The organism is Pseudomonas avellanae BPIC 631 (assembly GCF_000444135.1).
GTDB lineage: Bacteria > Pseudomonadota > Gammaproteobacteria > Pseudomonadales > Pseudomonadaceae > Aquipseudomonas > Aquipseudomonas avellanae.
In genome coordinates this window covers 1-57,671 of record NZ_ATDK01000046.1, presented here as the reverse complement: position 1 = coordinate 57,671, position 57,671 = coordinate 1, and the positions used below count along the sequence as shown (strand labels likewise).

At 61.8% G+C, this 57,671-nt stretch carries 29 protein-coding genes and 7 pseudogenes (1 of these 36 running past the window's edge); 24 read left to right on the top strand and 12 right to left on the bottom strand.

All coding sequences use genetic code 11. The features are described from left to right. From DW49_RS0102295 to DW49_RS0102235, 13 genes and pseudogenes are all read left to right on the top strand, one after another. Positions 1-1,277 carry the 3' portion of an NAD(P)-binding domain-containing protein gene (locus tag DW49_RS0102295; protein ID WP_005618096.1) on the top strand. The gene continues 184 nt to the left of window position 1, outside the view, so the window shows 1,277 of its 1,461 coding nt (coding positions 185-1,461); the start codon falls outside the window, past its left edge; it ends in the stop codon at positions 1,275-1,277. Then, positions 1,274-2,248 (top strand): ABC transporter permease, encoded by a 975-nt coding sequence (locus DW49_RS0102290; RefSeq protein WP_005618098.1) that lies wholly within the window; start codon positions 1,274-1,276, stop codon positions 2,246-2,248. The genes DW49_RS0102295 and DW49_RS0102290 overlap by 4 nt, the downstream gene beginning before the upstream one ends. Then, complete coding sequence (locus DW49_RS0102285) at positions 2,245-3,165, top strand: ABC transporter permease (protein WP_005618100.1); 921 nt, start codon at positions 2,245-2,247, stop codon at positions 3,163-3,165. Before DW49_RS0102290 ends, DW49_RS0102285 begins: the two co-directional genes overlap by 4 nt. Continuing rightward, positions 3,162-4,175: an ABC transporter ATP-binding protein gene (locus tag DW49_RS0102280; RefSeq protein ID WP_005618102.1), complete on the top strand. Its 1,014-nt coding sequence runs from the start codon at positions 3,162-3,164 to the stop codon at positions 4,173-4,175. Before DW49_RS0102285 ends, DW49_RS0102280 begins: the two co-directional genes overlap by 4 nt. Next, the gene (locus DW49_RS0102275) at positions 4,165-5,178 is read left to right on the top strand and encodes an ABC transporter ATP-binding protein (protein ID WP_024420077.1); all 1,014 of its coding nucleotides are present in this window, start codon (positions 4,165-4,167) and stop codon (positions 5,176-5,178) included. The genes DW49_RS0102280 and DW49_RS0102275 overlap by 11 nt, the downstream gene beginning before the upstream one ends. A gap of 51 nt (positions 5,179-5,229) precedes the next feature. Continuing rightward, positions 5,230-6,795, top strand: coding sequence for an ABC transporter substrate-binding protein (locus DW49_RS0102270; RefSeq protein WP_005618104.1), 1,566 nt, complete (start codon positions 5,230-5,232; stop codon positions 6,793-6,795). A gap of 71 nt (positions 6,796-6,866) precedes the next feature. Beyond that, positions 6,867-7,388: a CMD domain-containing protein gene (locus tag DW49_RS0102265; RefSeq protein ID WP_005618106.1), complete on the top strand. Its 522-nt coding sequence runs from the start codon at positions 6,867-6,869 to the stop codon at positions 7,386-7,388. Then, positions 7,388-7,978, top strand: coding sequence for a peroxidase-related enzyme (locus DW49_RS0102260; protein WP_005618108.1), 591 nt, complete (start codon positions 7,388-7,390; stop codon positions 7,976-7,978). The genes DW49_RS0102265 and DW49_RS0102260 overlap by 1 nt, the downstream gene beginning before the upstream one ends. A gap of 614 nt (positions 7,979-8,592) precedes the next feature. Further along, complete coding sequence (gene tssB, locus DW49_RS0102255) at positions 8,593-9,096, top strand: type VI secretion system contractile sheath small subunit (protein WP_005618110.1); 504 nt, start codon at positions 8,593-8,595, stop codon at positions 9,094-9,096. A 34-nt stretch (positions 9,097-9,130) separates the two neighbouring features. After that, positions 9,131-9,760, top strand: a pseudogene (locus tag DW49_RS0102250) (type VI secretion system contractile sheath domain-containing protein); the annotation flags it as partial. Further along, positions 9,757-10,095 (top strand): annotated as a pseudogene (locus DW49_RS0102245) (GH3 family acyl-acid amido synthetase); the annotation flags it as partial. The pseudogenes DW49_RS0102250 and DW49_RS0102245, both read left to right, overlap by 4 nt. Continuing rightward, positions 10,080-10,358, top strand: a pseudogene (locus DW49_RS1000000133995) (Rieske 2Fe-2S domain-containing protein); the annotation flags it as partial. The pseudogenes DW49_RS0102245 and DW49_RS1000000133995, both read left to right, overlap by 16 nt. Beyond that, a complete protein-coding gene (locus tag DW49_RS0102235) occupies positions 10,350-11,156 on the top strand; it encodes an aromatic ring-hydroxylating dioxygenase subunit alpha (RefSeq protein WP_229687519.1) in 807 nt (268 codons plus the stop codon). The pseudogene DW49_RS1000000133995 and the gene DW49_RS0102235, both read left to right, overlap by 9 nt. Before the next feature lie 12 nt (positions 11,157-11,168). On the opposite strand, the gene dhaL is transcribed toward DW49_RS0102235, so the two are convergent. The 7 genes and pseudogenes from dhaL to DW49_RS0102200 all read right to left on the bottom strand — a co-directional run bounded on the left by dhaL (position 11,169) and on the right by DW49_RS0102200 (position 18,435). Next, complete coding sequence (gene dhaL, locus DW49_RS0102230; protein ID WP_005618113.1) at positions 11,169-11,819, bottom strand: dihydroxyacetone kinase subunit DhaL; 651 nt, start codon at positions 11,817-11,819, stop codon at positions 11,169-11,171. A 3-nt stretch (positions 11,820-11,822) separates the two neighbouring features. After that, positions 11,823-12,824, bottom strand: a complete 1,002-nt coding sequence (locus DW49_RS0102225; RefSeq protein ID WP_005618114.1) for a dihydroxyacetone kinase subunit DhaK — start codon at positions 12,822-12,824, stop codon at positions 11,823-11,825. A gap of 40 nt (positions 12,825-12,864) precedes the next feature. Then, a pseudogene (locus DW49_RS01000000127995) lies at positions 12,865-13,979 on the bottom strand (MDR/zinc-dependent alcohol dehydrogenase-like family protein). 29 nt (positions 13,980-14,008) lie between these two features. Then, the gene (locus tag DW49_RS0102215; RefSeq protein ID WP_005618115.1) at positions 14,009-14,764 is read right to left on the bottom strand and encodes an SDR family oxidoreductase; all 756 of its coding nucleotides are present in this window, start codon (positions 14,762-14,764) and stop codon (positions 14,009-14,011) included. A gap of 146 nt (positions 14,765-14,910) precedes the next feature. Further along, positions 14,911-15,921, bottom strand: a complete 1,011-nt coding sequence (locus DW49_RS0102210) for a substrate-binding domain-containing protein (protein WP_005618116.1) — start codon at positions 15,919-15,921, stop codon at positions 14,911-14,913. Positions 15,922-15,973: 52 nt separating this feature from the next. Continuing rightward, positions 15,974-16,951, bottom strand: a complete 978-nt coding sequence (locus DW49_RS0102205) for an ABC transporter permease (protein WP_005618117.1) — start codon at positions 16,949-16,951, stop codon at positions 15,974-15,976. Continuing rightward, the gene (locus tag DW49_RS0102200; RefSeq protein ID WP_005618118.1) at positions 16,948-18,435 is read right to left on the bottom strand and encodes a sugar ABC transporter ATP-binding protein; all 1,488 of its coding nucleotides are present in this window, start codon (positions 18,433-18,435) and stop codon (positions 16,948-16,950) included. The genes DW49_RS0102205 and DW49_RS0102200 overlap by 4 nt, the downstream gene beginning before the upstream one ends. A 278-nt stretch (positions 18,436-18,713) precedes the next feature. On the opposite strand from DW49_RS0102200, the gene rpiB reads away from it, so the two are divergent. Next, positions 18,714-19,175: a ribose 5-phosphate isomerase B gene (rpiB, locus tag DW49_RS0102195; protein WP_005618119.1), complete on the top strand. Its 462-nt coding sequence runs from the start codon at positions 18,714-18,716 to the stop codon at positions 19,173-19,175. A gap of 63 nt (positions 19,176-19,238) precedes the next feature. After that, positions 19,239-20,219 carry a sugar-binding transcriptional regulator gene (locus DW49_RS0102190; protein WP_005737586.1) on the top strand — a complete coding sequence of 327 codons (981 nt, stop codon included), beginning with the start codon at positions 19,239-19,241 and terminating at the stop codon, positions 20,217-20,219. Positions 20,220-20,391: 172 nt separating this feature from the next. On the opposite strand, the pseudogene DW49_RS01000000127990 reads toward DW49_RS0102190, so the two are convergent. Further along, positions 20,392-21,165: pseudogene (locus DW49_RS01000000127990) on the bottom strand (helix-turn-helix transcriptional regulator). A 290-nt stretch (positions 21,166-21,455) separates the two neighbouring features. Here DW49_RS01000000127990 and DW49_RS0102180 point away from each other — a divergent pair. From DW49_RS0102180 to DW49_RS0102165, 7 genes and pseudogenes are all read left to right on the top strand, one after another. Beyond that, positions 21,456-30,962 (top strand): non-ribosomal peptide synthetase, encoded by a 9,507-nt coding sequence (locus DW49_RS0102180; protein ID WP_024421087.1) that lies wholly within the window; start codon positions 21,456-21,458, stop codon positions 30,960-30,962. After that, the gene (locus tag DW49_RS1000000134140) at positions 30,959-35,077 is read left to right on the top strand and encodes a non-ribosomal peptide synthetase (protein WP_032616504.1); all 4,119 of its coding nucleotides are present in this window, start codon (positions 30,959-30,961) and stop codon (positions 35,075-35,077) included. The genes DW49_RS0102180 and DW49_RS1000000134140 overlap by 4 nt, the downstream gene beginning before the upstream one ends. Next, a pseudogene (locus DW49_RS1000000134135) lies at positions 35,049-40,701 on the top strand (amino acid adenylation domain-containing protein); the annotation flags it as partial. The gene DW49_RS1000000134140 and the pseudogene DW49_RS1000000134135, both read left to right, overlap by 29 nt. A gap of 57 nt (positions 40,702-40,758) precedes the next feature. Beyond that, complete coding sequence (locus DW49_RS1000000134130; RefSeq protein WP_420865875.1) at positions 40,759-41,040, top strand: condensation domain-containing protein; 282 nt, start codon at positions 40,759-40,761, stop codon at positions 41,038-41,040. Then, positions 40,956-48,743 carry a non-ribosomal peptide synthetase gene (locus DW49_RS1000000134125; protein WP_032616502.1) on the top strand — a complete coding sequence of 2,596 codons (7,788 nt, stop codon included), beginning with the start codon at positions 40,956-40,958 and terminating at the stop codon, positions 48,741-48,743. The genes DW49_RS1000000134130 and DW49_RS1000000134125 overlap by 85 nt, the downstream gene beginning before the upstream one ends. Continuing rightward, positions 48,740-49,891 carry a macrolide transporter subunit MacA gene (gene macA, locus DW49_RS0102170; RefSeq protein WP_005618125.1) on the top strand — a complete coding sequence of 384 codons (1,152 nt, stop codon included), beginning with the start codon at positions 48,740-48,742 and terminating at the stop codon, positions 49,889-49,891. Before DW49_RS1000000134125 ends, macA begins: the two co-directional genes overlap by 4 nt. 2 nt (positions 49,892-49,893) lie before the next feature. After that, positions 49,894-51,900, top strand: coding sequence for a MacB family efflux pump subunit (locus DW49_RS0102165; protein ID WP_005618126.1), 2,007 nt, complete (start codon positions 49,894-49,896; stop codon positions 51,898-51,900). A 5-nt stretch (positions 51,901-51,905) separates the two neighbouring features. On the opposite strand, the pseudogene DW49_RS1000000133525 reads toward DW49_RS0102165, so the two are convergent. Further along, positions 51,906-52,573, bottom strand: a pseudogene (locus tag DW49_RS1000000133525) (LuxR C-terminal-related transcriptional regulator). A gap of 375 nt (positions 52,574-52,948) precedes the next feature. Here DW49_RS1000000133525 and DW49_RS0102155 point away from each other — a divergent pair. Beyond that, positions 52,949-53,854 (top strand): serine hydrolase domain-containing protein, encoded by a 906-nt coding sequence (locus DW49_RS0102155; RefSeq protein WP_005618128.1) that lies wholly within the window; start codon positions 52,949-52,951, stop codon positions 53,852-53,854. A 10-nt stretch (positions 53,855-53,864) separates the two neighbouring features. Here DW49_RS0102155 and DW49_RS0102150 read toward each other — a convergent pair whose 3' ends face one another. Beyond that, complete coding sequence (locus DW49_RS0102150) at positions 53,865-54,230, bottom strand: avidin-fold protein (RefSeq protein ID WP_005618132.1); 366 nt, start codon at positions 54,228-54,230, stop codon at positions 53,865-53,867. A gap of 111 nt (positions 54,231-54,341) precedes the next feature. Next, complete coding sequence (locus DW49_RS0102145; RefSeq protein WP_005618136.1) at positions 54,342-55,157, bottom strand: enoyl-CoA hydratase/isomerase family protein; 816 nt, start codon at positions 55,155-55,157, stop codon at positions 54,342-54,344. A gap of 166 nt (positions 55,158-55,323) precedes the next feature. On the opposite strand from DW49_RS0102145, the gene DW49_RS0102140 reads away from it, so the two are divergent. Continuing rightward, positions 55,324-56,271, top strand: a complete 948-nt coding sequence (locus tag DW49_RS0102140) for a LysR family transcriptional regulator (protein ID WP_005618139.1) — start codon at positions 55,324-55,326, stop codon at positions 56,269-56,271. Between the two features lie 626 nt (positions 56,272-56,897). On the opposite strand, the gene DW49_RS01000000127965 is transcribed toward DW49_RS0102140, so the two are convergent. Then, positions 56,898-57,593, bottom strand: coding sequence for a hypothetical protein (locus DW49_RS01000000127965; protein ID WP_024421086.1), 696 nt, complete (start codon positions 57,591-57,593; stop codon positions 56,898-56,900). Between the last annotated feature and the right edge of the window lie 78 nt (positions 57,594-57,671).

Below are 57,671 nucleotides of genomic sequence, written 5' to 3'. Positions count from 1 at the left end.
GGCATCTGGGCGTGGCGGCGGTGATTTTCGATCAGTCGCCAGCCGGTTTCGAAGGCCCGTGGGCGACCACAGCGCGGATGGAAACACTGCGCTCGCCGAAACAGTTGACCGGCCCGGCGCTCGGTTTGCCGGCCCTGACGTTTCGCGCCTGGTACGAAGCGCAATTCGGTGTCGACAGCTGGGCAGCACTGGATAAAATCCCGCGCCTGCAATGGGCCGAGTACCTGCGCTGGTATCGCAAGGTGCTGGCGCTGGATGTGCGCAACGAACACCGGGTAAGCCGCGTCGCGCCGCGAACGGACGGCCTGGTCGAACTGGACGTCATGACGCCTGGGCAAACCCGCTTCATGCTGGCGCGCCATGTGGTGCTGGCGACCGGTCGTGACGGTCTGGGCGGCCCCTGGGTGCCGGATTTCGCCCGGCAATTGCCGGATCATCTGTGGGCACACTCGGCCGCCGGTTTGCAGGATGACTGGTTCGAAGGCAAGCGCGTCGCGGTGATAGGCGGCGGTGCATCGGCGATGGACAGCGCTGCCACCGCGCTGGAAGCAGGTGCACAGCGGGTCGATCTGCTGATCCGCCGTGCCGAGCTGCCACGGGTCAACAAAGGCAAGGGCGTCGGCAATCCGGGCATGGTCCACGGTTATTGGCGCCTGCCGGATATCTGGAAATGGCGCATCCGCCACTACCTGAATAAGCAGCAAGTGCCACCCCCACGCGGCAGTACGCTCAGGGTGTCCAACTCGGGCAGGGCGCGCTTTCTGCTCGACAACCCAGTACTCGCGGTCGAAGCAAACCCGGCGGGCGGGGTCTGGCTGCAAACATCAAAGGCGCGCGTCGAGGCGGATTTTGTAGTGTTCGCCACCGGTTTTCGGACCGACTTCGAGCAGCGCCCCGAGTTTGCGCTCTTCTCGTCGCACATTCGTGTCTGGCAAGACCGCTTTGAAGCGCCGGAAGGCGAAGACGATAGCGAACTGGCCGTATTGCCAGACCTGGGCAATTGTTTCGAGTTTCAGGAAAAGACCCCCGGTGCCTGTCCGGGGCTGAACCACATCCACTGTTTCAGCTACCCGGCGGCGCTGAGCTATGGTGCGGTGTCGGGGGATATTCCCGCCATCAGCGAAGGCTCCAAACGCCTGGCCCACGCGCTGGTCGGGCTGCTGTTCAACGAGGACATCGCGCTGCATTTCGAATCGATGCGCACCTATGCCGAGCCAGAGCTGCTGGGCGACGAGTGGGTTGCCAGCGAGCCGACCGCCGAAGAGTTGCGCCCATGACCGGCTGGGCGCTGCGCCGCTTGACCCAGTCGTTGCTGGTCATTTTGCTGATGACAGTGGTGGTGTTCGTCGGCCTGAATGCCATCGGCAACCCGATGGACATTCTGGTCGGTGAAGACCTCAATCAGGCCGAACGCCTGCAAGCCATCGCGCACCTGGGGCTGGACCAGCCGCTGTGGCAGCAATACCTGATCTTCCTCAAAGGCGCCGTGCACGGCAATCTGGGCCAGAGTTTCGTCTATCACGAAGACGCCATGCGCCTGATCCTGCAACGCCTGCCCGCCACCTTCGAGCTGGCGTTCAGCGCGCTGTTTCTGGCCGTGGTCATCGGCGTACCGCTGGGGATGTTTGCCGGCATGTACCCCGATCATCCGCTGTCCCGACTGATGATGGCGGCGAGCATCGTCGCCTTTTCGCTGCCGGCGTTCTGGGTAGCGTTGATGATGATCATGCTGTTCTCGATCACGCTGGGCTGGCTGCCAGCCAGCGGTCGCGGCGAAACCCGAGAATGGCTCGGCGTGCAATGGTCCTGGCTAACCCTCGACGGCTTGCAACACCTGCTGTTGCCTGCGCTGAACCTGGCGCTGTTCAAGATTTCGCTGGTGCTGCGCCTGACCCGTGCAGGCGTGCGCGAAGTATTGCCGCAGGAGTTCGTCAAGTTCGCCCGCGCCAAAGGCCTGTCGCCGATGCGCGTGATGTGCATGCACGTCATGCGCAACACCATGATCCCGGTGGTGACGGTGCTGGCCATGGAGCTGGGTTCGACCATTGCCTACGCCGTGGTCACCGAAAGCATTTTTGCCTGGCCGGGTGCCGGCAAGCTGATCCTCGACAGCATCAACATGCTCGACCGCCCGGTGGTGGTCGCTTACCTGATGGTGGTCGTGGTGATTTTTGTGGTGCTCAACCTGATCGTTGACGGCCTGTATTACCTGCTGGACCCACGTGTCCGTATCGAGGCATCACGATGAACGTCATCGCAAAGGTCGCGCCTGCCAACACGCTGTTGCAGGCCCAGTCGCCCTGGCGTCGGGTGATTGTCGAATTCATGAGTTCCACCACGGCAGTGGTCGGTTTGCTGCTGTTGCTGGTCATCGTGCTGGTGGCCGCGTTCGCACCGTGGATCGTGGTGCAGAACCCTTACGACCTGATGCAGCTCAACGTGATGGATGCGCGCATGCCGCCCGGCAGCCTGAACATGGACAGCGGCTACTCCTATTGGCTGGGCACCGATGGCCAGGGCCGCGATCTGGTCTCGGCGATTATCTACGGTCTGCGCATCAGCCTGTGGGTCGGCATCGGTTCGGCCTTGATCGCCGCGGTCATTGGCACGTTGCTAGGGCTGATGTCGGCGTACGCCGGTGGCTGGGTCGATGCCTTGTTGATGCGCCTGGTCGATCTGCTGCTGTCGTTCCCGGTGATTCTGATGGCGCTGATGATTCTCGCCTGGCTGGGCAAGGGTGTCTGTAACGTGATGCTCACCCTGATCCTGCTCGAATGGGCCTATTACGCGCGTACTGCGCGGGGCCAGGCGCTGACTGAAAGCCGCCGCGAATACGTCGATGCGGCGCGCGGGCAGGGCGTTGGTCCGCTGCGCATCGTGATCGGACACATCCTGCCCAACTGCCTGCCGCCGCTGATCGTGATTGGCGCGTTGCAGATCGCCCGTGCCATCACGCTGGAAGCGACCCTGTCGTTTCTAGGCCTGGGCGTGCCGGTCACCGAGCCCTCGCTGGGGCTGCTGATCGCCAACGGCTTTCAGTACATGCTCAGCAATGAATACTGGATCAGCCTGTTTCCGGGGCTGGCTCTGCTGATCACCATCGTCGCGATCAATCTGGTCGGTGACCGTCTGCGCGATGTCCTGAACCCGAGGTTGCAGCGATGAGCCTGCCTGAAGCATCGCGCGTGGCATCCTCGGTCGAACCGACCCTGGACGTGCGAGACCTGTGCACCTCGTTTCACACCCGCGCCGGTGTGTTGCCTGCGGTGCGTAATGTCTCGCTGCGCGTTCAGCCAGGGCGCATTCTGGGGCTGGTGGGCGAGTCGGGGTCAGGCAAGTCGGTCACCGGGTTTTCGATTCTCGGTCTGGTGGACGAACCGGGGCGCATCAGTGGCGGCCAGGTGCTGTTCAAAGGCCGTGACCTGACAAAGCTCTCGGCCGGTCAACTGCGTGAAATCCAGGGCAACCGGGTCGCGATGATTTTTCAGGACCCGATGATGACCCTCAATCCAGTGTTGCGGGTCGACACGCAAATGATCGAAGCGGTGCGCGCGCACAGTACGCTCGGCAAACGCGAGGCCCGTGAGCATGCCAGCCGCACCCTGGCATTGATGGGCATTGCCAGCCCTGAAGAGCGTCTGCGCGCCTACCCGCATCAACTGTCCGGCGGCATGCGCCAGCGGGTGGCGATTGCCATTGCGCTGTTGCACGCCCCGGACCTGATTATCGCCGACGAGCCGACCACCGCGCTGGACGTGACCATTCAGGCGCAGATTCTCAGCGAAGTGCAGAAACTGGTGCGCGAACAGGGCACCTCGCTGATCTGGATCACCCATGACCTGTCGGTGGTGGCGGGGCTTGCCGACGACGTGGTGGTGATGTACGCCGGGCGCATTGTCGAGCAAGGCTCGGTCGCTGACGTGCTGGATCGCCCGCAACATCCCTATACACAAGGCCTGATCGACAGCCTGCCGAGCCGCAACAAACGCGGTCAGCGCCTGCGGCAGATTCCCGGCATGGCGCCGGACCTGCTGTCGATGCCGGTGGGCTGTGCGTTTGCTGCACGCTGCGCCAGAGCCGCACAGGCGTGCGCGCAAGACCCCGAACCACGCGAGATTCTGCCGGGCCATACGGTTCGCTGCTTTTATCCAGGAGCTGGCGCCGATGTCCAGTAATCAGATTCCCCTCATCGAGCTGCACCAGGTCAGCAAGACCTTCGGCAAGCCGGTGGACGAGCGTTCTTTTCAAGGTCTGTTGCAGCGCCTGCACCTGACCCGCCCCAAACCGGTGACCCACGCGGTGGATCGCGTCGATCTGCGCATTCTTCGTGGCGAAGTGGTCGGGCTGGTGGGCGAATCGGGCTGCGGCAAATCGACCCTGGGGCGCATGGTGGCCGGGCTGCTGCCGGTGTCCTCCGGCAGCACCTCGGTGGACGGCAAGCCGCTCGACAGCCTGACCCCACAGGAACGCCGGGCGTTGCGTCTCAAGGTGCAGATGATTTTTCAGGACCCCTCGTCGAGCCTCAATCCGCGCCTGCGGGTTGACCGGATTGTCGGCGAGGGCGCGCTGCTGCATGGCCTGACCGACCGCAAAGACGCCGATGAGTATGTCAGCGCTCAATTGCAACGCGCCGGGCTCAGCCCGCAATTGCGCCAGCGCTACCCGCATCAGTTCAGCGGTGGTCAGCGCCAGCGTATTGGCATCGCCCGTGCGCTGGCGGTGCAGCCGGAACTGCTGGTCTGTGACGAGTCGGTGGCCGCGCTAGACGTGTCGATTCAGGCGCAGATTCTCAACCTGTTCATGGACCTTCGCGATGAGCTGGGCCTGACCTATCTGTTCATCAGCCACGACCTGGGTGTGGTGGAACATCTGTGTGACCGCGTGGTGGTGATGTACCTGGGCCGGGTGGTCGAGACCGCATCGGTCGATGACCTGTTTGCGCGGGCCAATCACCCGTACACCCAGGCGCTGCTGGCGCAGATCCCGCGCTTCGATATTCGCAGCACCCGTTATGACGCGATCAAAGGGGAAATCCCCAGCCCGCTGAACCCGCCCGCCGGGTGTCATTTCCACCCTCGCTGCCCGCGCGCCTTGGCGCGCTGCCGTGAGGAAGCTCCAGCGCTGAGGGAGGTTTCGCCGAACCACCAGAGCGCGTGTCACCTGAATGATCAGAGCTGAACGAGCACCTCAAGCTCGTCAATTTTCGCTATTGCGTACAAGGAATCACCCATGAAACCACTCGTTCGTTCTTTATTGGCCTCGGCGCTCGTGCTGGCCGCCGGCAGTGTTTCGGCGCAAGACCTGCGCATCGGTTACGCCGACCCGGTCTCGTCGCTCGACCCGCAACTGAACAACTATGCCGGCGACCGCTCGGTGGCGCTGCACGCCTTTGAATCGCTGGTCAGCCGCCGTGACGACAAGACCCTGCCGGGCCTCGCGAAAAGCTGGAAAGTCATTGACGACACCACTTGGGAGTTTGCCCTGCGCGATGACGTGAAGTGGCAGGACGGCACACCGCTGACCGCCGACGACCTGGTGTTCTCGTTCGAGCGCGCGCGCAGCGTGCCCGGTAGTGTTGCGTCTTACGCCGGTGCCATGCGCACCGTCGAATCGGTCAAGGCCAAAGACGATCACACCCTGATCATCAAGACCCGCCTGCCCAACGCCAACCTGCTACCGGACGTCGATTCCATCTACATCGTCAGCCGCCATGCAGGCGCCGCCGCCAGCAGCGCCGATTACAACTCGGGCAAAGCCCTGATCGGCACCGGGCCTTATCGTTTTGTCTCGTTTGTACCGGGTGATCGCACGATCTTTGCCCGCAACGACAGCTACTGGGGAGCGAAACCGACCTGGGACAAGGTCGATTTCCGTTTCATCGCCAACGCCGCCAACCGCACTGCGGCGTTGCTGGCGGGCGATGTGGACGTGATCGACAAGGTGTCGCCAACTGACGTCGAGCGTCTGCGCAAAACCCCGAGCGTCAATGTCTTCGCCTATCAGGGCTTGCGTGCGCTGATCATTCAGCCAAGCTTCCGTGCAGGTTCCAACGAATTCATTCGTGACAACGCCGGTAAACCGCTGGCTGAGAACCCGTTGCTGGACGTGCGGGTGCGCAAGGCATTGTCCCTGGCGATCAATCGCCCGGCCATCGACGAGCGCATCATGCAGGGCACCGTGACCGAGGCCAATCAGTGGATGCCGGCCAATACTTTCGGTTACAACCCCGGCATCAAGAACATCCCGTATGACGTCAAACAGGCCAAGGACCTGCTGGCACAGGCAGGCTTTCCCGAAGGCTTTCAGTTGACCGTGCACGTACCGGGTGACCGTTACCCGCAAGCGCCGGAAGTGATGCAGGCCGTGGCGCAGTTCTGGACACGAATCGGCGTCAAGGTGCAGCTGGAAGTGCTGCCGTGGGCGGTCTACGCAGGCAAGGCCAACAAGAATGAGCTGGCAGTCAGCGTGATTGCCTGGGGCAACGGCACCGGTGAAGCGGCTTATGCACTGACCAATATTCTGACCACAGTGGACAGCAGCAAAGGGCAGGGCGCGTCCAACTGGGGGCACTACAGCAACCCGTTGGTGGACAAGGCGCTGGCCGATTCCACGGCTGAATTCGACGAGGCCAAACGCCGCAAGATCCTTCAGGACTCGGTCCAGGTGGTCAGCGACGACGTTGGCATTATCCCGCTGTTCCATTACCAGAACATCTGGGCGGCGCGCAAAGGCCTGAAAGTCGAGCCGCTGGTCAGCGACCGCACTGCGGCGACCATGGTCACCGAACAGCCGTGATCTTCCCTTATTCGCGTCGCGGCTTTTAAAAGCTGCTGCGCGAGTGGCACGACAGCCTTGCAGGACATTTCATGACGACCGAGCATTCAAACACACCGGACTTGCTGGATAACCTGCTGGGCATCGACCCTGGCAGCCCTTTGCACATCGTGCGCCATGCCCGTGACAAGGTTGCCACGGCAACCCAGGGCAGCCAGGCGCTTTTCTTCGACCCGGCATTGGCAGATAACCTGCCGCTGAGCGAGCGTCTGTGGGTTGCCTATTACGCGACCCAGCTGAGCGCGCAGCCAACCCTGACCGCGTATTACCTGCAGCAATTGCGCGAAGTGGGCGTAGCGGCCAGCGTGCTGGCGGACGTGGACGCCAACCGGATCGACCTGCTTGAAGACCCGCGTTTGGCGGCGATCCTGTGTTTTACCCGCACCTTGATCGAGTCTCCGGTACACGGCGATCAAAGTGCCTTGCAGGCGCTGCAACTTCAGGGCTTGAGCACCGCTGAAATCGTGGTACTGGCGCAGCTGATTGCGTTCCTGTCCTACCAGGTGCGTCTGGCCGCAGGGCTGACCGCCATTCAATCTGCCGGAGCGGCCTGATGAGCGAGCTTATTGAAATCGAAGGTTTCACCAATCAGCTGCTGGGCTGGAAAGCCTGGTTACCGACCGTGGACCTGAACAACGCCACTGCCGAGCAGATCGGCGTGCTCGAAGAGAGCCATCCGCAGGCCAGGACCTCGGATTACTACCTGACCCTGGCGCACCACCCGGACATCCTTCGGCAACGCTCCCAGGCCTTCAACGCCATCATGTACGCGCCGAGCGGCCTGTCCCGTGCCGAGCGAGAGCTGGCCAGCACCGTGGTCTCGCGCATCAACCGCTGCGTGTATTGCGCGTCGGTGCATGCACAGCGTTTCGAGCAACTGGCCAAGCGCAATGACGTGATTGCCCAAGTCTTCGCCGACCCTGCAACGGCAGGCACCACGGCACGCGAAAAAGCCGTTGTGCAGTTCGCCATCGACCTGACCCTTGAGCCTGCTTCGCTCAACGCCACGCACATCACAGCGTTGCGTGAGCAGGGCCTGGATGATGCGCAGGTGCTGGATTTGATTCACGCCATCGCGATCTTCGCCTGGGCCAACCGGCTGATGCTCAATCTTGGCGAGCCGGTGTTTCCCGAGGCTGAATAGGCCCGTTGCTGAACGGTGGAATGTGGCACGGTACATTCCGCTGTTCCCGGTCAGGTAATCAGACTTCTCTCACCGTTAACTCATCGATTCATTCTTTGAATGACCCCCTCCCATAGCCATTTGGCGAATGGTCATCCGCTTCATCAGGCGTCTCCCCGGTTCAGATCAGATAGTCTGCCAAGTTTGAAAGTCTTCTTTAAAACTCCCCCAAACATGATGGCCGTGTTTATCGACTCGTAACAGAATAAGTTGGGCTTATATGTAGGCCTTTTCCGAAAGCGCGTAGGACTTTTCTTTAATAAAAGTCGACTTCTGAGTTGTCGTAGACCCAGTTCAAAAAATTAAAGATTTCGTCATGGCAATGCTTGCTTTTGAAATAATTCGTGATAAATATGTGTCACCTCATTTTTGCGGCTAATTGTTTCAACGCATTGTTTATAGCTGGCTGTTTAAATGTGCCGGCAACGAATAAAAAATATTGCGTGGATTTCTGTCGCTTGTATGCGCCTGGGTCTGCGGGTCGCCTGAAGCCTGTTGCGCAAGGCGTCTCTTGAATTGCTTATCGGGTTGGCTGGCGGATTTTTCTGTCTCGCAGAGTTGTGTCTGGAGGATGTATGGCATCGAACAGTTTTCAAAACGAAGTGCCCAAAGCTCGGGTCAACATCAAGCTTGACTTGCACACGGGCGGCGCTCAAAAGAAGGTCGAACTCCCACTCAAATTAATGCTGATGGGGGATTACAGCAACGGCAAGGAACAGCGCCCGTTATCTGAAAGAAGCAAGGTCGACATTAACAAGAACAACTTCGACAGTGTGCTGGCCGAGTTCTCGCCGAGCCTGAAACTGGCAATAGAAAATACCTTGATCGACGGCAACGCCGACACGGCTGTCGCGTTGAGTTTTCAGGGCATGAAAGACTTTGAGCCTGAACAGGTGGCGCGGCAAATTCCGCAATTGCGAGCCCTGCTGGCGATGCGCAACCTGCTGCGCGACCTTAAATCCAACCTGTTGGATAACGCTACTTTTCGCCATGAGCTGGAACGCATCCTCAAGGACGACGCGCTGAGTGACGAATTGCGAGCCGAACTGGCTGCGCTGGCGCCACAAGAAGATCGTTGATTGCCCTTGGTTCGTTAATAAGGAAATTTTCATCATGCCCGCAGAACAATCTTCACCAGCCTCGCAGTTGACCAAGACCCTCGACGCAGACGGCGGCCAAGGGATCTATGGCGCCTTGTTTGCCAAGATCAATCTCAGCCCGATAGCCCGGTTGAATGGCATCGAAGCGTTTCAGAACTCCGAGGCCTTGTCCGAAGCTTCTGCCGATGAGCGGGTCACTGCGGCCGTCAGTGTTTTTCTGAACCTGCTCAAACAGTCGTCGCATAAAGTCGAACGCCTGGACAAGACCTTGCTGGACGAGCACATCGCTTCCCTGGATGCACAGATCAGCCGTCAACTTGACGCGGTCATGCACCACCCTGATTTTCAACGTGTCGAGTCAACCTGGCGAGGTGTGAAGTCGCTGATCGATCAGACCGATTTTCGCCAGAACGTGCGTATCGAATTGCTGGACATCAGCAAGGATCACCTGGCCCAGGACTTTGAGGACGCGCCCGAGATCGCCCAGAGCGGTTTATACCTGCACACCTACACACAGGAATACGACACCCCCGGTGGCGAGCCGATTGCGGCGGCTATTTCCAATTATGAATTCGACCGTGGCTCGCAGGATATTGCTCTGTTACGCAACATCTCCAAAGTAGCGGCCGCCGCCCATATGCCTGCCTGATTCCTGACTCCAGAAACACACTGCCGCAGTATGTGGCCCTTGTGTCGACATCAGCGGTTACACCCTGCCAGGTGTTGGCAAACGACATCGAAACAGCGCTGCAAGGCTCCTTTCACTATGCCCATGCACGCACACTGGGCCAGTTGGGGCCAGTGCGCGTGCGCTTTGTCAGTGGCGGCGCGCAAACACTGGCAGCGCTGCTGCAACGCGCAGCGGAGGCAACCGGCATTCGTGCGGGTGACGTCAAGCCGCGCGCACTGATCAGTCGTCTGGACACGGCCAATGCGCTCCTTGCAATCACGGAAGAATTCGAATGCCCGCACCTCTGACCGAAACACCTGAAGACGGTACGCGTGAGCAATGGTATGTGGCGTGCACACAGAAGCAGTTGCGCCAAGACAAACCTTACCGGGCGACGATTCTTGGCCTGAACATCGTGCTGTTTCGCCAGCGCAGCGGCACAGCGGCGGCGCTGCTCGACCAGTGCGTGCACCGTGGCACTCGGCTGTAGGCCGGTAAAATCACCGATGACTGCCTGGTGTGCCCTTATCACGGCTGGCGCTACGACGCGAACGGGCACGTAGTGCATATCCCCAGCGTAGATGCCGAGCAGGGAGAACCTAAGTCGCCCGGTTATCGCTACCGGCAGCGTCATTTTGCGGTATGCGAGCAAGATGGGCTGGTCTGGGTGTACACCGGCACGGGCGATGCTCACGACACCCCGATCTTCCGGCTTCCTGCCTATGGCGAGCGCCCATGGCAATCCTATTTCATGATCAACACCTTCGATGCCGATGTTGGCAGTCTGGTGCAGAACTTTCTCGATGTGCCGCACACGGTGTTCATCCACGAAGGGATTTTTCGCTCGAGCAGCGGCCGGGCAATGGAGGCGACGCTGGCCTGCAAGGCGCAGAGCATCGAGGTGGTTTACCACGATGAAGTGGACGAGATCGGCCTGATGCAATGGCTGACCAACCCGGACGGCGAACCGCTGGTGCACACGGATCGCTTTCTGGCGCCGAATGTGACCTTTTGTGACTACCTGTGGGGCGCACGCTCCGGCTTTTTGATCGTCAGCCAGATCACCCCGGTCAATGCTCGCCAGTCACGCGTCTACACCTACATCGCCTACCGGTTTCCGATGCCCCGCTGGGTGTTGAGAATGCTGCGCCCGTTCATTCATCTGTACACACATATTGTGATTCAGCAGGACGTCAAGATCATTCGCGCGCACCGCGAAGGTCTTGATAACGTGGCGAACTTCAAGCCGTGCAACGTGCCTGCCGACGCCATCCATGTGGGCGTCGAGCAGTTGCTGGCGGCGGTCCGACGCGGCGAGGCGCTGCCGGAAGCGCAGCGTCGCGAACGGCGGATTCGATTCGAGCTTTGATAGCCGGGTATTTCAACCGGCTTTGAGCCTGGGCTGCACTGAATCTGCCAGTTGCGTCAGTATCAGGCAGCACGACACCGCCCCAGCATCCAGCACACCCACCGAGCGTTCACCCAGACGGCTGGCGCGGCCGATTTTTGCCATCAGGTCCTTGGTCGAGTCGCGCCCCTGTGCTGCGGCGCTTTTCATTGCATCAAGGGCTTCATTGAATGAGGCGCCATTGGCGTGTGCCTGCTCGAAGGCTTCGACTGCCGGAATCAATGTGTCCATCAGGCATTTGTCGCCGACACCGGCTTCGGTAATGTCCTGCAATGAAGTGAGCCCGCCGCGCAGCAGCCTGGCGAAAGTCGCCGCATCGATCTGCTCGCTGGCGCGTAGCTGATCGGCCATGCCGATAAACAGGCTGCCGTACAGCGGTCCCATCGAGCCGCCGATGCCTTCCATCAGGCTGAGGGTCAGTTCGTCCAGTGCTTCGGCCAGGGTCAATTGACGGCCTTCAATGGAGCGACCGCAATGGGCAAAGCCCTTGGCCATGTTGATACCGTGGTCGCCGTCGCCAATGGCACCGTCGACCTCGCTGAGGTATTCGCGGTTGGCGACGATAACGCTCACCAGGTCCGCGACGATTGCAGTGCCGTCATGGGTGGAAAAATGCTGGCTCATGGCTCACTCCGCCTGGGTCATGCCGATGGAGCGGCAAGGGTGGTCGATCAGGGTTTTCAGTTCGTCGTCCAGGCCCAGCAGGGTCAGCGTCACGCCCATCATCTCCAGCGAGGTGAAATAGTTGCCGACGTAGCAACGGTGGATGTGTAAACCCTTGGCCTTGAGCTGGCTTTCGACTTCGGCGTAAAAGATATACAGCTCCATGATCGGTGTTGCGCCCAGGCCGGAGACCAGCACCACCACACCCTTGTCCGTGCTGAAATCGCGGTCGGCGAGGATCGGGGCCAGCATGCGCTCGGCCATGGCCGCCGCAGGTTCGATGGCAATGACTTCAATGCCCGGCTCGCCGTGGTGGCCAATGCCCAGCTCCATCTTGCCGTCTGCAATCTGAAAATTGGGTTTGCCGACAGCTGCGATGGTGCAGGGCGTCAGCCCGATGCCGATGGAACGGCACTGGTCCACGGCTTTCTGCGCGACGCGGATCACGCCGTTCAAGTCGTAACCCTGTGCGGCCGCAGCGCCGCCGACTTTCCACATGAAAATTTCCCCGGCCACCCCACGCCGTTTGGCGATGTCGGCCTTGGGGGCCGAGGCCACGTCATCGTTGGCGACTACGGTGCGGACTTGCACATCCTTGCTGGCGGCCATCTTCATCGCCAGCTTCACGTTCATGTTGTCGCCTGCGTAATTGCCGTACAGGCAGGCAATTCCGGCGCCGTGATCGGCAGCGCGAAAGGCGTCGAAAAAGCTTTTCGCGGTGGGCGAGGAGAAAATCTCGCCCACTGCCACGGCGTCCACCAGGCCGGGGCCTACATAGCCGAGGAAGGCCGGCTCGTGGCCCGAACCTCCGCCGGTGACGATGCCCACAAGCCCCTCACCGGAAGGCCGGGTTTTGCTGATGACTCGCGGGTTACTGTCGCTCTGGGACAATTCCGGGTGTGCGACCAGAATGCCCCGCAACATGTCCTCGACCACTTGGTCCGGGTCGTTTATCACTCGATTCATAACGCGGTTTCCTGTGTTCTTTTTATAAGGATCGGACGGGTTACGGTTCCAGTACCACTTTCAATGATTTGTCGCCGCGTTCCATGACGGCGAAGGCTTCCTTGAAATCCGCCAGGGCGAACGTGTGGGTGACCACGTCGCGCATGTCGATCTTGCGGTTGCCGATAAAATCGATGGCGCGCGGGTACATGTAAGGCCCGAGGTGCGAGCCCAGCACGTCCAGTTCCTTGCGGTCGCCGATAATCGACCAGTCCACGGTGGCTTCGTCGTTGAACACACTGAATTCCACAAAGCGCCCCAGCTTGCGCAGCATCGCCAGGCCCTGATTGACGGCCTTGTGGTGCCCGGTGGCTTCTATATAGATGTCGCAGCCGTAGCCGTCGGTGATCTCGCGGATTTTTGCCAGCACATCGACCTCGGCGGGGTTCCACACCTCGTCAGCGCCCATGCGCAGGGCGAGGGCGGCGCGCTCGGGCTTCATGTCGAGCACGATGAGCTTTTTCGGATTGCGCATCCGCACAGCACCGATGATCCCAAGGCCCAGCGTGCCTGCCCCGGCAACCACCACGATGTCATCGAATCGACGTTGGCGCGTTCGGCAGCGTGCAGCGAGCAGGCCAGCGGTTCGATCAGGATCGCTTCGTCAGGGGCAATCGAATCCGGTACTTTGTGGACGATGCCTTCTTTGGTGAAGATCATGTACTGGGCCATTGCGCCCTGCACGTTGTTCTGGAAGCCGTAAAGGTCGTGCTTCTGACACATCCAGTACTGGCCGTGATTGCAGAAACGGCAGCCCCAGCACGGCACGATCTGTTCGGAGATCACCCGGTCGCCAATCTGCACACCACGCTTTTCCGCGCCCGGACCAAGCGCAACCACCCGGCAGACGAATTCATGGCCGGGAATCATCGGCGGTTTGACGTAGCGCGGCTGTTCGGCATCGCCCCAGAACGAGGGCGCGCCGCGATAGGTCTTGATGTCGCCCATGCAGATCCCGCACAGCTCGACCTTGGTGAGAATTTCGTCAGGGCCGGGCGTCGGCACGTCGACGGTTTCCAGCCGGTAGTCTTCCGGGCCATAGCACACTACCGCCTGCATGGTGGCTGGAATGACGGGGGAAAGTTGTTCGGCAGTGCGTTCGGTAGCGGTGGACATGACGATAAACCTCGTGACAGAAAAGTGAGTTACTGGATGCTGTAGCCACCGTCGATCACCACGTTTTCCCCGGTGATCATGCTGGCGGCGTCGCTGAGCAGGTACAGCGCCAACCCGGCTATTTCTTCCGGCTGGGCGAAGCGGCCTGCCGGAATCTGTAACTTGGCCCGTTCACCCAGTTCGCCTGCCCAGGCTTTCTTGCCCAGAGCGGTTTCGACGATGGTCGGCGAAATGGCGTTGACGGTGATGTGCGGCGCCCATTCCATGGCCAGCACTTTGGTCATTCCGACCACGGCAGCCTTGCTCGCGCAGTAGGCGACGTGTCGATCAAGGCCGATGACAGCGGCTTGTGACGCCAGGTTGACGATGCGTCCGCTGCCTTGGGTCAGCATGTGCCGGGCGCAGGCCTGGGCGACGAAGAAGCTGGCCTTGAGGTTGATGTCCAGTGTTGTGTCCCAGGCGTCCTCGGTCACATCGACGGCCTTGTCCAGCACTGCGACGCCGGCGCTGTTGACCAGGTAGTCGAGGCGCTTGAAGTGCTCGAAAACGCTGTTGATGGTGCTGTTGACCTGGTCGATGCTGCGCAGGTCGACCGCGATGCCAATGTGCCCGCTGCCCAGGCTGGCTGCCACTTCCACCACGGCAGGGTCACGGTCCAGCAGCGCCACCCGCGCCCCGCGCTCCACCAGCAGGCGCGCGCAGGCCAGCCCGATCCCGGCAGCCCCACCAGTGATGACCGCGCAACGCCCGTTGAGATCGAAGGCCTTGTTCCAGAATTCAGACATGAACATCACTCCTGTAGCGCTGTTTTTTTGATGGTTCGTCACGCAGAGCTCCCAGAGCGGCGCTACCACGCTGGAGCGCGCTACCTCGTACACAATTCTGTTTTTGATTCTGGCCGAAGGCCGTGGGAGCGGGAATCTCAGACCGATTACTTGCCGCCGCTGACCTGCTGATAAAGCGCGTCCGCATTGGCGTCGGTCACCGGTACCCACGGCAGGATGTAGTTCTTGTCAGTACCGTCACCCCATTTCACGTCTTTGGCGTAGCGTTCCCAGATCACCGATTTTGGTTTGTAATCCTTGCCGGCCAGCGCGCGCAGGGCGACGTCGAGGGCGCCCTGGGATTGGGCCTGGGCGTCCTGCAGGAAAGTGGTGACTTCGTTTTTCTTCGCCGCCTGAATGGCATCGGGCATGCCGTCGATTGAGGTGATCGGTACATCCGAAGGCTTGAGGTTGCGCGACTTCACCGCCTGCAAGGCACCCAGTGCCATGTCGTCGTTCTGCGAAATGATTCCGGAAATGCCGCCGTTGGGGTGCGCGTTGAGCCAGTCTTCGGTCAGGGCCAAGGCCTCGGCGCGGGACCAGTTGGCGGTTTTCATTTCTATGATCTTGATGTCCGGGTGCTTCTTCAGGACTTCCATTTTACCTTTTTCACGGTCGATCTGCGCCGACTGGCCAATCGGCCCCTGAATGATCACCACATTGCCTTTGCCCTTGAGCTTGTCGACCATCGCCTGCGCCTGGAGGCGGCCGCCCTCAACATCGTCGTTGCCGACATAAGGCACCTTGGCGCTGGCGACGCGCGTATTCGACGCGATGACCGGGATGTCGCTCTCCATCGCCCGGGCCACGGTGCCGATCCCTGCTTTGGTGTCGATGGGCACGAAGATGATTGCATCGTAATGCTGGGTGATCATCGTCTCGATCTGGTTGTTCTGGGTCAGCGCGTCGTAGTTGCCGTCGAACACGGTGATCTGCACGGTGCCATCCTTGACTGCCGGATGCTGCTTGAGCTCACGGACCCAGTTCTGCATGAACTGGCCCTTGAGGCCATACACCGCCGCGCCAATTTTGTAGGTCTTGCCGTCGGCGGCCAGAGCGATACTGCTGGCGAGCAGGGAGAGCGCCGCGACAGCGGCCAGGGAAGTAGCGAATTTCATGATGAGCACCTCGTTATTGTTGTAGTCAGTCGGTCATTCAGAGGAAAAGCGGCTAGTGTTTTTTCTTGCGCCACACGTCGATCAGTACTGCGAACACGATGATCAGGCCCTTGGCGACCTGCTGGTAATAGGAAGAAACACCCATCAAGTTGAGGCCGTTGTTGATGACGCCGATCAGCAATGCACCGAACAGCGTGCCGACGATGCTGCCGGTGCCACCGGACAGGCTGGTGCCGCCGATGACCACCGCTGCGATGGCGTCCAGTTCATAGGATATCCCGGCCTGGGGCAGGGCAGACGTGGTTCTCGCCGAGAGCACCACACCCGCCAGCCCGGCAAGCAGCCCGGACACCACGTACACCGAAAACATCACCTTGCACACGCCGATCCCCGAGGTGCGGGCGCTCTTTTCATTACCGCCGACGGCATACACGTAGCGGCCGTAGGTGGTGTAGCGCAGTACCATCCAGAAAATAAGCGCAACCACGGCGAAGATGATGATCGGCACACCGATCGGGCCAACCTTGCCGACGCCCAGCGCCAGGTACTCTTCGGGCAGGTCGGTGACCGGGCTGCCGTCGTTGAGAATGAAGGTCATGCCGCGCGCGATACTGAGCATGCCCAGCGTGGCCACGAACGGTGGAATCGACAGGTTGGCGACCATGAAACCGTTGACCACACCGAGCATCGCCCCGGCGAACATGCCGGCGCTGACCGCCGCCAGCAGGCCATACCCTTGAGTGGCGACCAGCGCACTGCACAAGCCGGCGAAGGCCAGGATAGAGCCGACCGAAAGGTCGATGCCCTTGGTCAGGATCACGTAGGTCATGCCGACGGCCAGAATGCCGTTGATCGAGGTCTGGCGCAAAATGTCCATCCAGTTGCGCCAGGTCATGAAATATTCACTGGCAAACGCCATGACCACACACAGCAGAATAAACACCAGCGGCAGGCCGAAACGGTCCAGAGACAGGCGTAAACGGCTGCGCGGCACGGCAGTGGCAGGGGCGATAACGGTTTTCGCATTCATGAGGCAAGACTCAACAGGGCTTCCTGGGAAAGGTCGGTATCGCTGCTGATGGTCACCAGCCTGCCACCCTTGAATACCGCAATCCGGTCGCTCAACCGCAACAGCTCGGGGGCTTCCGATGACACCACGATGGCAGCACCGCCGCCGCGCACGAACTGATCCAGCAGGTGGTAGATCTCCTGCTTGGCACCTTCGTCAATGCCGCGAGTCGGCTCGTCGCAAAGCAGGCAGACCGGCTGGGTCGACAGGCATTTGGCGAGCACCACTTTCTGTTGGTTGCCGCCGCTCATTGACGCGACGGGCAAATCCAGTGAAGTGGTCTTGATTTGCAGACGCTTGACCATGTCTTCGGCCAGTTGCTGTTCCTTGCGCGCATTGATCAGCGACCAGCTCGACAGTTGCTTGTACGCAGACAGCGCAATGTTGCTGAGAATGCTGCTGCTGAGCACCAGGCCACTGTCCTTGCGGTCTTCGGTCACCAACGACATGCCCGCGCGGATGGTTGCCTTGGGCAGACCGACCGGCATGGGTTTGCCTTGCAGGGTGACGCTGCCGGCGTCGGGCGTGGTCAGGCCGTAGATACAGTTGAGAAACTCGCTTCGGCCAGAGCCCATCAAGCCATAGATACCGAGAATTTCGCCGTGGCGCAGTTGCAGGCTGATGTCCTCGAACTCGCCGTTACGGCTCAGGCTGTCGACCTCAAGGCAGCATTCGGCGGCGCATTGACGACCGACCTTGTGGTCGATGCGCTGCAATTCCTGGCCGACAATGCCACGCACCAGGTGCGCCCGGTCGATATCGGCCATGCGCCCGGTTTCGACAAACGCGCCGTCACGAAAGATGCTGTAGTCGTCGGCGATCTGCGCCAGTTCACTGAGACGGTGGGACACATAAACGATGCCTGCGCCACGGGCGGCCAGGCGGCGGATAGCCTTGAACAGGGTTTGTGCCTCGCGCTCGCCGATCGCCGAAGTGGGTTCGTCCATGATCATGACCTGACAGTCATGGCTGAACGCCTTGGCAATTTCCACCAGCTGTATCTGCGCCACGCTCAGCCGGTGCATGGGGCTGGTGGCGTCGACATCGAACTCCAGATTCTCCAACAGCTCGCGGGTGCGCCGGTTCAGCGTCTTGCTGTCGACAATACAGCCGGCCCGGCGCGGTTCGCGGCCCAGCCAGATGTTCTCGGCGACGGTCATGAAGGGAATGGGTTCCAGTTCCTGGGTGATCATCGCGATCCCCGCCGCCAATGCCTCGCCCGGACGACTGAACTGCACGGGCTCGCCGTTGAGCAAAATGGTCCCGGCATCGCGTTGGGTGATGCCCATCAGAATACTGAGAAAAGTGGACTTGCCCGCGCCATTGCCACCGCACAGGGCATGCACGCTGCCGGCCCGCAGTGAAAGGCGGCCGTCACGCAAGGCCGGGATGCCAGCGTAAGCCTTGGCGACGTGTTCAGCCTGGAGCAGTAATGGCGTGGCCATTGGCGTGTCCTCGTGCTGTGAATTCTTATTAGGTGCACTGATGCGTTGCTCAGTGAGCATATGTGTATCAAATGAAATTCTGATCAGTCAATCTCTTTCGCTGAAAAGTTTTTGAACGCCAGTTTGGCTCGGCTCGCTTATTAAAGAGCGCTTTTACTCAATGTATTCGCAAATCAGGCTTGACAGGATGGCGTGGATATCAGAGAAGTGACTGATCGGAATTTCACCGATTGAACATATGGTCAGATAAAAAGACCTCGGCAGTGGAGCCTGATGCCATGAACACACCTTTCCCGGTGGCTATCGGATGTGATGAAGCGGGTTATGAACTCAAGGAATTGTTGAAGCGCCATATCGAGTCACTGGGTTACCCGGTGACTGATTTCGGCACCCATTCCACCGCGCCGGTGCTTTACCCGGACATTGCCCTGGCCGTCGCGACCGCCATCAACGCCGGGCAGCAGCGCCTCGGGGTGCTGGTCTGCGGCACCGGGATCGGTATGGCCATCTCGGCCAACAAGGTGCTCGGGATTCGCGCTGCCCAGGCCCACGACACCTACTCGGCGGAACGGGCACGCAAGAGCAACGATGCGCAAATCCTCTCCATCGGTGCACGGGTGATCGGCGCGGAGTTGGCGAAAAGCATCGTCAAATCGTTCCTGGAATCGGAGTTCGAGGCTGCGCGCTCCGGTGCCAAGGTCGATCGCATCAGCGCGATCGAGCGTGACGGGCATCAATAGTGGACGGAACAGGGCGGGAGTAGGGAGAATGCGCCTTTGACGCCGAAACGGAAGCCCGTCCACATGAGTGACAGTACCCAGCGCATGGCCAGCGACATCGATCTGATGACTGAAGTCGCGATGCTCTATTACCTTGAGAACGTCACTCAGGAAGCTATCGCCAAACGCTTCGACCTTTCCCGGGCCAAGGTAAGCCGGCTCCTCAAGCGCGCACGCGATGAGGGCATTGTCGAAGTGCGCGTGCTGCAACACCCGGCCATGAACAACGAGCTGGAACTGGCACTGGTGGAGCGATTCCAGCTGGACCGGGCGTTGATTGCGGTTGATCACAGTGATCCCGATACCCAGCGCTCGGCGGTTGCCAGCCTGGTCGCCAATTACCTGAACAAAACCCTGGGCGACGGCATGATCGTCGCTGTCGGCATGGGCCGTAACGTTGGTGCAGTGGCCGACAACGTGTTTTTGCCGGTGACGCGCAACTGCACATTTGTCTGCGCCATCGGCGGTTCGCTCAAGGCCGGCGAATACATGAACCCCGACCACATCTGCCGGCGACTGGCGCTGCGCTTTGGCGGTGAAAGCGAGAGCCTGTACGCCCCGGCACTGGTCGCCAACCCCGAACTGCGCAGCATTCTGATCAGCAACGACACGGTGCGCTCAACGCTGGATCGCGCGCGCCGTGCCGACATGGCGCTGATCGGCATCGGTGACATGAGCGAAAACAGCAACATGGTGCGCATGGGCTGGTTCTCGCCGCAGGAAATCGCTCAGGCGCGGCTGTCCGGCACCGTCGGCGACATGATGGGCTACGATTTCATCGACATTCATGGCCAGCCAGCGGTCAACGCCATTCAGGGCAGGGTGATCGGCCTGACCGTGCAGGAGCTATTCCGCATCCCGGACGTGGTGGCCATCGCCAGCGAAAACACCAAGGCGGCGGCGACATTAGGGGCTTTGCGCTCGGGCGTGATCAACACACTGGCGACGACGGTCACCAATGCCCACACCATTCTTGCTCTGGATGACGCAACGCGCAAAGGGTGATGAGTCAGCGCAGCATTGCAGTTAGAAGGTCGTTACGGCTTGATTGATGAATGCAAAAGGGTTGAGCCACAAGGGCCGGGGCGGCCCTTTCTGTTATTCGGCTGTTTTGTTTCACGTTATTTCAAAGCCAGAACGTACGCCTGCACAGGTCAAACGTCGCAACTCGAAACCCTCAGCCGCCCGCCATCCAGCGTGCCAGACCATGTCGCCCACTGACCCCCAGTTTGGCGGTGGCGCGCTTGAGGTAGGTTTCCACCGAGCTATTCTTGACCTTCAGCCGCGCAGCCATTTCGGCCACGGTTCCGCCTGTCAGCAGGCCCAGGCAAACCTCCTGCTCGCGTGCGGACAACGTGATCGAATCCTGCGCCAGCCGGCCGCTGAACGCCTGGTCCAGAGAGCCGGGTTCCGGTTCCTGGCCTGCGCCACGGTTGCCGGCCTGGACGAGGCTTTATGCGTGATGCTCGACCAGTGGCAACAAAGTGTCAGACAGGCTTTTGAGCAACGACAGTTCGCTCAGGGAAAACGCACGCAGGGCCGTCAGCCGGTAGAAGCAGATGATCCGCCGACGGTCGCCCTGGCTTGAAACCAGATTGCACTGGTGGGTGTTGCGCTGCGGGTGTTGTTTGCTCAGCGGGGTCTTGAGCTGCACCAGCAAGGGGTCCTGCATGTGCAGGATGCTCGGTAGCAGCGGATGGTGCGGCGCTTCGGTGGTGGGCGGGTCGTATTGCAGGCCGGCGCCGCCGAGCAGGTTGATACGGCTGATGCTGCTCTGGCGCAGGTCCAGCGTCCACTCACTGAGGCCGAGCCCGTGAATGGGCACCAGTGCATCCACCAGTTGCAGCATGTGCCCGGCAAATGTAGCGCAGCCGGTGCTGGAGACCAGTTGAGCCAACTGCTGATAAAAGCGCGGATCGCTGCTGTATTCGGGGTGTTGCGCCGTGTTCATCCTGAGCTTTCCTGATTCCGACCGCGCAAAAAGGGACCGTGGTGGGCTCGTGCGCGGCAACTGCTGTTTGCAATGACTGATAAGTCTGATTGTGACACTGGGTCTTTGGGTATTCAGCCTAAGCTTTTATCCTGCGTCTGTAGCGGAAAACAGGGACAGAGTAGCAAGCGGATACACATGCCGTTGCCACGCTTGGTGGCTATACGCCAGTGTCCGGGTTTCAGGGGCCATACATCGGCCAGTTGGCAGTGCCTAATCCGCGGCTTATCCGCCAAGAAGGACCTTGAGCCATGCGTGCCTCTGTCGCCCCAACATTCCCCCTGACCGCTGCCCAGCGTGACATCTGGCTTGACCAGATCAGCCGTGGCGATTCTCCGCTCTACAACATCGGCGGCTACATGCAGATGACCGGGCCGATGGATGCCCAGGCGCTGCAACGTGCGCTGGCGCAACTGGTTGCAGCCCACGAAGGCTTGCGCACCGTGCTGATGCCAGGCGCCGGCGCGGATGGTTTGCCACTTCAGACGTACGCGGCGTCCATACCCATGCCGCTGGCAGTGCACGACTTCAGCGATCACCTCGATCCTGCCAGCTCAGCCTTGGCGCTGGTCAGCGAGCAGATGCAGCGTCCTTGTGTTTTCGATGGCCGTCCCTTGGTTGAATTTTGCCTGATTCGTCTGGGCACGGATGGTTACTGGCTGGCCACCCAGGCCCACCACCTGATTCTTGACGGGTGGGGTTACGGGCAGATGATGAAGTCACTGGGCGAGCTGTACACCGCGCAGATAGAGGGCCACAGCCTTGAACTCGACGCGCCGCGCTACAGCGATTTCATCATCGACGACGCCCGTTATCATGCATCACCACGCTTCGCCAAGGACAAGGCCTACTGGCTGGACAAATACCGCAGTCTGCCAGAACCCTTGCTGATGTCCCGCTATCACAACCGCCGGTTAACCGATCCGGCACCGTCGCATGCCTGGGTGCAGGCGCTGCCCGCAGCGCTGCATGCGCGCATAAAACAGTTCGCCGAACGCCACAATGCTTCGGCGTTTCATGTGTTGCTGGCGGCCTTGCATGTGTACTTCACACGCACGACGCAACGCAAGGAGTGGGTGGTCGGGCTGCCGCTGCTCAACCGCACCGGCGCGCACTTCAAGGCCACATTGGGCCACTTTGCCCAGGTCAGCGCCGTGCGTATGGCCTTCGCCGAAGGGCTGGACTTCGGCGCGCTGGTGGCCGAGGTGCGTGATGCGCTGAAACGCGATTTCCGTCATCAACGCTTTCCAGTCAGCGAGCTGAATCGCAGCCTGGAATTATCCCGTGAAGAGCGCGCCCAGCTGTTTGAAGTCTCGGTCTCCTACGAGCTGGAAGACCATGCCTACCGCTACGGCGAGGCCCAGGCAAAAACGGTAAAAGTCTCCAATGGCTTTGAAGCGACGCCTCTGGCCATTCATTTGCGCAGCAACAGCCTCAACGACGACGCCTCGCTGCACATTGTCCACCATCGGGCCTGGGTCGACGATGCCGAGGCACAAGCTATCGCCGGGCGCCTGCTGCATATTCTGGAGCAGGGCGTTGAAAGCCCGGCGCTGCAAATCGGGGATTTCCAGCTGCTGACACCTGCCGAGCAGCTGCACCTGCAGCACTGGAACCAGACACAAACAGAACTCGGCGATGAGCCGTTGATTCATCGGCGCATCGAGCAACAGGCGCGGGCGTTTCCAGATGCCGTGGCGGCGGCGTTTCAGGGGCAACACCTGACCTACGCGCAACTCAATCGGCACGCCAACGCACTGGCCCGGCGCTTGATCAACCACGGAGTGCGCCCGGATGATCGTGTTGCCGTCGTTTCGCGCCGCAGCCTGGAAACCTTGATCGGTTTGCTGGCGATTCTCAAAGCGGGCGCAGCCTATGTGCCCATCGACCCGTCGCACCCCCGCGAACGTCTGAATTACCTGCTGAGCGACAGCGCGCCGGTGGCCGTGTTGACACTATCGACGCTGGTGGATCGCTTACCGCCGCTGGCGGTGCCGCTGATCGAACTGGATCACTGCGCGCACAGCCAGGGCGATGACAGCAATCCGCAGGTGTCGGGCCTGAGCCGTGACAATCTGGTCTACGTGATCTACACCTCGGGCTCCACCGGCCAGCCAAAGGGCGTGATGGTCGAGCACAACACGCTGGCCAGTCTGGTGGACTGGCATTGCGCGGCGTTTGACGTGAAGGCGGGCAGCCACACCTCCTGCCTCGCAGGTTTCGGCTTTGACGCGATGGCCTGGGAGGTCTGGCCGACCCTGTGCGCAGGCGCCACCCTGCATCTGGCCCCGATCCAGGAAAGCGGCGAAGACATCGAAGCCATGCTCAACTGGTGGCGCGCCCAGCCGCTGGATGTCAGTTTTCTGCCCACCCCGGTGGCTGAATATGCGTTCAGCCAGGACGAAGAACACCCGACCCTGCACACCCTGTTGATCGGCGGCGACCGCCTTCGTCAGTTTGCCCACAACCGCCGTTACGCCGTGGTCAACAACTACGGCCCGACCGAAACCACGGTGGTCGCCACCTCCGGCCAGGTGTTTGCCAACGGTTCGCTGCACATCGGCGGCCCTATCGCCAATACTCGGGTTTATGTGCTTGATGAGCACTTGCAGCCCCTGCCGCCGGGCGTCCCCGGTGAGCTTTACATCGGCGGTGCAGGCGTGGCGCGTGGCTACCTGAACCAGCCGCAAATGACCGAAGAGCGCTTTATTCACGACCCGTTCAGTGACGTCGCAAGCGCGCGGATGTACCGCAGCGGCGACCTGGTGGCCTGGAACGCTGACGGCACACTGGATTACCTGGGCCGTAACGACGACCAGGTGAAGATTCGCGGCATGCGCATCGAGCCGGGTGAAATCGAGGCGGTGCTGACCCGCCAGGAAGGCGTCAAAGACGCCGTGGTGCTGGTCCGCGATTTCCATCTGCTGGCCTGGTTCACTGAAACGTCTGCGGTCGATACCGATGCACTGAATCATGCACTAAGAGCACTTTTGCCCGGTTACATGGTGCCGCGAGCCTTCACGCGCATGGCTTCGCTGCCATTGACCGCCAACGGCAAACTTGACCGCCGTGCGCTGCCCGACCCGGACCCTGCGTACTTGCTCGGTCACGTTTACGAGGCGCCACTGGGCGAGGTGGAAATCGCAATGGCGCCCGTCTGGGCGCAGGTGCTCGGCGTGGAACGGGTAGGGCGGCACGATAACTTCTTCGAGCTGGGCGGCCATTCGTTACTGGCGGTCAAACTGGTCGAACAGTTGCGCAAGGCAGGTTTGCAGGCCGATGTGCATGTGCTGCTCAGCCAGCCGACCCTGGCTGCGCTGGCCGCTTGCAACACTGCCGCGACTAACGCCCAAGCGTTTCAGGTACCCGAAAACCGCGTTCCGCCAGGCTGTACGCGAATCACTGCGGACATGTTGAGCCTGGTGACGCTTGAACAAGTCGCCATCGACCGAATTGTCGCCAGCGTGCCAGGCGGTGCCGCCAACGTGCAGGAAATCTACCCGCTGGCCCCCTTGCAGGAAGGCATTCTCTATCATCACCTGACCGCTGAGCAGGGCGATCCGTACCTGCTGCAATGGCGTCTGGCGTTCGACAGCCTTGAACGTCTTCACACCTGGGCCGCTGCCTTGCAACAGGTCATCGACCGCCACGACATTCTGCGCACCTCGGTGGTCTGGGAAGGGCTGGAAAGCCCGCAGCAAGTGGTCTGGCGCCGTGCCGAACTGACGTTGCAGGCAGTCGATTTCGACGCCGAAGACTCACAGATTTCAGTCGTTGATCGCCTGCAACGGCGGTATGACGCCCGCAGCCACCGGCTGGATCTGGCCCAGGCACCCTTGATGCGTCTGGTGCATGCCCACGATTCGTCGAGCGGCGAAACAGTCGCAATTCTGCTGTTCCATCACCTGGTGCTCGATAACACCGCGATGGAAGTGGTCAGCCGCGAAATGCAGGCACTGTTGTCTGGGCAGCATTCGGCGCTGAAAACGCCAGTGCCGTACCGCAACTACGTGGCACAGGTGAACCTGCGCAACGACGACGCGCGCCACAAGGCGTTTTTCAGTGAAATGCTCAGTGATGTCGAAGAACCGACCCTGCCTTTCGGCATACATGATGTGCCCGCCGATGGCAGCGGTATCGAAGAGGATCGACGCACACTCGACAGCAATCTGGCGCTGCGGCTGCGTGAGCAAGCCCGCCAACTCGGCGTGAGCGCCGCCAGTTTGATGCACGTCGCCTGGGCGCGGGTACTTGGCGTGCTCGCCAACCGCCGCGACGTGGTGTTCGGTACCGTTTTGCTCGGGCGCATGGGCGGCGAGGGTGCCGAGCGGGCGCTAGGGGTTTTCATCAATACCCTGCCGTTGCGGGTCGACACCGCGCTTGCCACCCGTGCAGCGGTGAAGGCTGTGCATTCAAGGCTTGCTGCGCTGATCGCCCATGAACAGGCATCCTTGGTACTCGCTCAGGGTTGCAGCGGCGTGGCCTCGGGTACGCCGCTGTTCAGCGCCTTGCTCAACTACCGCCACAGCGCCGAGGTCAAGCCGCACGACGGCGAAGGGCTCTGGCAAGGCGTGCGGGTGCTCGGCGGTGATGTACGCAGCAACTACCCGCTGACCCTCAGCGTCGATGACCTGGGCGAGAACTTCGACCTGCACGTGCTGGCCATGCAGGGCATGGGCGCCAAGCGTGTTGCGGGCTGGATGCAAAATACCCTGGAGCAACTGGTTCAGGCGCTGGAACGGGCCTGGCCGTTGGCGCTGGACAACGTTTCGATCCTCGACGCCGATGAGCGCCGGCACTTGCTGGAAGATTTCAATCCTGCCGGGCTGGCGTTCCCGGAGCGTCTCACCGTGCACGCGCTGATTGAAGCGCAGGTTGCCAGAACGCCACAAAGCCCTGCGCTGATTCAGGATGGCAACACCCTGACGTATGCCCAGCTCAACCAGCAGGCAAATCGCCTCGCGCATCATCTGATCAGCCTGGGCGTTATGCCGGACGAGCGGGTCGCGCTGTGCCTGCACCGTGGGCCGCAACGTCTGATCGCCATGCTCGCCGTACTCAAGGCGGGTGCCGCCTATGTGCCGGTAGACCCGGTTTATCCGGCCGAGCGCATTGCTTACCTGCTGCAAGACAGCACGCCGCGTCTGGTGCTGACCGAGCACGCGACGCTTGCTCTGGTGGGTGAGACCGCTCAGCTGAACATCGAGCAGGCCGACGTGCATTCGCACCCCGACAGCAATCCCCAGGTGCAGGGCCTTGATGCGCAAAACCTGGCGTACGTGATTTACACCTCCGGCTCCACCGGCCAACCCAAGGGCGTGATGGTCGAGCACTGCACGCTGGCCAATCTGGTGCATTGGCACTGCCAGGCGTTTGCGCTGCATGCAGGCAGTCATACGGCGAGCGTGGCCGGTTTCGGTTTTGATGCAATGGCCTGGGAAGTCTGGCCAGCGTTGTGTGCCGGTGCCGTGCTGCACCTGCCGCCCGCGCAGGTGGGCAACGAACACGTCGATGAACTGCTCGACTGGTGGCTGGAGCAACCGCTGCAGGTCAGTTTCCTGCCGACGCCGGTGGCTGAACAGGCGTTCAGACGCCCTCGGCAGCACCCGACGCTGCGCACGCTGCTGATCGGCGGCGACCGCTTGCGCCAGTTCGACAGCGACCCCGGCTTTGCGGTGATCAATAACTACGGCCCGACTGAAACCACAGTAGTAGCGACCTCCGGGCCGGTAACCCCGGGCGGCCCGCTGCACATTGGCGGTCCGATCGCCAACACCCGCGTTTACGTGCTGGATGAGCAACTGCAACCCGTTCCGGTCGGGGTTATCGGCGAGCTGTACATTGGCGGCGCAGGCGTTGCCCGTGGCTATTTGAACAAGCCGCAAATGACCGAAGAGCGCTTTGTCGCCGACCCGTTCAGCGACAAGGTGCAGGCGCGCATGTATCGCAGCGGCGATCTGGTGCGCTGGAATGTCGATGGCAGCCTGGATTACCTGGGCCGTAACGACGATCAAGTGAAGATCCGCGGCATGCGCATCGAGCTGGGTGAGATCGAGGCAGCGCTTGCCCGCCAGGCAGGCGTCAAAGACGCCGTGGTGCTGGTGCGCGGCGAACGCTTGCTGGCCTGGTTCACCGAAGTGTTCGCTGTGGAACCCGAAACCCTGCGCGAGGCGCTACAGGCTTGTTTGCCGTCGCACATGGTGCCGCTGGCCTTTATGCGCCTGCAATCGTTGCCGCTGACCAGCCACGGCAAGCTGGATCGCAATGCACTGCCAGACGCGGATCTGCAAGCGCTGACTGGGCAGGCCTACGAGGCACCGCAGGGCGAAACAGAAACCGTCATGGCGCAGCTCTGGGCGCAGGTGCTCGGCCTTGCGCACGTCGGCCGTCACGACAACTTCTTTGAACTGGGTGGCCATTCGCTCTTGGCGGTCAGCCTGGTCGAGCGCCTGCGCACCATCGGCCTGAGCGTCGATGTACGGGTGTTGCTGGGCCAGCCCACCGTGGCTGCGCTGGCTGCCTCCGTGGGCAAGGGCCGCGAGATCAGCGCACCGGTCAACCGCGTGCCGACGGGCTGCACGCACATCACCCCTGAGCTGTTGAGCCTGACCCGGCTCGACCAGCCGACCATCGACCGCATTGTCGCCACGGTGCCAGGCGGGGCGGCCAATGTGCAGGAAATCTACCCGTTGGCGCCGCTGCAGGAAGGCATTCTTTATCACCACCTGACGGCCGAACAGGGCGACCCGTACCTGCTGCAATTGCGCATCAATGTTGACAGCCTGGAGCGGCTGAACGCTGTCGCCGCTGCCTTGCGCACGGTCATCGCGCGCCACGACAGTCTGCGTACCGCAATTGTCTGGCAAGGGCTGGAGGTGCCGCAACAGGTGGTCTGGCGGCACGCCGATCTGACTGTCGAGCGCGTTGCGCCGACGCAGGTTGACGCCGAAGCAGGCACGGCACGCATGGACCTTGCGGGTGCGCCGCTGATTCGCCTGCTCTACAGCCCGGACGTAACCGGCCCTAGCCTGTCGGCAACATTACAGTTCCATCACATCGTGGTGGATGCCACGGCCCTTGAAGTCATGCGCGAGGAAATGCTCGCTCACCTGCGCGGCGAGCCCGGCCCTACGCTGCCCGCCGTGCCGTATCGCAACTATGTGGCGCAGGCACGAATGGGCGTCAGCGAAGCCGAGCACGAAACGTATTTCCGCGAGCAACTGGGCGACATCGACGAGCCAACCCTGCCGTTCGACCTGCGCGATGTGCAGGGTGACAGCCGTTCCATCGAGGAAGCGCAGCAGGTAGTGCCCGACGCACTGTTACGCGGGCTGCGCAGTCAGGCGCGGCAATTGGGGGGCAGCGTTGCCAGCCTGCTTCATCTGGCATGGGGTCGCGTACTGGCCGCTGCCACCGGTAACCCGCGCGTGGTTTTCGGCACGGTGCTGCTGGGTCGCTTGCAAGGCGGGGCGGGTGCCGACCGAGGCATGGGCATTTTCATCAATACCCTGCCGCTGCGTATCGATCTGGACAACGTCGGCGTGCGCGACGGCGCCCGCGCCACACATGCCCGTCTGGCCCAATTGCTCGGCCACGAGCACGCTTCGCTGGCCCAGGCGCAGCGCTGGAGTGGGGTGGCCGCGCCGCTGCCGTTGTTCAGCGCAATCCTCAACTATCGCCATGCCGCAGGCCAGGCGCGCCAGGATGCACAGCACGATGCCTGGCAGGGCCTGAACATTCTCGCCAGCGAAAAACACACCAACTATCCACTAAGCCTCAACGTCGATGATCTGGGCGAAAGCCTGCGCCTGAGCGTCACGGTGCCAGCCGAAATCGGCGCCCGGCGTATCTGCGGCTATGTGCAACAGGTGCTGGCCGGCATGCGCGACGCGCTGGAGAATCAGCCGGATCTGCCACTCCAGCGCCTGCCGGTGCTGCCTGCCGACGAGCGCCAGCGCTTGCTGGTCGATTTCAACGCCACTGACGTGCATCACGACTTGCAGCAAACCCTGCAGGGCCTGTTTGAAGCCCAGGTTGCGCGCACCCCGCAGGCGGTCGCAGTGCGCGCCGGACGTTCGCAATTGACCTATCGGCAGCTCAACGAACAGGCCAACTGCCTGGCTCATCACCTGATCAAGCTGGGTGTACGTCCTGACGACCGCGTAGCGATTTGTGTCGAGCGCGGCGTTGGTATGGTGGTCGGCCTGCTGGCGATCCTCAAGGCCGGTGGTGCTTATGTGCCGCTGGACCCGAGTTATCCGCGCGAACGCCTGCACTACATGTTCAAGGACAGCGCGCCCGTCGTGCTCCTGACACAGGCGAGCACCCGCGCACTGCTCGACGATGAAGGTACACCGCGTGTCGATCTGGACAGCGCCAACTGGGACATGCAGCGCTTTGCCAATCCTCGCGTCGCCGACCTGACGCCGAACCACCTGGCGTATGTCATCTACACCTCCGGCTCCACCGGTACGCCAAAAGGGGTGATGGTCGAGCATCGCAACGTCAGCAACCTGGTGCAGTGGAGCTCACAGCTGTGCCCGCCGAGCTCGGGTTCGGCGCTGCTGCACAAAACCCCCATCAGTTTCGACGCGTCGGTCTGGGAGATTTTCTGGCCGTTGAGCAGCGGCATTCCGCTGGTCCTGGCGCGCCCTGATGGCCAACGCGATCCGGCTTATGTGGCCCAGGTGATTCAGGAACGCAAGATCAGCGTGGTGCAGTTCGTGCCCGTGCTGTTGCAGCAGTTTCTCGACCTGCCGCAAAGCCGCGAGTGCCACAGCCTGACCGACATTGTTTGCGGCGGTGGCGAATTGACCGTCGCGCTGGCCGAACAGTTACGCCAGCGGCTGCCGCAGGTGCGCCTGCACAACGTTTATGGCCCGACCGAAACCACGGTGGATTGCAGCGTCTGGACCCTGGAGCCTCATCAGCCCGTGCCAGGCAGCGTATTGCCCATCGGTCGGCCGATCAGCAACACCCGCCTGTATGTGCTCGATGCGCAAGACCATCCCGTGCCGCAAGGGGTGAGCGGCCAGTTGCACATTGGCGGGGCCGGTGTGACACGCGGTTACCTGAACCTGCCGCAAGCGGATGCCGAGCGTTTCATCGACAGCCCGTTTGTCCGTGGCGACCGCTTGTACCGCAGTGGCGATCTGGTGCGTCAGCGGGCGGACGGCCTACTGGAGTTTCTGGGGCGCAACGACGATCAGGTGAAAATCCACGGCCTGCGTATCGAGCCGGGTGATATTCAGGCCTGCCTGACCGCCCACCCAGACATTCAACAAGCGGTGGTGCTGGTGCGTGACGAGCCACCGGGCGGCCAGCGACTGGTGGCCTATTACACCAGCACGCTGCTGCCCATCGAGACCTTGCGCGAGCTGTTGCGCGCGCAACTGCCCGATTACATGGTGCCGGCCCTCTATGTGCACCTGCACGAGATGCCGCTGGCCCCCAACGGCAAGCTGGATCGCAAGGCTCTGCCTGCACCGGGCGTCGACGCACTGCTGACCCGGCCTTACGAGGCACCGCAAGGCGAGACCGAAACCCTCTTGGCCAGCCTCTGGGCCGAACTGCTCGGTGTCGAGCAGGTCGGGCGGCACGACAACTTTTTCGAACTGGGCGGCCACTCGCTGCTGGCGGTAAGCCTGACGGCGCGCTTGCGCCAGGAAGGCATCGAGGCCGATGTCCGGGCACTCTTCGAACAACCTACGCTGGCCGGCTACGCAGCCATCACAGAAAACATGGAGATTATCCTGTGAGCATCAACGAACTCCTGGCAACACTCAAAGCTCACGATATCCAATTGACGGTCAAGGATGGACAACTGGTGGTGCAGGGCAATCGCCGTGCCTTGAGCGACAACGGCTTGCTGGACCATTTGCGCGCCCACAAGCCGGCGCTGATCGAACTCATCGAACAGGGCGATTACCGCAGTGGCAAACGCGGGGCGCTGGTGTTACCGGCCAATGGCATCGTGCCGGGCTGCGAGCGGATCACGCCCGAGATGCTGACGCTGGTCGAGCTTGACCAAGGCGCGATTGATCGTTTGCTCGATCTGATACCGGGAGGGGCTGCCAATGTGCAGGACCTTTATCCGCTGGCGCCCTTGCAGCAGGGCATTTTGTATCACCACGTGACCGCCACTCAGGGCGATCCGTATGTCATGCAGGTGCAGTTCGCTTTTTCCGATCAGCCACGTCTGGAGGCGTTCGCCCAGGCGCTGCAAACGGTCATCGATCGCCACGACATCCTGCGCACCTCCGTGCATTGGGCCGGGCTGGAAACCCCGGTGCAGGTGGTCTGGCGTCACGCTGAACTGAAGGTCGACAAGGTATCGACGGGCGAAGGCAGCACGATGGACCTGGGCCAGGCACCGCTGATGCGTCTGGTCTGTCATGAATCCGCGCCTGCGGACGGCCACGGGGTGAAGGCCACGCTGCTGTTCCACCACATCGCGATGGACCACAGCGCCCTTGAAGTGGTGCGCCATGAAATACAGGCCTGCCTGCTCGGCCAGGCCGACGCGCTGGGTGTGCCGGTGCCGTTTCGCAACTACGTGGGGCAGGCGCTGCTGGGTGTCAGCGAAGAAGAACACGAAACGTTTTTCCGCGAGATGCTCGCCGACCTCGACGAGCCGACGCTGGCTTATGGCCTGCAAGACCTGAGCGGCGACGGCGATGACCTTGAAGAGCACAGCATTACGTTTGACCTGCTGCTGTGCCAGCGCTTGCGCACGCAAGCGCGAACCCTCGGGGTCAGCGTCGCCAGTCTGTTCCATCTGGGCTGGGCACAGGTGCTGGCAGGCCTGACGGGGCAGCCGCGCGTGGTGTTCGGCACCGTGCTGATGGGCCGCCTGCTGGGCGCCGAGGCCACGGAGCGGGCGCTGGGCATTTTCATCAATACGTTGCCGCTGCGTCTTGATCTTGGCGATCAAGACGTGCCTGCCGCCGTGCGCGCCACCCACCAGCGCCTGACCGCCCTGATGCGCCACGAACATGCACCGCTGGCGCTGGCTCAGCGGTGCAGCGGTGTACAAGCGCCGACGCCGCTGTTCAACGCCTTGCTCAATTATCGCCACAGCGCACCGGCGCAGGCGTCCGGCGAAACCTGGCAGGGCATTGAAGTGCTGCAGGCGCAGGAGCGCAGCAACTACCCGCTGGTGCTGAGCGTCGATGACCTGGGCGAGGCGTTCGGCTTCACTGCGCAAACGTCCTCGGGCATCGAGCCGCAACGCCTCTGCGCCTACCTGCAACGGGCCATGGAAAGCGTGATCGATGCGCTTGAGCAGACGCCGCAGATGCCGGTCGCGCAGCTTGATATCGTGCCCGCCAGTGAGCGTGCGCAGTTGCTGCAAGGCTTCAACGACCACTATGCCGAGTACCAATGCGCACTGACCTTGCACCAGCGCATCGAACAACAGGCCCAGGCGCGCCCGGACGCCATCGCCGCGCAAGTGGGCGAGCACTGCCTGAGCTATGAAGAACTGAACCAGCGCGCCAACGCCCTTGCGCATCACCTGATCAGCCTCGGCGTACGCCCGGACGACCGCGTTGCGGTGGTCGCCAGGCGGGGTTTGGAGACACTGGTCAGCCTGCTGGCGGTGCTCAAATCCGGTGCTGGCTACGTGCCCATCGACCCGACCCACCCGGACGAGCGCGTGGCCTACCTGCTGACCGACAGCGCGCCGGTGGCGGTGCTGACGCAACCTTCGTTGCTGCCCCGCCTTGAAGGGCTGAGCCTGCCGGGGCCGAAAGCAACGCTGATCGACCTTGAGCGTTCGGACTGGCCAGCACACACCAGCAACCCACAGCTCGCCGAGTTGACGTCAAGCCATCTGGCCTACGTGATCTACACCTCCGGCTCGACCGGGCAGCCCAAAGGCGTGATGGTCGAACACCGCACGCTGAACAACCTGATCGACTGGCACTGCGAGGCGTTTGACTTGCGTGCCGGCAGCCATACCGCCAGCGTGGCGGGGTTTGGCTTCGACGCGATGGCCTGGGAAGTCTGGCCAGCCTTGTGTGCCGGGGCCACGCTGCACCTGCCGCCAGCTGACATCGGCAACGAACAGCTTGATGCGCTGCTCGACTGGTGGCTGGCTCAGCCGCTGCAGGTCGCGTTCCTGCCGACCCCGGTCGCGGAATACGCATTCAGCCGTGACCTGCGTCACCCGACGCTGCGCACGCTGCTGATTGGCGGCGACCGTTTGCGTCAGTTTCATCGCGATCCGGGCTTTGCCGTGATCAACAACTATGGCCCGACCGAAACCACCGTGGTCGCCACCTCAGGCCGTTTGTTGCCTGACGGTAGCCTGGACATCGGCAAACCGATCGCCAACACCTCGGTGTACCTGCTGGACAGCCAGCACAAGCTGGTCCCGTTCGGGGTGGCCGGCGAGCTGTACATCGGCGGCGAGAGTGTTGCGCGTGGCTACCTGAACCAGCCGCAACTGACCGCTGAGCGCTTTCTGCGCGATCCGTTCGCCGAGCAGCCGCAAGCGCGCATGTACCGTACGGGCGATCTGGCGCGCTGGAACGCCGATGGCACGCTTGAGTACCTGGGTCGTAACGACGATCAGGTGAAGATTCGTGGCGTACGCATCGAACTGGGCGAAATCGAAAGCCAGTTCAGCCAGCTTCCGGGCATTGAAGAAGCATTGGTGCTGGCGCGCGAAGATGAGCCAGGCCAGCCGCGTCTGGTGGGTTACTTCACCGAGCGGGCAGATGCAACGCCCACCGGTCTGGATGACCTGCGCACGGCGCTGGCCGCCCGATTGCCCGCCTACATGGTGCCCAGCGCACTGGTGCGGCTAGACAGCTGGCCGTTGACGGCCAACGGCAAGGTCGATCGCCGGGCCTTGCCGGTGCCTGACCGCAGCGCGCTGTCCAGCGGGGAATACCAGGCACCGCAAGGTGATCTGGAAAACGCATTGGCCGCCATCTGGAGCGAATTGCTGCAGGTCGAGCGGGTAGGGCGTCAGGACCGCTTTTTTGAACTGGGCGGCCATTCGCTGCTGGCCATGCGCATGGTGTCTCAGGTGCGCCAGCGTCTCTCGCTGGAACTGACACTGGGCGACCTGTTCGCCGACAGCGCGTTGAGCGCCGTGGCCCAGTGCCTGGCCGCCGCTGCGCGCAGCCAGTTGCCGGCCATCGACGTGCAGCCGCGCAATGGCCCGGTGCCGTTGTCTTCTGCGCAACAGCGCATCTGGTTCATGGCGCAGATGGAAGACGCCAACAGCGCCTACAACATTTCGTTGGGCCTTAAACTGACCGGCCCACTGGACAGCCGAGCCCTGAAGCGTGCACTGGAGCGCATCGTGGCCCGTCACGACAGCCTGCGCAGCCGCTTCAGCCAGGAAGACGATATCGCCTGGGTGCAGGCGGCGCCCGTCACTTCAGTGCCGGACATCTGCTGGCAGGATTTGCGCGGTCACGGCGCCGATGCCTTGCGCGCAGTAGCCCAGGAAGAAGCCGCGCAGCCCTTCGATCTGCGCCACGACCTGCCTGTTCGCGGTCGTTTGCTATGCCTGGCCGAAGAACGTCACGTACTGCTGCTGACCGTGCACCATATCGTTGCCGACGGCTGGTCGCTGGGTGTACTGACCCGTGAACTGACCGCGCTGTATCAGGCGTTCAGCCAAGGGCTGGCTGATCCGCTGCCCCCGCTGGCACTGCAATATGGCGATTACGCCGTGTGGCAACGCACCTGGCTGGACGCCGAACGCCTGAGCCATAAGGCCGATTACTGGCAGCAGGCGCTGACGGGTGCGCCGGTGTTGCTGACATTACCGACCGACCGACCGACCACGTCCTGCGCATCAGGACTACTCCGGGGCCAGCGTCGCGCTGACTCTGGATGCGCGCCTGAGCACTGACATCAGAACGTTCTGCCAAGCCCAGTCGGTGACACCGTTCATGCTGTTCATGGGCGCCTGGGCGGTATTGCTGGCGCGGTTATCCGGCCAGGAAGAGGTCGTTGTCGGCATGCCGGTGGCCAACCGCCGTCGTGCCGAAATCGAAGGCTTGATCGGCCTGTTCGTCAATACCCTGGCCGTGCGTGTCGACACCTCCGACGAGCCGGATGCCGTGACCCTACTCGCGCGCATCAAGGCCCGCGTGGTGGCGGCGCAAGACCATCAGGACCTGCCTTTCGAGCAAGTGGTGGAGCGCCTGCGGCCGCCGCGCAGCCTGGCGCACAGCCCGTTATTCCAGGCATCACTGACCTGGGACGGCAGTCAGGGGCTGGACCTGCAACTGGGCGATCTGCAACTGCAACCGCTGGAAGATCAGGCCGCTTTCGCAAAATTCGACCTGGCGCTGAGCGTCGGCGACAGCGCCGAACATTTCCGCTGCATCGTGGAATACGCCACCGCGTTGTTTGACCGCGGCACCGTCGAACGCTATCTGGGTTATCTGCAAGCGATACTGCGTGGCATGGTCGCTGACGGCCAGACGGTGGTGAACCACATTCCGCTGTTGTCGGAGGCCGAGCGTCGGCAGTTGACTGACGTTTTCAATGCACCCGACGTGGTTTACCCGCAAGGGCAGACCCTGCACAGCCAGTTTGAAGCGCAAGTGCAGCGCACGCCGGATGCGATTGCCGTGAGTTTTGCAGAACAATCGTGGAGCTATGCGACGCTCAACGCCCAGGCCAACAAAATCGCGCATCGCCTGATCGGCCTGGGCATCGGTGAGGACGACCGTGTCGCCATCTGCACGCATCGCGGCCTGGAAATGATCGCGGGGCTGCTGGGGATTCTCAAGGCCGGTGCCGCCTACGTGCCCCTGGACCCGGCTTACCCGCTGGAGCGCATTGCCTACACCCTCGGTGACAGCGCGCCGGTGGCGCTACTGAGCCAGCGTTCGGTGCAGGCCGCCTTGCCGGCGTCGCAAGTGCCGGTGATCAGCCTCGACGATGCCGGTTTGCAGGACGAATCCGAGCGTAATCCGTAGGTGCCGGTCAAGCCCACGAGCCTGGCGTATGTGATCTACACCTCCGGCTCCACCGGTAAGCCCAAGGGGGTGCTGATCGAACACCGCAACGTTGCGCGTCTGTTCTCGGCCACCGAAAACTGGTTCGGTTTCAACGAACAGGACGTCTGGTCGCTGTTCCACTCGTTCGCCTTCGACTTCTCGGTCTGGGAAATCTGGGGCGCGTTGCTGCACGGCGGACGTCTGTTGATCGTGCCGCAACTGGTCAGCCGCTCGCCTGAAGACTTCTACGCGCTGCTGTGCAGCGCCGGGGTGACGGTGCTCAACCAGACGCCGAGTGCGTTCCGCCAACTGATTGCGGCCCAAGGCGAAAACCCGCAGGCGCATTCGCTGCGCCAGGTGATTTTTTGGCGGTGAAGCGCTGGAAACCGCGATGCTCAAGCCGTGGTACGCCCGCAACGTGAACGCCGGTACCCAACTGGTGAACATGTACGGCATCACCGAAACCACCGTGCACGTGACCTATTACCCGGTGCAGCCCGAAGACGCCCAGCGTGTCGGCGCCAGCCCGATCGGCAAGCGCATTGCCGATTTGCAGCTGTATGTTCTCGATACCTGCGGCGAGCCGGTGCCGCTCGGTGTGGTCGGTGAGCTGTATGTCGGCGGCGCCGGCGTGGCACGCGGCTACCTGAACCGTGACGCACTGACGGCCGAACGTTTCCTCGACAACCCGTTCAGCCACGCCGCAGATGCGCGCATTTACCGGACCGGTGACCTGGCGCGCTGGATGGCCGACGGTAGCCTGGAATACCTGGGCCGCAACGACGAGCAAGTCAAGATTCGCGGCTTTCGTATCGAGCTGGGTGAGATCGCGTCTCGCTTGAATGATCATCCGCAGGTTCTCGACGCTGTGGTCGTGGCGCGCGAGGATGTGCCCGGAGACAAGCGACTGGTGGGCTACTACACCTGTGCTGAAGGCCAGACCGGACTGGATATCGAGCAGTTACGCACCTGGCTGTCGGGGTTGCTGCCTGATTACATGGTGCCTGCGGCCTTTGTACGGCTTGCCGGCCTACCGATGACGGCGAATGGCAAACTGGACCGCAAAAGCCTGCCAGCACCGGATCGCGACAGCCTCGCCAGCCGGGCCTATGAAGCGCCGCACGGCGCGGTCGAAATCGCTCTGGCCAGCCTCTGGGCGGAGCTGCTGCACGTGGAGCAGGTCGGTCGGCAGGATAATTTCTTTGAACTGGGCGGTCATTCGCTGCTCGCCGTGACCCTGATTGCGCGCATGCGCCGTCTGGACATGAGAGCGGACATTCGCGTTCTTTTCGTTCAGCCAACGCTGGCCGCGCTAGCTGAGGCGGTGGGTCGCGACAGCGAAATCCAGGTGCCGGCCAACCTGATCGACGCGCATTGCCAGCACATCACCCCCGAACTGCTGCCTTTGGTAGCGCTGGATCAGGCCGCCATCGACCGTATCGTTGCGCAGGTGCCGGGCGGGGCCGCCAATGTGCAGGATATCTATCCGCTGGGCCCCTTGCAGACCGGCATTCTTTATCACCACCTGACAGCCGGGGACCGCGATCCCTATCTGTTGCAACCGCAGTTCGCGTTCGCCGACGCGTCGCGTCTGGACGCTTTTTGCCAGGCCTTGCAGCGGGTGATCGAGCGCAACGACGTTCTGCGCACTGCGTTGTGCTGGGAAGGTCTGCAAGCGCCGGTTCAGGTGATCTGGCGGCAGGCCCCGCTGCGCCTTCAAGAGACGGCCTTGCCAGAGCTTTTCAATGCGCCGCGCATGGAACTGACTCAAGCGCCGCTGCTGCATCTGGTGTATGCCCATGACCCGGACAACCAGAGGATCACTGCGGTGCTGCGCTACCACCATGTGATCATGGACCACATCGCCCTTGACGTATTGAGCCACGAGTTACAGGCCATACTGCTGGGCAACGAAGCCGGACTCGCCGCCCCCGTGCCGTACCGCAACTACATCGCCCACGTCCTGCAAGGGCCTGGCGATGACGCCCATGAAGCGTTCTTCCGCGCGCAACTGGGCGATGTCGATGAGCCGACCTTGCCTTACGGTCTGGCAATGACCTCCGCCGAGCAGATTCCTGGCGAGGCCCGGCTCACACTGGACAGCGCCCTGTGCAGCCAGGTGCGCGATCAGGCCAGGCAGTTGAGTGTCAGCGCCGCCACCTTGATGCACCTGGCCTGGGCCCAGGTGCTGGGGCAGTTGTCCGGGCGCGACAGCGTGGTGTTCGGCACCGTGCTGCTTGGGCGTTTGCGCGGGGGTGAAGGCGGTGAGCGCGCTCTGGGTGTGTTTATCAATACCTTGCCGCTGCGCATGGACCTGGCCGGGCACAGCGCGCGCAGTGCGGTGCTCGACCTGCACGGGCGTCTGGTCGGCATGCTCGCCCACGAGCATGCTCAGCTGGCACTGGTTCAGCGCTGCAGCGCCTTGCCGGCTGGCGCGCCGTTGTTCAATACGCTGCTCAATTACCGTCACAGCGCGGCGTCGCAGGTCGATGACCCGGCGAGCAGCGCCGCATGGCAAGGCATTGAGGTCATCCACGCAGAAGAGCGCAGCAACTACCCGCTGACCGTGTGTATCGATGACTTCGGCGATGATTTCGGCCTGACGGTCCAGGCGGCACCGGGTATTGATCCGCAACGGATCTGCGCTTATCTGCAACAGGCCCTTGTGCATCTGGTGCAGGCACTGCAACAACCACCGAAAACCACGCTGATCGAATCGTCGGTGCTGCCGGAGGCTGAGCACGAGCAACTGCTGACCACGTTCAACGATACCCACCGTGAATACCCCCGCGAGCAGCCCGTGCACCGCCTGTTCGAGCGTCGCGCAGCACTTCATCCGCAGGCCATTGCGGCCGTGCATGGTCGTCGTTCGCTGACGTACGGCGAGTTGAACGAACGCGCCAACCACCTTGCGCATTACCTGCTGGGGCAGGGCGTACGGCCTGATGAGCATGTGGCGATTCTGCTGCCACGCTCGCTGGAACTGCTGATCAGCCAGTTGGCCATCGGCAAGTGCGCGGCAACCTATGTACCGCTGGATGTCAATGCGCCTGCCGAGCGGCAGCACTACATGCTCGACGACTGCCAGGCGAAATGCGTGTTGACGCAGAGCGCCATGTCTATTGCCACGTCGGTGCAGCGCATCGATCTGGACCAACTGCACCTGGACGATCAGCCCGCGCATGATCCGGGCTTGCCGCAAGGCGCGGACACAGCGGCTTACGTCATGTACACCTCGGGCTCCACCGGGGCACCAAAAGGTGTGCGCGTCGGCCATCGCGGCATCGTCCGGCTGGTGTTGAACAACGGCTATGCCGAGTTCAACGAACAGGACAGCATCGCGTTTGCGTCCAACCCGGCGTTCGATGCCAGCACCATGGAAGTCTGGGGTGCCTTGCTCAACGGCGGGCAGCTGTTTGTGATCGAACACACCACGCTGATCGACCCGGCGCGCTTCAGCGCAGCCTTGCGTCACGGCAACGTCAGCGTGCTGTTTCTCACCACGGCGCTGTTCAACCAGTACGTGCAAATGATTCCTGAGGCGCTCTGCGGCTTGCGAGTGCTGATTTCAGGTGGCGAACGCGCCGACCCGGCAAGCTTTCGGGCACTGCTGGCCCAGGCGCCGGGCCTGCATTTGTTGAACGGTTACGGCCCGACCGAGACCACCACCTTCGCGACTGCTTACGATGCTCGGTCGCTGGCAAGCAGCGCCGAATCAGTGCCTATCGGCCGCCCCATCGGCAACACTCGGGTTTACGTGCTGAACGCTCAGCAACGCCTGGCGCCGCTGGGTGTGATCGGCGAGCTGTACATCGGTGGCGACGGCGTTGCCTTGGGGTATCTGAACCGCCCGGAGCTGACCGCCGAGAAATTTATTGCCGACCCGCTCAGCGATCAGCCCGGTGCCATGATGTACCGCACGGGCGATCTGGGCCGCTGGCTGGACGACGGGCAACTGGAATGCCTGGGGCGCAACGATGACCAGGTCAAGATCCGTGGTTTCCGTATCGAACTGGGCGAGATCGTCAATTGCCTGCACCAATTGCCGGGGATCAGGGAAGCGGTGGTGCTGGCCCGCGAAGACGAGCCGGGCAATGTGCGCCTGGTCGCCTATTTCACCAGCCAACAGGACGTCGAAGCGCCCGCGCCGGAACAGATGCGTGCGCACATGCAGGCCAACCTGCCGGATTATATGGTCCCGGTGGCCTTCATCGAGCTGACCGCGCTGCCGTTGACCGCCAATGGCAAGCTGGACCGCCGTGCATTGCCTGAACCGGATCACTCCTCGCTGCTGGGGCTTGCCTACGAACCACCGCAGGGTGACATTGAAATCGCCCTGGCGCAAATCTGGGCCGAAGTGTTGCAGGTAGAGCGGGTCGGCCGCCACGATCACTTTTTCGACATGGGCGGGCATTCCCTGCTGGCCATGCGCATGGTTTCTCAGGTTCGCCAGCAACTGGGCATGGAATTGCCACTGGGCGAACTCTTTGCGCTGGGTGAACTGGCAGCCGTTGCTGCCGCGCTGGCCGGTGCCGGACGCAGCGAGCTGTCGCTGATCCTGCCAGCGCCGCGTGACCAGTCGTTGCCGCTGTCGTTTGCCCAACAACGCCTGTGGTTCCTGGCCCAGCTTGAAGGCGGCAGCGAGGCGTACAACATCTCGCTGGCCCTGAGCCTGCGCGGCGATCTGGATGTGAACGCGCTGACCGCCGCGCTGGCGCGGATCGTCGAGCGCCACGAAACCCTGCGCGCCGCTTTATTGCCTGTGAAGAGGGCGCTGAGGTGGTTTTTGCCGAGTTGCCTGGCAGCTCGCTGCTGCACGTCGAAGACCTGCGCCTGTGCCCGGAAACGCTGGCCGAACGCGTAGTGAGCGAGGCCGCAGCACCGTTTGACCTGACGCGCGGACCGCTGATACGTGGCAGCCTGTTACAGCTGGAGGACGAACGTCACGTGTTGCTGCTGACTGTGCACCACATCGTCGCCGACGGCTGGTCGATGGGCGTGCTGACCCGCGAACTGCTGGCGCTGTACCCGGCCTTGCGTCACGGCAAGTCCGATCCGTTGCCCGCGCTGGCCATTCAGTACGCAGACTATGCGGTCTGGCAGCAAAGCTGGATGAGCGGCGAGCGCCTGCAACACCAGGCCGCCTACTGGCGCCAGACGCTGGACGGCGCGCCAACGCTGCTAACCCTGCCAACCGACCGGCCACGCCCGGCGCAGCAGGACTTTGCCGGTGCCAGCCTGGCGGTCCGACTTGATGGCCAACTGACCGCAGGTTTGCGTGCCCTGGCGCAGCGCCAGGGCGTGACGCTGTACATGACCTTGATGACTGCCTGGGGAGCGCTGCTGGCGCGTCTTTCCGGTCAGGCCGAGGTGGTTATCGGCAGCCCGATTGCAGGGCGTGGTCGTGCTGAACTGGAAGGGCTGATCGGGCTTTTCGTCAATACCCTGGCGGTGCGCATCAACACTTCGTCGGCCGCGACCGGTGAAGCCTTGCTGGCCCAGGTCAGAACCCGGGTGCTGGAAGCTCAGGATCACCAGGACCTGCCGTTCGAGCAGGTGGTGGAAATCGTTCGCCCGGCACGCAGCCTGGCGCACGCGCCGCTGTTCCAGACCACGCTCAATTGGCTGGCCGGGGACAGTTCACTGCCGCAGATGGATGGGCTGTCGCTGGCCTTGGTCGAGCAGAGCGCTCAGACCGCCAGATTCGACCTGTCGCTGAACCTGGGCGAGCACGGCGATGCGCTGGTCGGCACGCTGGATTACGCAACAGCATTGTTCGATGACACCACCGTGCAGCGCTACTGCGGTTATTTCGAGCAATTGCTGCAGGCACTGGTGAATGATCAGCAGACGGCGCTCGCACAGGTTCCGCTGGTGGGCAGGCAGGAGCGCCAGTACCTGCTTGAGACGCTTAACCCCACCGGCCTTGGCTTTGCGCAAAACCAGACCGTGCATGGCTTGATAGAGGCTCAGGCAGCCCGTTTGCCTGCGGCCATTGCGGCGCAGGTCGGCGAGCAATCGCTGAGTTATGCCGAGCTGAACCGCCAGGCCAACAGCCTTGCTCATTATCTGATCAGCCTGGGCGTACGCCCGGATGAGCGTGTTGCCGTGGTGGCGCGTCGCGGGCTGGACACACTGGTGGGCTTGCTGGCCGTGCTCAAGGCCGGGGCCTGCTATGTGCCGGTGGATCCGGCGCATCCGGGTGAACGTATTGCCTACCTGCTGAGCGACAGCGCGCCGGTTGCGGTGCTGGCGCAACACACCTTCATCGAGCGCCTGCCCGCGCTGGGCGTGCCGGTGATCGCGCTGGATCGGCCGCAGTGGCCCGAGCAGCCGCACAACCCTGTCGTGGCAGGGCTGACCGCCACGGATCTGGCCTATGTGATCTACACCTCGGGTTCCACCGGGCAACCGAAAGGCGTGATGGTCGAACATCGCACCCTGGAAAACCTGGTGCATTGGCATTGCCAGGCATTCGACCTGCAGGCAGGCAGCCACACCGCCAGCGTTGCCGGCTTTGGGTTTGACGCGATGGCCTGGGAGGTCTGGCCGGCGCTGTGCGCCGGGGCGACGCTGCACGTGCCACCGGCAGAGATTGGCAACGAACAACTCGACGCGCTGCTCGACTGGTGGCTGGCGCAACCGCTGCAGGTCGCATTCCTGCCGACCCCGGTCGCCGAATATGCGTTCAGCCGCGAGTTGCGTCATCCGACCCTGCGCACGCTGCTGATCGGCGGCGACCGGCTGCGGCAGTTTCATCGCGAGCCGGGCTTTGCCGTGATCAATAACTATGGCCCGACCGAGGCCACGGTGGTCGCCACCTCGGGACGCTTGCTGCCCGATGGCAGCCTCGACATCGGCAAGCCGATCGCCAATACCCGTGTGTATTTGCTGGACGATCAGCAGCAACTGGTGCCGCTGGGCGTCGCCGGTGAGTTGTACATCGGTGGCGAAGGCGTGGCACGCGGTTACCTGAACCAGCCGCAATTGACTGCCGAGCGCTTCCTGCTCGATCCTTTTGCCGGGCAACCGCATGCGCGCATGTACCGTACTGGCGATCTGGCGCGCTGGAACGCCGATGGCACGCTGGATTATCTGGGTCGTAACGACGATCAGGTGAAGATTCGCGGTGTGCGCATCGAACTGGGCGAAATCGAGGCGCAACTGACGCAATTGCCGGGCATTGAAGAAGCGCTGGTCATGGCCCGCGAAGACGAACCGGGCCAGTCGCGTCTGGTGGCGTACTTCATCGAACGTGCCGATAGCGCCACGATGGCAGCGGCGCAACTGCGCAGCGACATGCTCGCCCGTCTGCCGGGGTACATGGTGCCCAACGCCTTTGTGCGCCTGGATGCCTGGCCATTGACCGCCAATGGCAAAGTGGACCGCCGCGCCTTGCCGGTGCCGGATCGCGAGGCCTTGCCGGGACGCAACTATGAACCGCCGCAAGGCGAACTGGAAACCGCGCTGGCCGAGATCTGGAGCGACCTGCTGCAGGTCGAACAGGTGGGACGGCACGACCACTTCTTTGAACTGGGCGGGCATTCGCTGCTGGCCGTCACCCTGATTGCGCGCATGCGTCGCCGGGGCATGGACGCCGATGTGCGCGTGCTGTTCGCTCAGCCGACGCTCGCCGCCCTGGCCAGCGCGGTTGGCAGCGGCAGCCAGGTGAAGATTCCGGCCAACCTGATTGGCGCGGATTGCACCTCGATCACGCCGGACCTGTTGCCGCTGGTCAAGCTGGATCAGGCGGGCATTGATCGCGTGGTTGCCAGCGTGACAGGCGGCGCAGCCAATATTCAGGACATCTACCCGCTGGGGCCGTTGCAGGCCGGTATTTTCTATCATTACCTGTCGGCCGGCGACGATGACCCCTATCGCCTGCAAGCGCGCTTTGCATTTGCTGACCGTTCGCGGCTGGACGCCTTCTGCCAGGCGCTGCAACAGGTCATCGCCCGTAACGATGTGCTGCGTACTTCGCTGTATTGGGAAGGGCTCGAAACGCCCGTGCAAGTGGTGTGGCGCCATGCCCTGTTGCCGGTCATCGAGTTGCCGCTGCCCGCGCTGCACGCCCCGGAACCGCTGAACCTGCTAGGCGCGCCGTTGCTGCGTCTGGTGCATGCCGAGGACCCGGACAACCAGCGCATTGTCGCCGTGCTTCTGTTCCATCACCTGATCATGGACCACGTCGCGCTCGACCTGTTGAGCCATGAGTTGCAGGCCGTGCTGCTCGATCAGCAGGCGCAACTGCCGGCGCCGGTGCCGTACCGCAATTACATCGCACATACCTTGCTGGGGCCGGGTCACGACGCTCATGAAACGTTCTTCCGCGAGCAACTGGGCGACCTTGACGAGCCAACCCTGCCTTATGCTCAGGCCACCTTGCCAGGGCCTGAGGTGCCTGGCGAAGCCCGGTTGCGTCTGGATGCAGCGCTGAGCCAGCGTATCCGCGATCAGGTGCGGCAACTGGGCGTCAGCGCGGCGAGCCTGATGCACCTGGCCTGGGCTCAGGTGCTGGGCCGCTTGTCCGGTCGCGACACAGTGGTGTTCGGCACCGTGCTGATCGGTCGGCTGGGTGGTGCTGAAGGTGCAGAGCGCACGCTGGGGGTGTTCATCAACACCTTGCCGCTGCGTATCGACCTTGCCGAGCAGACCGCCCGCGACGCCGTGCTACAGACCCATCGGCGTCTGACCGGCTTGCTCGCTCACGAACACGCTTCGCTGGCCCTTGCCCAGCGTTGCAGCGCGCTGCCTGCGGGCGCGCCGTTGTTCAGTGCGCTGTTGAATTATCGCCACAGTGCAGCGCCCGGCAGTCATGACGAGGCCGCGAGCACGGCCTGGCAGGGCATCGAACTGTTGCAGACGGCCGAACGCAGCAGCTATCCGTTGACGCTCAGCGTCGATGATCTGGGCGAGGTGTTCGACCTGACCGCGCTGACCTCGGCGGGCATCGATGCGCGGCGGGTCTGCGCCTATCTGGCCTGCGCTGTGGAAAGCCTGCTGGTTGCGCTGGAGCACGCGCCACTGACGCCGCTTCAGACCCTGAGCACGCTGCCGGTCACCGAGCGCAGCGAGCTGCTGCAAGGCTTCAATGCCGAGCCGACCACGCCTGAAAGCGCGCTGACCATCCATCAGCGCATCGAGCAGCATCAGCCTAATGCCGTGGCTGCACAGGTGGGCGATCAGCGCCTGACTTACGACGAGCTGAACCATCGCGCCAATGCGCTGGCCCATCACCTGATCGGGCTTGGTGTGCGCCCGGACGACCGGGTGGCGGTGCTGGCGCGGCGCGGGCTGGAAACACTGTGCGCAATGCTCGCGGTATTGAAAGCCGGAGCCAGCTACGTGCCGGTCGATCCGGCGCACCCGGACGAGCGTATAGGCTACCTGCTGGAAGACAGCGCGCCGGTGGTGGTGCTGGCCCAATTCGACCTTTTGGCGCGGGTGCCTGATCTGCATGTGCCGCTGGTTGCGCTTGATCGCCCGGACTGGCTGCAACGTGATGAAACGCCGCATGTGCCGGGGCTGACCGCTGAAAATCTGGCCTACGTGATCTACACCTCAGGTTCTACCGGGCAGCCGAAGGGCGTGATGGTCGAGCACCGCACGCTCAACAATCTGGTGGACTGGCACTGTCAGGCCTTCGATCTGCGCGCTGGCAGCCACACAGCCAGTGTGGCCGGCTTCGGCTTTGATGCGATGGCCTGGGAGGTCTGGCCTGCACTGTGTGCCGGGGCCGTGCTGCACCTGCCGCCTGCCGATATCGGCAACGAACAGCTCGACCTGCTGCTCGACTGGTGGCTGGCGCAACCGCTGCACGTAGCTTTTTTGCCCACGCCGGTGGCTGAATACGCGTTCAGCCGCGAGCTGCGCCACCCGACCCTGCACACCCTGCTGATCGGCGGCGACCGCCTGCGTCATTTCAACCAGGATCCGGGCTTTGCGGTGGTCAACAATTACGGACCGACGGAAACCACGGTAGTGGCCAGTTCCGGCCTCATGCTGCCGCAAGGGGTGCTGCATATCGGCAAACCGGTTGCCCATGCGCGGCTTTACGTGCTGGACGCGCATAGTCAGCCGGTGCCGCTTGGCGTGCCGGGCGAGTTGTACATCGGCGGCACCGGCGTGGCACGCGGCTACCTGAACCGCCCGGACCTGACCGCCGAGCGCTTCCTCGATGATCCGTTCAGCAACGTGGCGGCCGCCAGGATGTACCGCACCGGCGACCTGGTGCGCTGGCTGGCTGACGGCACGCTTGAGTACCTGGGGCGTAACGATGATCAGGTGAAAATCCGTGGCGTGCGCGTCGAACTGGGTGAAATTGAGCAGCAGCTTGCCCAATGCCCGGGCGTTGCCGAAGCCGTCGTCACCACTCAGCGTCTGGAAGACGGCACCTTGCGGCTGGTGGCGTATTTCACCCGACGCGATGCGTCTCTAGACAGCGCCACATTGCGCGCGCAGTTGCTGGGGCGATTGCCGGAATACATGGTGCCTGCGACCTATGTCGGCCTGGATGCATTGCCGTTGACCCAGAACGGCAAGGTCGACCGCAAGGCCTTGCCGGCACCGGACATGGACGCGCTGGCGACGGCCATCTATCAAGCGCCGTCCAGCGTGCTGGAAGAGCGCCTGGCGCAGCTGTGGACCGAGGTTCTGGAAGTCGGGCGAATCGGCCGACACGACAGCTTCTTTGAGCTGGGCGGGCATTCGCTGTCGGCGATCCGTCTGGTCAGCCTGCTGCAGAAGGCCGGGTTGCCGCTGACCCTGGCTGAATTGTTCCAGCACCCGAGCATTACTGCGCTGGCCGGGTTGCTCGACCAGCGTCCGCTGCCCACCACCGACGCCCAGGAAGTGATCACCGTGCGGGCGGGCGGCAGCGAGCCACCGTTGTTCCTGATTCACGACTTCACCGGGCTGGATGCGTATTTCCCGGTGCTCGGGCAGCATCTGAATGGCGATTTTCCGATCTACGGCCTGCCGGGCATCGGGCTGGGCCAGCAGCAGTTGCGGACCCTTGAGTGCCTGGCAGCGCGGCTGGTCGAGCGCATTCGGCAGGTCCAGCCACGCGGCCATTACCGGCTGGCGGGTTGGTCATTCGGCGGGGTGCTGGCTTATGAAGTGGCCACGCAATTGCTCGGTATGGACGAGGCCGTTACGTTCCTCGGCCTGATCGACAGCTATGTGCCGCGCCTCACCGATCAGGGCAAGGCGCGCTGGCAGGGGCCGGACCTGCTGGAGCGGCAATTGCTGTCGCACTGCATCGCGCATTGGCAGGCACAGGACGAAACGGGCTCGACCGCGCTGGCGCGTTTGAACTCACTGGGCGAGCAGGCGGCGTTGCCAGACTTCGACACCTTGCTGCAACTGTGTCGCGACGAGCAGCTGTTGTATGAGGAACTGGCTCAGGCGGACGACCGGCAATTGCGCCACTATCTGGAGCGCGAAGTGGCGCACGGTCATGCATTGGCCCATTACCAGGTGGAGCCGCTCAGCCTGCCTATTCACCTGTTCTGCGCCGATCAACGGCCAACGGCACCGCCGGGCACCAGCCCGACGCTGGGTTGGGCAGAGATATTGCCCAAAGGCGCGCTGCAGTGCGTCAGCGTGCCGGGCGATCACATGAGCATGATGCAGGCTCCCCACATAAACACCCTCGGCCAGCGCATTGGTCAGGCGTTGCAAGACGCGCCTGCCACGGCGCATTCGGCACCGGCTTATCAGTCGCTGCTGGCCATCCAGAGCGGGCGCGATGGGCATGCGCCGTTGTTCTGCGTACCGGGTGCTGGTGACAGTGTCACCAGTTTCATCGGCCTGGCCGAGGCGCTGGGGCCGGACTGGCCGATCTATGGCCTGCAACCACGCGGGCTGGACGGCCGCAGCGTGCCGCACAGCCGGGTGGAAGCCGCAGCGCAGAGCCATGTGCTGGCGATTGAGGCGATGTACCCGCAAGGGCCATTGCATCTGGTCGGGCACTCCTTTGGCGGCTGGGCGGCACACGCCATGGCGGTCAAGCTTCAGGCACGTGGCCGCGACGTCGCGTCACTGACCCTGATTGACAGCGAAGCGCCCGGCGGTGATGGCTTGAGCAGCAAGCCTTACACCGCAACGGCAGCGCTGGAGCGGCTGATCGAGGCGTTGCAGCTGTCCAGTGGCAAAAGCCTGGAACTCGACCCGCTGGCGTTTGCCGATTGCGATGGCAACACCCAACTGCATCTGCTCCAGAGCGCCATGGTGCGCGTCGGTCTGTTGCCGCAACGCCTTGCACCGCAGGCGCTGCAAGGCATCGTTCGCACGTTTGCCAGTGCAGTGCGCACTGTCTATCGGCCAGATCCGGGAAGCTACAACGGCAGGGCGAGTCTGGTGCTGGTGGATGATCCGCAGCTGGATGCACTGGACAACCAGCTTGAACAGGCTTCGTCTGCGGCAGGTTGGCAGCAGTTGTTGCCGCAGCTTGCGCTGTGGCAGGGGCCAGGTAATCACTTCAGCGTGCTCAAGGCTCCGGACGTCTACAGCCTGGCGGCATGGTGGTACGACGGGCTGACGATCGGTGTGGAGGAAACCCAATGAAACGGCCCGGATTGCGCAAGGCAGGTTGGGGTGGCGCGCTGGTGGCGGTGGCCTGCGCGGTGTTTTACGCCGTCGAAGCGCCGGCCAGAGCACCGGTCTACATCACCGCTCAGGTGGAACGAAGCGACATCGAAAATGCCGTGCTGGCCACCGGGGTGCTGGAGGGCATCAAACAGGTGGACGTCGGCGCTCAGGTGTCGGGGCAGTTGAAGTCGCTCAAGGTCAAGCTGGGCGACAAGGTCACCAAGGGCCAGTGGCTGGCCGAGATCGACCCGCTGGTGCTGCGCAACACCCTGCGCCAGGCCGAGGTGGACGAGGAAAAGCTGCAGGCCGACCGGCATTCGGCAAAAGCTCAGATGAAACAGGCCGAGCGGCTCTATAAACGCTACAAGGATTTACAGACCGATCAGTCGGTATCCCGGCAGGACTTTGAAAATGCCGAATCCGACTACGAGATGCAGCAGGCCAACGTGCGCGCACTGGACGCCCAGATAAAGAGCGCACAAGTGCAGATCGACACGGCGAAGGTCAACCTGGGCTACACGCGAATCATCGCGCCAATCGACGGCGATGTGGTCGGTGTCGTGACTCAGGAAGGCCAGACCGTTATCGCCCAGCAACTGGCGCCGATCCTGCTGAAACTGGCTGATCTGGACACCATGACCATCAAGGCTCAGGTATCGGAAGCCGACGTCATTCACATCGGCGCTGGCCAGGAGGTCTATTTCACGATTCTCGGCGAAGAAAAGCGCTATTACGCCAAACTGCGCGGCACCGAGCCCGCGCCGCAGGATTATCTGGAAACCGAGAGCAGCGGGGGTTCTTCCCGGCAGAACTCGGCGGTGTTCTACAACGCGCTGTTTGAAGTGCCCAACCTTGATCATCGCCTGCGCATTGCCATGACGGCCCAGGTGCGCATCGTGCTGGGCACCGCCAAAGGTGCCTTGAGTGTGCCGGTGGCCGCACTCGGGCCGCGTAATACCGACGGTTCTTACGCCGTACGGGTACTGGATAACAAGGGTTTCGCCGAGCAACGAAACGTGCAGACCGGCATCAACAACAACGTTCAGGTCGAAATAACGGGCGGGCTTGCCGAGGGCGAGAGAGTGGTGATCGGTGATCCGGCGTCGGTTGCGGCGGGGGCCTGAGCATGAACCAGAAAGTAGACATCGAAGCGCTCCACGAAACGTCGATCAACGGCGACCAACCGCTGCTGCACCTGCAACAGGTCAGCCGCAGCTTCATGGCAGGCGACCGCGAATTTCAGGTCCTCAAAGACATCGACCTGGCCATTCACACCGGCGAACTGGTGGCGATCATCGGTGCCTCCGGCTCGGGCAAATCAACCCTGATGAACATTCTCGATTGCCTGGACCATGCCAGTGCCGGCAGCTATCAGGTCAACGGGCAGGAAACCCGCGAGCTGGATGACGATGCGTTGGCAGCGCTGCGCCGCGATCACTTTGGCTTCATTTTCCAGCGCTACCATTTGCTGCCGCACCTGGATGCGGTCCGCAATGTGGAAATTCCGGCCATTTACGCCGGCACTGCGCAGGTCCAACGCCATGAGCGTGCGCAGGCATTGCTCACGCGCCTGGGGCTGGGCGGACATTTGCAGCATCGGCCCAGCCAGATGTCCGGCGGTCAGCAGCAACGCGTGAGTATCGCCAGGGCGTTGATGAATGGCGGTCAGGTGATACTGGCCGACGAGCCAACCGGCGCGCTGGACACCGCCAGCGGCAAGGAAGTCATGCGCACGCTGCTGGAGCTGCATGCCGCAGGCCACACCGTGATTCTGGTGACGCATGACCCCAAGGTGGCTGCCAACGCCGAGCGGATTATCGAAGTCAGCGACGGCGAAATCATCAGTGACCGACGCACGACGCAGGCAACGCAGCCCGTGCCTGAAGCGCAGACAGCCAAGCAGCCAGGCTTGGCGCCCCGGCGTCTGATAGCCAGCCTGGGGCTGTTCCGTGAAGCCTTCAACATGGCCTGGATCGCGCTGATTTCGCACCGCATGCGCACCTTGCTGACCATGCTCGGCATCATCATCGGTATCACCTCGGTGGTCTCGATTTCAGCCATCGGCGAAGGCGCCAAGCGCTACGTGCTCAAGGACATCCAGTCGATTGGCAGCAACACTATCGACATCTATGCCGGTGCCAACTTTGGTGACAGCCGGGCCAAATCCATCGAAACGCTACTCCCCACAGACGTTGCCGCGCTCAATCAGCTGTATTACATCGACAGCGCCACGCCCGTGGTCGGTCGCAGCATGCTGGTGCGCTATCGCAACGTCGATGTGGATGCACAGCTCAATGGCGTCAGCAGTCGCTATTTTCAGGTGCGCAACATCCAGCTGGCAGCCGGCATCACGTTCAGTGATCAGGATGCCCGGCGCCAGGCTCAGGTGGTGGTGCTCGACCACAACACCGCTCAACGCCTGTTCGGGCCGGGCGTCAACCCGCTGGGGCAAGTGATTCTGGTCGGTAAACTGCCGTGCACGGTGATCGGCGTCACCAGCGACCACAAAAACCTGTTCATCGCGGGCAACACGCTCAACCTGTGGATGCCTTATGAAACGGCGGCGGGGCGGGTGTTGGGGCAGCGGCATCTGGACAGTATCAGCGTACGGGTCAAGGACGGCATGCCGAGCAAAGCGGTGGAAGAGCAGATCAAGGCACTGATGCTGCAACGTCACGGCACCAAGGACTTCTTCACCAACAACCTCGACAGCGTCATGCAGACCGTGCAGAAAACCAGCCGCTCGCTGACCCTGTTGTTGTCGCTGATTGCGGTGATTTCCCTGGTGGTGGGCGGGATCGGCGTGATGAACATCATGCTGGTGTCGGTGACCGAGCGCACTCGCGAAATCGGCATCCGCATGGCCGTCGGCGCGCGGCAGTCGGACATTCGCCAGCAGTTTCTGGTCGAGGCGGTCATAGTCTGCCTGATGGGCGGGGTGATCGGTATCGGCCTGTCCTACGCCATCGGCTACCTGTTTACCCTGTTCGTTCAGCAGTGGGAGATGGTCTTTTCACTGGCCTCGGTGGTGACCGCATTCGCCTGTTCGACCCTGATCGGCGTGCTGTTCGGCTTTGTGCCTGCGCGCAATGCCGCCCGTCTGGACCCTATCGAAGCGCTGGCGCGGGACTGATGCCGTCAGCAAGGCGAATAATTGCGCTCGGACGACGCATACATCCAGCGCATCAGCGAGTGCCGACCGCTGATGCCCAGTTTGATCGCGGCACGGCGTTGGTAACTGCCGACGGTATTGACCTTCAGCGCCAGACGCTCGGCCTGTTCGATAGCGGTGTGGCCTGCGAGCAGGCCGAGGCAAACCTGCGTCTCGCGTTCGGAAAGGGTCAGCCCGGTCTCACGCAGACGCTCATGGAAACGCTCTTCGAAACTCTCCGTCCTGGCGGACTCGGTACCGGGCATCGCAAGTTGCAAAGCATTCACGTGTTTTTCGAGTATCGAGAACAGAGCGGAGAAAGATCATTCAGCTGGCGGCGCTCTTCTTCAGAAAACTCATGGGCAGGAAGCGCCCGGAAGACCGATATTTTGCAACTAAAGTTTTCAGAAGCCTGCGCAGGGTAAAGATGAATTGAATCATTGAGCAGCAACGTGCCGCGTGCGGACGTCACCGTCTCGTTGAACACCGTCGGCGCCGAGGCGGGCGGGGTCTGCCAGGCCTGCGGCAGCGAGGACAGGTGCGTGGCATCCACGGCAAGCTGACTCAAGATCAACTTGTGGAACATGCTGGAAAAATGGCCGCTGCCAATGCTGGCGATGGCCCTGCCAATCTGCGGGAGTAGTGAATTGGGCATAAAGGCATCCGTGATTTCAGAACTGCTGACAAGAGTTTGGACGCCGAAATGGCGGAGTAGTCACATGAACTTTTTCAAGCGGGCTTTCGCAGATCGGACGTGGCGTTAGATGCCATCTAGATGATCTCTTAGAGCGCGACTAGTTTCAATTACAGCAAAGGGTACAGGCCTGATGTTACCTAAATACTTCATCATCACAAGGGGTGATTGTTGTTGATCGGGGAGGGCGGGCGCGGTGGGCTTGAATCGGCGGCGCAAGTGCATGCGTTTTTTGTGGCCGGCCGGTAGGGCATACTCGGCAGGCGCGTGATGCCCTGCATCGCAGGACATGGCCACACGCACGCCAATGTTCTTTTCCCTACAGGATGTCCGCACATGCTTTGTTCCACCATTCTGAACGGTCAGCATTTGCCGACAGAACAGTCAGACGTGGTTGTACCTTGGTGGAGTTTTACCAAATCGGTGCTTGCTACTGCGGCACTGTCCCTTGTTCGTGATGGTTTGATACAGCTGGACGACCCTGTAAAGGAAGGCCCGTTTACCCTTCGCCAACTGCTCAAACACCAGGCGGGACTGGCGGACTACTCAGAGCTGCCGGAATATCACGCGGCCGTTGCTGAAGGCCACATTCCGTGGCCAGCAGCCGAAATGATGCAGCGTCTTGACGCCACGCGATTGCGCTACGCGCCAGGAACTGCCTGGCGATACTCGAATGTGGGCTACTTGCTGGTCGCCAGGCTGATTGAACGGGTTACCGGTTTGAGCCTGGAGGACGCCGTGGCCCGCCGCGTACTTTTGCCCGTCGGTGTCACACAGGTCCGATTCGCCAAGACACGGGAAGACCTTGCTGAGGTGTATCCGGCAAATCTCTCTTCGTACCACCCTGGCTGGGTCTACCATGGCTTGCTGGTCGGCCCACTTTCAGAGTCGAGCATGTTGCTGGATCGCTTGTTGGCCGGCCAGCTTCTCCCTTCCTCTTTGCTGCAAGAAATGCAGGATGCAATAGTGCTCGGCGGCCCAATACCGGGAAGGCCGTGGGCCACTCCGGGCTATGGACTTGGCCTGATGATCGGTGGCACAAACGGCGGGCTTTCACTTACTGGGCATACAGGCACAGGGCCGGGTGGCGTAATCGCGGTGTTCCATTGCTCAAGTGGCCACAACGTGGCGACCTGTTCGGTGTTCGATGAACACGGTGATGAGGGGCAGGTCGAGGCGAAGGTTCTGGAGCAGCTTTTGATCGCTGTCGGTGCGCAGCGGCAGATTGGCGACGCTCGATAAGGTCGCAGGGCTACCCGGCGAGTTCGACGTAACTCGACTCCCCACCGCCATCCGCACCCGATAACCAACCCCATACGAAGTTCAAGGTGGTACGTCCTGCCTGATTAACGCCTACGGTGCCCCTAGACCACCCGGCGAGAATCTCGCCGTCGGTAGTCAGGCAGTGATAAAGAAGCTCAAGGGTATCGGGACCTGTCACACGTCCGATTTGATGACCCATGCGAATCCGGCCACCTTGATAAGTACCCGAAATGGCGTCCTCTTCGACAACGTAGTGAAAGACCGTTCCTGCTCCGGATAGCCCGTGGGCGTTACCCGCTACCGTGAATCGGCGGTTGTTCAAACGCTCAGTGATGGGTGATGTGGGCATATTCATACATGTCGCGTCCTGCGATTTTCGATGAGGGGGAGGTTAGCCATTCGCTGCAGGGCTGGCAATGGCGGTGTGCACGCCGGTGATGCACGTTGATGGCGGCCAACCGCGCAATCAGGCAGCAGGCAAATCGCCAAGCCGTTGAGCAAAATTCAGCTCAAACTCACCCACCTTTCCCAGCCCGGCGTCGAGCATTTTTGTGAAGGCATTCTGGGCTTCAGGCCATAGGTCTACACCCTGGAGAATGTGGTTCGACATCCACAGGTCAGCTTCGGTGGGCAGCCCTGCGCGAGCGTTTACCATTTTCTTGCCGGTCTTCAAGGCACGCTTTTCAAAACGCCCTATACGGTGTGCCAGCGAATCGACGAAAGCATCAAGCTCTGCATCTGGAAGCGCGCGGTTCACGAAGCCATATCGCTCGCCAATGTCGGCGTCGAAATCGTCAGCACTGCAAACGATCTCCAATGCCCGTGAGCGTCCGACCAGAGCGCAGAGCCATTCGACACCGCCGCCGCCAGGGATCGACGAGCCGCCAACTTCAATCAGTGCGAACCTGGCGTGCTCTCTGGATGCGAAGCGCATATCGCACGCCAAGGCAAACTCAAAGCCTTGCGCGCGCGCTCGGCCACGGACCTTTGCAATGCTGATGACGGAAGACTGCGCAAGGCGTGTGACCCATGTCGGCCAGTTACCAAAGAAGGGCATCGCACCTGGTTGATCAGGAACGTCAAGACGGTTCTCGACATCGTGGTGATTCATGAAAAAATCCGCATCGCCGCTCTCGAACACGATGACTTTGAGATGCTCATCGTTCTCGATGGTGTCCATGAGAACGTTCAGTTCAGCGAACATCGTTGGGTCAAACAGGTTAAGCGGCGGGTTGTTGATGATGACGCGCCAGTAGGCTTGGGATTGAGCAACAATGGTCAAGCGGTTAGAAGTGTTCATCTCAGTTCTCGGTGTTCGCGACCTTGTGCAGGATCGCCGGTCTTCAAGTGTCGTTGTGCTGATCATGGTAATCCGTTGACCTGCCTGAATTAAGCCAGGTAACGTGCACAACACTAATGACAGATCGGTCATTAATACGGGAGTGGTTGTGGAGACGTTGAGTGGTCTGGAAATATTCGTCGAAACGGCGCAAAGCCAGAGTTTCGTTGCCACAGGCCGGAAGATGGGGATATCGGCGTCTGCTGTCAGCAAGAGTATTTCCAGGCTTGAAGTGCGGGTTGGCGTCCGGCTATTCCAGCGAAGTACGCGCACGGTCAGGCTAACGTCCGAGGGCGAGGTATTTCTGGAAAGATGCAGGCGAATTCTGAGCGAGATTCAAGCGGCTCAGGACGATTTGTCAGCGATGACCGCCTCGCCTCGAGGACGACTGAAGGTGGGGCTGGCGTTGGCGGCGGGGCTGCCCCTGCCTGTCATTTCGGGTTTCATGGAACGTTACCCCGACATTGAACTGGACCTCGATTTCACTGATCGATTGGTGGACGTGATAGACGAAGGGTTCGATGTGGTTATTCGAGGCAGTGACCTCCAGGACTCACGTCTCATGTCCCGACCGCTTGGGCCTTACCGATCATGCCTGGTCGCTTCGCCCGCCTATCTGGAAAAGCGCGGTACACCCGTCAAGCCAGCCGATCTACTGAACCATTCCTGCCTCCATTACCGGTGGCAGAACTCTGGCAAGCTGTATCAGTGGCCTTTCAAGAAATCAATGTTGCTCCAGCCCGGCACCTCTCTCCCTGTGACGATGGTCTGTAGCAATGTGGAAGCGTTGATTTACCTTGCGCAGGCGGGCAGAGGAATCACTTGTGTTCCAGATTTCGCTGTTGAAGAGCATGTGGCGGACGGTCGATTGGAAAAGGTTCTCAGCAACTGTCTTATGGGCAGTAGTACTTTTCATGTCGTTTGGCCCAGCAGTAGGCAAATGGCGCCCAAGGTACGTGCGTTTGTCGACTTCGCCGTGGAGAATTTTTCCAGAGGCCTGGTCAGCCCCGACGCGACATCGGCCGTTATGTCGGGGGATCGAACACTCAGACGATAAGCGCGATCTTACCCTGTTTGGCAATGTGTAATGCCAAGTGCCCAGCGCCACCTCCAGCGCCATTGATCAACACCGTTTCGCCCTTCAGAAGGAGGGGGGCACGTCGAAATGTCTGGGACGGATTTAGAACATCATGGCCAGGGTTAATCAAAAACTGCCAGGCCGTGAGCAGCTACGCGGGTACTCCGGCTGCGTGCACATGATCTATGCCGTTGGGTTTCAAGGCCACTTCGGACAGCAGAGTCGTCGCACTAACCCGGTAGTCAGGAGCGTCCCTCGATGTGCTGATCGAAACGCTTTGCCACCCTGAAAATCTCTACCTGCAAGGCCCCGAGGACTCTATGAAAAGGTGGTTTTGACACTTTCTCTGGTCATACGGGCAGCCTGTATGCCTTATGGATCAGCGACCTCAACAGACCCAAACTGGATGCGTCTTGATGGAGATGAACCTGAAGGTTATCCACGGATATTTCCAGTCAACTTGAGCGGCAATTGCTGTCTGGCTACCGAGACATAGTCCAGGGGAACAGATGCAATCAGAGGCCAAATGCTGTGGGTCAAGCGGCAATATCGAGAGGCTGTTACCTGTCTGTCCATTACTGCCGCCACAGAACGCACACTAAAGTTCATGATCCGTAATCCACATACCGCGCCATAAGGTTCGGGCGACTAAACGTGTTAATCGTATAAACCCGCTGCCACATGGCATCAACCTCGGCCTTGAACGTGGCGTCATCCATGTCGATCCAGTAGCGAGGGTTGCGGTGATTTTGCTGATCGTAGCGGGCGGTAACCGGGTCTAAATGCCGATACGGTTCGAACAACGGAATGTCCGGAATCGGGCCGCTGGTGTCCATGTAGTTTTGCAGGAAGTCCCAGAGTGCGCAGGGGCGTTGCTGGAAGTCGTCGGGGCCGAGCAGCGCGTGGAAGTTGATGCGCTGCTCCTCGTAGCGATGCTGTAATAGTAAGCCGTGATAGCAGCCATGGCGATCATGTGTGGTGATCATGTAAGCATCGAACTCGTAGAACGGCGCGACGAACTCGTCGATCACTCCTTCTTTTCGATGGCGTTTGTAGCCGAAGATTGTGACCAGGCCGGTTCTGCGGTTAAGCTCCCAGAGTGGACCTTTCGGGGGGCGGAACCAGATGCGGGGAAAGAGATTGATTACGATATGGCCGATGAGCCAGCAGAGCAACGGAATGCCTAGCAAAAATGGATAGAGGCCTATTAGCAGCTCGACAGTGACCTGTTGCCACGAGTCATCGGAAGCGTGGACAACAGCGATGTGTGAGATGGCGGCGGCAAAAACTGAGCGCAACACCTGACCAATCCGGTACGGTGAACCTATGTCATATCATGAACTCAGCATTGAAGAACGCATCACGATCCAGTTTGGCCA

Excerpts from the sequence above, each read along its gene's own strand:
- DW49_RS0102275 (WP_024420077.1), top strand. The coding sequence starts at position 4,165 with ATGTCCAGTAATCAGATTCCCCTCATCGAGCTGCACCAGGTCAGCAAG.
- dhaL (WP_005618113.1), bottom strand. The coding sequence starts at position 11,819 with ATGAGCCAGCATTTTTCCACCCATGACGGCACTGCAATCGTCGCGGAC.
- tssB (WP_005618110.1), top strand. The coding sequence starts at position 8,593 with ATGGCATCGAACAGTTTTCAAAACGAAGTGCCCAAAGCTCGGGTCAAC.
- DW49_RS0102215 (WP_005618115.1), bottom strand. The coding sequence starts at position 14,764 with ATGTCTGAATTCTGGAACAAGGCCTTCGATCTCAACGGGCGTTGCGCG.
- DW49_RS0102225 (WP_005618114.1), bottom strand. The coding sequence starts at position 12,824 with ATGAATCGAGTGATAAACGACCCGGACCAAGTGGTCGAGGACATGTTG.
- DW49_RS0102200 (WP_005618118.1), bottom strand. The coding sequence starts at position 18,435 with ATGGCCACGCCATTACTGCTCCAGGCTGAACACGTCGCCAAGGCTTAC.
- DW49_RS0102155 (WP_005618128.1), top strand. The coding sequence starts at position 52,949 with ATGCTTTGTTCCACCATTCTGAACGGTCAGCATTTGCCGACAGAACAG.
- DW49_RS0102150 (WP_005618132.1), bottom strand. The coding sequence starts at position 54,230 with ATGAATATGCCCACATCACCCATCACTGAGCGTTTGAACAACCGCCGA.
- DW49_RS0102265 (WP_005618106.1), top strand. The coding sequence starts at position 6,867 with ATGACGACCGAGCATTCAAACACACCGGACTTGCTGGATAACCTGCTG.
- DW49_RS0102165 (WP_005618126.1), top strand. The coding sequence starts at position 49,894 with ATGAACCAGAAAGTAGACATCGAAGCGCTCCACGAAACGTCGATCAAC.
- DW49_RS0102190 (WP_005737586.1), top strand. The coding sequence starts at position 19,239 with ATGAGTGACAGTACCCAGCGCATGGCCAGCGACATCGATCTGATGACT.
- rpiB (WP_005618119.1), top strand. The coding sequence starts at position 18,714 with ATGAACACACCTTTCCCGGTGGCTATCGGATGTGATGAAGCGGGTTAT.
- DW49_RS0102285 (WP_005618100.1), top strand. The coding sequence starts at position 2,245 with ATGAACGTCATCGCAAAGGTCGCGCCTGCCAACACGCTGTTGCAGGCC.
- DW49_RS0102180 (WP_024421087.1), top strand. The coding sequence starts at position 21,456 with ATGCGTGCCTCTGTCGCCCCAACATTCCCCCTGACCGCTGCCCAGCGT.
- DW49_RS0102280 (WP_005618102.1), top strand. The coding sequence starts at position 3,162 with ATGAGCCTGCCTGAAGCATCGCGCGTGGCATCCTCGGTCGAACCGACC.
- DW49_RS0102270 (WP_005618104.1), top strand. The coding sequence starts at position 5,230 with ATGAAACCACTCGTTCGTTCTTTATTGGCCTCGGCGCTCGTGCTGGCC.
- DW49_RS0102205 (WP_005618117.1), bottom strand. The coding sequence starts at position 16,951 with ATGAATGCGAAAACCGTTATCGCCCCTGCCACTGCCGTGCCGCGCAGC.
- macA (WP_005618125.1), top strand. The coding sequence starts at position 48,740 with ATGAAACGGCCCGGATTGCGCAAGGCAGGTTGGGGTGGCGCGCTGGTG.
- DW49_RS0102290 (WP_005618098.1), top strand. The coding sequence starts at position 1,274 with ATGACCGGCTGGGCGCTGCGCCGCTTGACCCAGTCGTTGCTGGTCATT.
- DW49_RS0102210 (WP_005618116.1), bottom strand. The coding sequence starts at position 15,921 with ATGAAATTCGCTACTTCCCTGGCCGCTGTCGCGGCGCTCTCCCTGCTC.
- DW49_RS0102260 (WP_005618108.1), top strand. The coding sequence starts at position 7,388 with ATGAGCGAGCTTATTGAAATCGAAGGTTTCACCAATCAGCTGCTGGGC.